Here is a 55,688-nt window from a genome sequence, read left to right on the forward strand (position 1 = left end):
CCTTCTCGGCGAGCTCCGGGTTCTCGGAGAGGAAGCCGTAGCCCGGGTAGATGGCATCCGCTCCGCACTCGCGAGCGACGCGGATGATCTCGTCGACGTCGAGGTAGGCGCGCACCGGGTGGCCCCGCTCGCCGATCTGGTAGGCCTCGTCGGCCTTCAACCGGTGCAGGGAGGCGCGATCTTCGTACGGGTAGACCGCGACGGTGCGGGCTCCGACCTCGTATGCCGCACGGAAGGCGCGAATCGCGATCTCCCCGCGATTAGCGACCAGGATTTTCGAGAACATGCGCACCTCACGTCAAGCTGGCGGAGCTGAATGTGCTCACAGCCTAGGGGAAGGTAACGTGGACTCTCGTGCACGTACTCTCCGTCAGCTCTCTCAAAGGCGGGGTCGGCAAGACGACCGTGACACTCGGGCTGGCTTCCGCAGCCTTCGCACGTGGCGTTCGCACTCTCGTCGTCGACCTCGACCCCCAGTCCGATGTGTCGACCGGGATGGACATCCAGGTCGCCGGTCGGCTCAACATCGCCGATGTCCTGGCCAACCCGAAAGAGAAGGTCGTCCGACAGGCGATCACCTCCAGCGGGTGGGCGAAGGTGCATCCCGGCACGATCGATGTGCTCATCGGCAGCCCCTCGGCCATCAACTTCGACGGCCCGCACCCGAGCGTGCGCGACGTCTGGAAGCTCGAAGAGGCCCTGGCGACCATCGAGGCCGACTACGACCTCGTGCTGATCGACTGCGCCCCCTCGCTCAACGCCCTCACGCGCACCGCGTGGGCCGCGAGCGACCGCGTCGTCGTCGTCACCGAGCCCGGCCTGTTCTCGGTCGCCGCCGCCGACCGCGCCCTCCGCGCGATCGAAGAGATCCGCCGCGGTCTGTCGCCGCGCCTGCAGCCGCTCGGCGTCGTGGTCAACCGTGTGCGCCCCCAGTCGATCGAGCACCAGTTCCGCATCAAAGAGCTGCGCGACATGTTCGGCCCGCTCGTGCTCAACCCGCAGCTGCCCGAGCGCACCTCGCTCCAGCAGGCGCAGGGCGCGGCCAAGCCGCTGCACGTCTGGCCCGGCGACTCCGCGCAAGAGCTCGCGGCCGACTTCGACGCCCTTCTCGACCGGATCGTGCGCACCGGCCGCATTCCCGTCGAGTCCGAGGCCTCCCAGGCTTGACCCGGTCCCCTCAGACGCCGCCCCGCTGCCGCGCAGCCGGGCGGCGTCTGTCGTTCCCCTTCTCACGCGCGTGAGGGGTCGCCTTCTGTCGCCCAGGACGCCCGCAGGCGACACGAAGTGACCCCTCACGCGAAAGCAGAAGAATCCCGGATGCCGTAGCATCCGGGATTCGAAAGAAGAAGGCGACTCAGGCGGTGCGGGCGGCGCGGCGCGCGGCGAGCTCGTCGACAGCGTCGGGCGTGGCGCTCTCGAAATCGACCAGGGTCGATTCGACCTCGCGGAGGACCTTGCCCACGGCGATGCCGAAGACCCCTTGGCCGCGGCTGACGAGGTCGATGACCTCGTCGTTCGAGGTGCACAGGTAGACCGAGGCGCCGTCGCTCATGAGCGTGGTACCCGCGAGATCGCGGATGCCCGCAGCGCGGAGCTGATCGACGGCCGTGCGGATCTGCTGCAGAGAGATGCCGGTGTCGAGCAGGCGCTTCACGAGCTTGAGCACGAGGATGTCGCGGAAGCCGTAGAGACGCTGCGAACCCGAGCCGCTCGCGCCGCGCACCGTCGGAACGACGAGCTCGGTGCGGGCCCAGTAGTCGAGCTGGCGGTACGTGATCCCGGCGGCGCGGGCGGCGACCGCTCCGCGGTAACCGATGTCGTCATCCATCTCGGGCAGACCGTCGGTGAAGAGGAGGTCGGCGGCGAACCGAGGTTCACCGAGTGCGTCGCCAGCGTTCATGCTCGCGTCCCTCCTCATCGGTTCGTTTCCTCCACGCTAGATCAGCGGAGGTCCCCCGGCAATGACATCCGCTCCGAGGGCCGCGGCGTGTCGCGATCAGGTCAGGATTCGCTCGAGCGCGTCGCGCACGAACATCGCGCGCACCTCGTCGAGGCGGGCCGCGAGCTCGGGGGCGAGCTCGCTCGCGCGCGCCCGGGAGGGGGCGTCGGGACGACGCAACAGCGCCGACAGGGCCGACTCCACCAGCGAGACCTCTCGTTCCGCGCTCTGGCGCAGGGACCGGATGTGCCGGGGCTCGATACCGTGCCGGTCGAGGGCGACCAGGGCCCGCAGCAGCGTGACGGTCTGCTCGGAATAGGTGTCGGCGGCGGCGATCACGCCCGTGCTCACCGCGTCGTTCAGCAGCTGCGGGCGGGCACCCGCTGCGGTCAGGAGTTCTTCGCGCCGGTAGCGGCGCGGCGCGCTCGTCATCGACGGGATCGAGGTCGGCGGCGCCGGGTTGCGGCCCGCGTCGAGGTCGGCGAGGTAGTCGCGGATGACGACGAGCGGCAGGTAGTGGTCGCGTTGCAGCGTCAGCGCGAGACGCAGGCGCTCCAGATCGGCCGGCGAGAACTTCCGGTAGCCCGACTCGGTACGCGTCGGAGACACGATCCCCTGCACCTCGAGGAACCGGAGCTTGCTCGAGGTGAGCGCCGGGAAGTCGGGGGTCAGGCGCGCGAGCACCTGCCCGATGCTGAGCAGCCCCGCAGCCGTCTGTCGACTACGGGAGGGGGCTGCCGCCATCAGTGCTCTGCCGCGGGCAGGTCGACCGGCGAACCGAAGAAGTTCAAGCGGAACTTGCCGATGCGCACCTCGGCGCCGTTGACCAGGGCGGAGCGGTCGACCCGTTCGCCGTTGACGTAGCTGCCGTTGAGCGAGCGCTGGTCGACGATCTCGAACGCGCTGCCCGATCGCAGGATCTCGGCGTGGCGGCGCGAGACGGTGACGTCGTCGAAGAAGAGGTCGGCCTCGGGGTGGCGGCCGACGGTCGTCACGTCGGTGTCGAGGAGGTAGCGAGCGCCCGTGGTCGGACCCGAGCGCACGATCAGCAGAGCTGCTCCCGAGGGCAACGCCTCGATGGCCTCGAGCTCGGCCTCGGTGAGGTCGGCACCGAAGGGCACGAACGACAGGTCGGCGTCGTGGGTCTGGGTCGTGTCGTGCGAACCACCGGCTGCGGCGGCGTCGGCCGCGCGCCGGATATCGTCTCGCTCGAATCGGCGGGTCTCGTCCACGGCTTCTCCTTCATATTCACCATAACCGATCGGTCGCCGCTGATCGGGTCGACCGACTTCGAGCGGGCCATGGTGATGCGTGATGTGTCTGTATCCGTCGAGACCGGGCACCGCGACATGGGGGATGCGGAGACGGTCGACGAGACACTCGAACCTATCGACCCGAGCACGCCCCTGTCGAGTCCGCTTCACCTCTCGGTCCGCGAGGTGCGCTTTTCGCGCTGTGCACGCTCCCAGACCGGTCGCCCCTGCTCTCGTTAGGGTCGGAAGGTGACTTCCTCCGAGACGCGCCGCCGTCGCACCCTCCCCGCCGTCCTGGCCGCGGGCCTTCTGGCCGCCGCCGCACTGCTCGTCCCGGCCCTGCCGGCCGCCGCTCACGACGAACTCGTCTCGACCGACCCCGCCGCCGACGCGATGCTCGACGCCCTCCCCCCGCAGCTCACGCTGACCTACAGCGCCGACATCCTCACCGACGCCGGGGCGAGCGTCATCGAGGTCACCGACTCCACGGGAGCGTCTCTCACGGAGGGCGCCCCGACCGTCTCGGGCACCGAAGTGACGCAGGCGCTGGCGGGTTCGGCATCCGGAACCGTCTTGGTGAGATGGCGCGTCGTGTCGAGCGACGGTCACCCCATCGACGGGGAATTCGCCTTCTCGGTACCCGCGGCCGCCGCGACTCCCACCGCGACCGCCACCCCCACGGCGTCGGCGAGCCCCGCCGCCGTCGAGAGCGCGACACCCTCGACGGCGACCGAGGTCACGGCCGTGCCGACGGAGAACGCCTCGGAGGCGTCTCCCCTGCCTTGGATCCTCCTCGCGGTCGCCCTCGTCATCGTGGCCGGGGTGCTGGTGTATGTTTTCGCCTCCCGCGCGGGGCGGAAGACCGCCGGTGGCGGCACCTCCGGGCGATAGGCTGGAACCATGCCTCATTACGATCTGGTCATTCTTGGTGCGGGTCCCGGCGGGTACGTCGCCGCCGTCCGCGGCGCACAGCTCGGACTGTCGGTCGCGATCATCGAAGAGAAGTACTGGGGCGGTGTCTGCCTCAACGTGGGCTGCATCCCCTCCAAGGCCCTCCTGCGCAACGCCGACCTCGCGCACACGTTCCACGCGAAGGCCGACCTGTTCGGCATCTCGGGGGAGGTCACCTTCGACTTCGGCAAGGCGTTCGACCGCTCGCGCAGCGTCGCCGCCGGCCATGTCAAGGGCATCCACTACCTGATGAAGAAGAACAAGGTCACCGAGTACGAGGGTCGCGGCTCCTTCGCCGACGACCACACGATCGATGTGACCAAGACCGACGGCTCGAAGGAGCAGGTCACCTTCGACAACGTCATCATCGCTACGGGCTCGACCGTGCGCCTGCTCCCGGGCGTCACCCTGAGCGAGAACGTCGTCACCTACGAGGAGCAGATCCTCACCCGCGAGCTCCCCGAGTCGATCGTCATCGTCGGCGCCGGCGCCATCGGCATGGAGTTCGCCTACGTCATGACGAACTACGGCGTGAAGGTCACGATCATCGAGTTCCTCGACCGTGCGCTGCCGAACGAAGACGCCGAGGTCTCGAAAGAGATCCAGAAGCAGTACAAGGGCTACGGCGTCGACATCCTCACCTCGACCAAGGTCGACACCGTCACCGACCACGGCGACAAGGTCACCGTCGCGTACACCGCGAAGGACGGCTCGACGGGCTCGATCGACGCCGACCGCGTGCTCATGTCGATCGGCTTCGCCCCCAAGGTCGACGGCTTCGGTCTCGAGAACACCGGCGTGAAGCTCACCGAGCGCGGCGCGATCGACATCGACGACCACATGCGCACGAACGTGCCGCACATCTACGCGATCGGCGACGTCACCGCCAAGCTGCAGCTGGCCCACGTGGCCGAGGCGCAGGGCGTCGTGGCCGCCGAGACCATCGGCAAGGCCGAGACGCAGACCCTGGGCGACTACCGCAACATGCCCCGCGCGACCTTCTGCAACCCGCAGGTCGCCTCGTTCGGCCTCACCGAGCAGCAGGCGCGCGACGCCGGTCACGACATCAAGGTCGCGAAGTTCCCCTTCTCGGCCAACGGCAAGGCGAACGGCCTCGGCGAGCCCGTCGGCTTCGTCAAGCTCGTCGCCGACGCCGAGACGCTCGAGCTCATCGGCGGCCACCTCATCGGCCCCGACGTGTCGGAGCTGCTGCCCGAGCTGACCCTCGCGCAGAAGTGGGACCTCACCGCCCTCGAGGCGGCTCGCAACGTGCACACCCACCCGACGCTGTCGGAGGGTCTGCAGGAGGCGTTCCACGGCCTGACGGGACACATGATCAACCTCTGATCGCCCTGCGCACGAAGGCCCGCCCGGTTCGTCCGGGCGGGCCTTCGTCGTTCGGCGGCGTCGCGCCGACCCGCGGGGTCGCGCCCGCGGCGGGTCCCCCTTCGCGAAACGGCACCTCGCTGATGTGTCGGCGTCAGGGTGCAGCCGTTCTGTCAGCGAGATGCCGTCTCGGCGTCAGGAGAGACAGCGCGCGCCTCGACACCGCCCGAGTGCGGGCTCAGTGGCCGAGGGCGCGGGCGAGCTTGGAACCGGATGCCGCGGGGCGGCCCCCCGCAGCGGACACCGCCGCGTCGACCGCCGCGAAGAACGCCGCGCGACCCTCGTCATCGGTGGGCGCGGCGGGGCCGAGCTCGACCTCCCACTCGCGCCACGCGGATTCCACGCCGCGACGCTCGTCGCGCGCGCGGACGCGGTCGTCGACGAACTCGGCGACCTCGTTCCCGTCCGCGTCGAGCAGGGCGTACGCCGTGCGGTTGTTTCGCACCCGTGCGAGCGGGGTGAACGGGGGCGCGGCGACCGAGGACACGGCATCCTGGATCTCCTCCGGCACGACCGGGTCGGCGTCGGGATCGACGTCGGCCTCGAGCGGCCACTGCGTCTCGGTGCGACCCGCGCCCTCGACCGGGCCCTTCACGTGCCAGCCCGCGTCGGGACCGCCGGTCCGACGCCGCACCGCGATGCCCGCGCGTGCGAGGTCGGCTCCGGCGGTGTCGAGGTAACGGGCGTCGAGGTCGCGCGGCTCGGGGGCGCCGACCCGCGTCACGCCGGGCAGAGCCGACCAGTCGGGAAGGGGCGTGTCATCGTCGACGTCGTACTTCGACTCGACCTCGACGTTCGACGACCCGTCGGGGGCTGCGCTCAATCGTCGCGTCCGTCGGCGTCGGGGTTGATGTCTTCGGTCTCTTCGGAGAAGACGAAGACGGCCTGCGTGGGGCCGTCGGACTCGCCCGTGTTCTCGAGCCCGCCGTCGCGACGGTAGACCAGCTGGCCCTCGCTGTAGGGCATGATCAGGGTGTCGTCGGTCTCGTTCTCGAGGGGGAGCACCTGCCCGTCGAGCGGGCCTCCGGTCAGTCGTGCAATAGCCATGTCGTCAGCGTAGACCGCTTCACCGACACCGCCCGGCACCTTGACAGCCCTCCCCTACAATCGCTGGGTGACCTCGACCGACCTGCCCGGTGAACGCCCCTTCGTGCTGCTCGCCACGCGCGCCGAGGACCGCCCCGCCGACGAGGAGTACGCCCTCTTCCTGCGCTTCACGGGCCTGCCGCCCGAGCGCCTGCGGCGCGTGCGGCTCGAACGCGACCCGATGCCGGCGTTCGATCTCGACGAGGTGTCGGGCATCATGGTCGGCGGCAGTCCCTTCAACGCCTCCGACCCGATCGAACGCAAGTCCGCCGTCCAGCAACGCGTCGAGGCCGAGATGGCGGCCCTCGTCGAGGAGGTCGTGGCACGAGACCACCCCTTCCTCGGGGCCTGCTACGGGGTCGGAACCCTGGGGACGCATCTCGGGGCGCCCATCGATGGGACCTTCGCCGAACCGATCAGCGTGGTCGACGTTTCGCTGACCCCCGCCGGGCGTACCGATCCGCTCGCGGAGGGAATGCCCGAGACCTTCCCTGCTTTCGTCGGCCACAAAGAGGCGATCAGCGCCCTCCCGCCCGCCGCGACCCTGCTCGCGTCGTCCCCGACCTGCCCCGTGCAGATGTTCCGGGTCGGCGAGAATGTCTACGCGACCCAGTTCCATCCCGAACTCGATCTCGACGGCATCGTCACGCGCATCCACGCCTACGCCCCGTACGGCTACTTCGCGGCGGACGAGCTCGATCTCACGCTGGCCGCCGTTCGGCGCGCCGCCGTCACGGCTCCCTCGCGGATGCTGCGGACCTTCGTCGAGCGCTACGCCCGCTGACCGACAGGGCGCGGGACGCGTCCGGCCCGCCGGGACCACGCCCACGAACGCCAGGTCGGCAGCGGTTCCGCGCGCGGCGACGCCTCAGGAACGACCGCGCGCGGCGACCCGGACGACCGCGACGGGAGCGGTGACCGCGGGGTGCGCGAGCTGCAGGTAGGGCTCCAGCCCCAGATCGACCAGGTGCACCCGGCCAGCCAGTTCCGGGCCCCGACCGCGAACGAGGCCCGCCTTGAGCGCGCCGAACGTCACCGTGACGTCGGCCGCGAGCACAGCGGCATCCGCGGTCCCGTCGTCGGGGTCGAGACCGCTCGGCACATCGACGGCCACGATCGACGGTCGCCGGTCGAGACCGCGGATGCACTCGACCAGGGCACGCGCTCCGCCGCGCAGGCGTCGATCGGCGAGGCGCCCGATGCCCAGGATGCCGTCGAGCACCAGCGCGTAATCAGCCATGTCGCCGCACGCCTCCGACGCCGACCGCACGCGTGCTCCCGCGGTCACGGCGGCATCGAGCGCGGCCCGGTGCACGCGATCGCGCACGAGCACGATGTCGACGCGGTCGGCGACCGCGCAGAGCTCGGCCGCGGCGTACAGGGCGTCTCCCCCGTTGTCGCCCGCGCCGGCGAGCACCAGGACGGGCCCGGGCCGTGTCGTGAGCAGCTGGGCGACGACCTCGGCGAGGGCCGCCGCGGCCCACCGCATGAGCGGCCGCCCCTCGGCCAGCAGCGGCTTCTCCGCCGCACGCACAGCGTCGGCGCTGTAGGCGGGGACGCGCTCCCCCGCGACGACGCCGTTCGCGGGCTCACTCATTGCCGGACCCCGCACGCACCTCGGCGCGGTCTTCGCGACCGGCCGCGGCGGGATCGGTCCCGGCGAGCGTTTCGCGCTCCTTCGCCTCGGCCGCCCGTGCGGCCTCGAGCTCGCCCGTGGCGGCGCGCACCGCCTTCTCGGCGCGACGGACGCGGAACTGGATCATCGTCGACGCGCCGTACTTGGCCCGGACGCGGTCGTGATCCTCCTCGGTGGCGACCGTGATCCACGCACCCGCGATGAGGATGACCTGGCTCGACAGGTTCAGCCAGAGCAGCAGGGCGATGAGCGAGGCGAACGTCGTCAGCAGCGGGTTATTGCCCGCCCCGCCGACGAACAGCCCCGACAGCTGCTGCAGGACGACGAGCCCCACACCGCCGAGCAGCGCCCCGCGCAGCAGCGTGCGGCGGCGCGTCTTGAGGCCCGAGAGCGCCGCGAAGGCGACGGCGACCGCGGCGGTGTCGAGCACCAGGACGATCACCGTCGAGAGCAGCCACGTCACCACCGCGGTGATCCAGGAGTCGGCGGAGATGCCGAGCAGTCCGCGGACGAACGTCAGACCGGCCGTGGCCAGGAAGGTCACGATCGCCGCGCCGACGAGGGCGACGCCGATGCCGATGGCGACGGCGAGGTTGCGCACGATGACGAGGATCGGGAGCGTGTCGTCGGTGGCGATGCCGGCGATCTGCCGAAGGGCCGAGCGCAGCGACCCGATCGCGCCGATGGCCGCGCCGAGCAGACCCAGGGTTCCGATGACCCCCGCGACGGTGAACTCGGTCGGAGCCTCGATCTTGCTGACATCGAGCAACTTGTCCGGCCCCACGAGGCCGGGCACGACGTTGTTGACCGATCGCTCGAGAGCCGAGAGGGCCTCGGGGTTTCCCGACAACCAGATCGCGGCCGCCGAGAACCCGATGAGCACCGCGGCGAAGAGGCTGAAGAGGGTGCGGTACGTGACGCTGTCGGCGAGCATGGGGCCACGCGCGCCCGAGTAGACGAGGAAGGCGCGCACGAGACGGAGCCGCAGCGCCCACGCCGTGACACGCCGGATGAGGTCAGCCATGGCGCCAGGCTATCGGCGCACCCTTGGGCGTCATGCGGGCTTGACCACCGGGGCCGAGCGCGACAGGTCAGCCCGACGGCATCCCCTCCCCCGGTCCGCCGAGCAGCCGCACCCACGCGCCCGCCAGCAGCCACGGTCCGTACGCGATCTCCGCGCGCCGATCCCCCGCGAGCAGGACGCCGGCCGCGGCGACCCCGCCGAGCAGAAGAGCGAGAAGCAGGCCGGATGCCACGGCCTCGGGCCCGTACCACCCGAGCGGCGCTCCGACGAGGGCGGCGAGTTTGACGTCTCCCCCACCGAACGCCCCCGGCCGGGCGCGGTGCAGCACGAGGGCGACGGCGAACGCCGCGGCCGCACCCCCGCCGACGCCGACAGCCCGCGCCGGGTCGCCGGTACGCACGGCTTCGGCCCCCAGCAGAGCGGTCACCACCAGCAGCGACGGGAGCACCACGGCATCCGGCAATCGGTGCGTGCGCACGTCGATCACGGCGAGCGCGACGCCGGCCACGGCGAACACCCCGGCGGCGAGCGCGAGCAGCACCGGCACGACTCAGGCGTCGAGGACGAACAGATCGACCCGCACGACCGACCCCGGGTCGATGGACTCGGCGTCGCGCACCGCGCGCTTGAGGGGCAGCACGTAGACGCCCCCGGCCTGCGGGAAGATCGAGGTGCGGAAGGTGGTGCCGCCGATGGTCGCGTCGACCCGCACCCCGCCGAAACCGCGGCGGTAGGTCTGCGTCTCGCGGATCTCCCCGCTCAGCTCGGGCGGCAGGGCGACGAAGTACCAGTCGCTGTCGCTGCGCGCCTCCCAGCGGAAGACGTCTCCCTCGAACCGCACTCTCATCGCCGCTCCCCTCCCTCTCGCGAGGTGGTCACGTTACCGTGCGGCGGCTGCCCGCGACGGGGGTTATCCCCTGGGGAGGAGCCTCGAGCCCTCCCGGCCGCCCGCGGGCACCGACCGCCCGACGGCCCGCCCGACGACGACATCCGCTGCGACGGCGATCACCGCCGCGCATACGTACACGACGAGGTCGCGCGCGTCGAACCCCGTCCCGAACACGAGCGCGAGGGGCCGGAACCTCTCCGCGAGCTCGAGGGGGATCCCCGTCGCCTGGAACAGCTCGACGGCCACGCTCCACCCTCCGGCGATGAGCCCGACAGCCCACGGCTGAAGGCGCGGGACCAGCACGACGACCCCGGCGTACACCGCGACGGTGTAGAGCGCGTCCCCGGCGATGTCGGTCGCAACGCTCGAGGGCAGCACGAGATGGACCACGAGCCCGGCAGCGACGACGGCGACCAGCGCGAGGAGGGCGATCACGCGGCGTCGAGTGGGCGGCATCCCGCCATCGTCACACGTTCTCGCGCGATCCGGGAGCCTGCTCAGCGGATCAGCCCCGCCGCGCGCGCGGGATCGGCGTAGGCGCGGGCGAGGGAATCCACCGTGTCGTGGGCGTTCAGTCCGCTCGGATTGGGCAGGACCCAGGTCGGCACGCCCGCGATCTGCTCGTCCTGCCGCCCCGCGGTCGCACGCGGGCGTTGGAAGCCCTGGCGGTAGGCGGTGAGGCCGACGATAGCGACGGCCCGGGGCCGCCACCCGGCGACCCGATCGACGAGGGCCTGGGCGCCCTCCCGGAGCTCCTCGCGCGACAGCTCGTCGGCCCGCGCCGTCGCCCGCGCGACGAGGTTCGACACCCCCACCCCGGCATCGAAGATCAGGCGGCGGTCCTCCTCACCGAGCGGCTCCGAGTAGGCGGGAAGGCGCGGAAGGATCCCCGCCTTCACCAGCGCCGGCCAGAACCGGTTGCCGGGTCGCGCGAACGGGGTGCCGGTGGCCGCGGTCCACAGACCCGGGTTGATGCCGACGAACAGCAGACGGACGCCCGGCTCCACGAGGTCGGGGCGCGTGGCATCCCGGTACGACTCCAGCTCGGCACGCGTATATCCCATGAGACCACTATGACCACTACCCGATACGCCCGGCCCCGCTCTGCCAGGATCGGAGGAATGGATGCCGTTCCCGCCCTGACCGAGGTCCCTCCCGCACAGTTCGTCATCGTCGGCGACAACGTGCGCCTGGCCACCTACTCATGGGGCGACGTCGAGGCCGACCCCGTCCTGTGCGTGCACGGCTTCGGGTCGAGCACGCGCGACAACTGGGTGAACACCGGCTGGGTCCGCGATCTGCTGCGGGCCGGCTACCGCGTGATCGCCGTCGACCAGCGCGGTCACGGGGCCAGCGAGAAGCCGCACGATGCCGCGTCGTACACGATGCCCACGCTCGTGGCCGACCTGGTCGCCGTGCTCGACACGTACCTGCTCGACCAGGTGCGCTACCTCGGATACTCCCTCGGCGGGCGGGTGGGCTGGCAGCTCGCCGTCGACGCCCCCGAACATGTCGAGCGCGCGGTGCTCGGCGGCATCCCGGACGGTCGTCCTCTCGCCCGGTTGCGGGTCGACCAGGCTCGCGCCTTCCTCGATCACGGAGAACCGGTTCAGGATGCCACGACCCAGCGCTACGTCTCGCTCGCCGAGCGCGTGCCCGGGAACGATCTGCGGGCCCTGGTCGCGATCGCCGAGGGGATGCGGCTGGGTGAGACCGACCCCGACCCCGCGTCGCCCCCGCAGCAGCCCGTGCTCATCGCCACGGGGACCGACGACCCCATCCACGACCAGTCGCGGCACCTCGCGGGGCTCCTCCCCCGCGGGGAGTTCGCCGACATCCCCGGTCGGCACCACGTGAACGCCCCCGGCGCGCGGGCGTTCCGCGAGGCGGGCATGGAGTTCCTGGGTCGCTGACGAGGTATCCGCGCCCGGGCGGCCGGCGTCAGCCGCAGTCGTACACCGTCGTGGGGGCGGAGCTGTCGGTCGCGCAGTGCTGCGTCACCCACGTGCGGATCTGGCTCGAGGCGGTCGTCGTCGCCGCGGCGGCCATCGACGTGCCCCCGCCGCGCTGGTCGCCGCCGATGACGTAGCGGACCTCGCCCGCGTCGACCATCGCGGTGAACGCCTCGAGGGTCGGCACCTTGTCGGTGCCGTTGAAGCCGCCGATCGGAAGGAACGATCCGCCGCCCGAGGCGATGATCAGCTGCGCCGCCGACTGCGCCCCGAAGGTGGCGGCGAGGTAGGTCGACCCCGTGCTGCGGGCCTGCAGCCACGAGACGAGGGCGCTGGAGTCCCCTCCGCCTCCGGGGCCGCCGAACCCACCGAAACCCGTCGGGCCTCCCCCCGTCTCGCCGCGGGTACGGCCGGAGGGCGAGCCGCCGGACGCCTGTCCGAAGCCCGGCGCCGCGCCCCCACCCGGGGCCGCGCCGAGTCCCTGGCTGCCGCGCCCGCCGCTCGGCATCCCCCCGCCGAGATCTCCACCGCCGGAGCCGCGCCCGCCGAAGCCGCCCCCGAATCCCGAGGTCGCGTTCGACCCCCCGGCCACAGGGTTGGTCGAGCTGGGGTGCGCCACCGTGACCGCCGACCAGACGGCCGGGGTCAACAGCAGCCCGACCATCAAGGCGACGGTCGCGACCGGCCGCCCGCGGTGCCGGGTCGACAGCAGCGCGATGGCGAGCACGGCGACGACGGCCTGGGCGATCGAGACCGGGATGCTGTATCCCCCGGTCGCGAGGCCGATGCCGAGGGCCGTCGCCCCCGCGACCGCGACGATCGAGATCTGCGGCCACACCCTGCCCGCCCGGTGCGCCACGGCGAGCGCCGCCCCGACCACGAGAGCGAGCGGGATGGCGAGCGCCGCCGTGTAGAACTGGTGCATCCCGGCGACGGCCGAGAACATCGCCGCGAAGGTCGCGAGCCAGACGGTGAGCAGCACCGTGAGCGGGCGCGAGAAGCGCAGCACCCACAGGACGACGAGCCCGACGATCGCCGCGGGGATGAGCCAGGCGATCTGACCCGCGAGCTGCGCGTTGAACAGGCGCAGGATTCCGGGTTCTCCCGAGAAGGGCGGAGTGAACGACTCGTACGCCCCGCTGTCGGCCGTCGCCGCGAACCGGCCGAGGCCGTTGTAGCCGAACACCATCTCCCACGGGTTGTTCGACAACGTGCTGCCGATGTAGGGCCGGCTGTCGGCGGGGATGAGCGAGACGATCGCCACCCACCACAGGGATGCCGCGAGGCTCACCGCCCCGGCGAGCGCGAGGTGCCCGATGCGCCGCGCCCAGGACTGCCGCGTGAACAGGTAGGCGGCGGCGAGCGCAGGCCACACCGCCCAGGCCTCGAGTTCGTAGAACTGGAACGACAGACCGATGAAGGCTCCCGCCGCCACGAGCCAGCCCAGGCTGCCCGCCTGGACGGCACGGACCGCAGCCCAGGCGGTGAACGAGAGCCCGAGGACGAAGAACGTCTCGGGTTGGTTCGAGCGGGCGACGGCGACGAGGATCGGGGTGACGGCGACCACGGCTCCCGCGATCAGCCCCGCCCGCTCCCCCGCCACCCGCCGAGCGGCGACGGCGGTGATGAGGGCTGCGGCGACCGCCGCGAGGGCGTTCGGCAGGATCACCGCCCAGGTGGAGTAGCCGAACGCCTTCACGAACAGCGCGGGGATCCAGAACGACCCCGGGATCTTGTCGAGCGTGACCGTCCCGGCGGGGTCGACCGCTCCGAAGAAGAAGTTGGACCACGAGCGACTCATCGACAGTGCGATCGAGGCGTAGTACTCGCTGGGTGCCCCCGCCCACACCTGCCAACCGGTGAGCACGAGCGCGACGAGCCCGATGGCGATCAGGCCGACGGTCCATCCGCGCGGTCGGCGGAGGTCTCCGGCCAGCGAGAAGCGCGAGGCGGGAACGGGAGTGGAAGCAACGGTCACCGGCGAATAGTAGGCAGCGCTGCCCTCACCGCAGCCCTGTGCAGGCTATGCGCGAGCGATGGATGGCGAGGGCGGTCGCCGGAGAGGATGGACTCAGGATGCCGAGAGGGTCAGCTTCGGGTTCGACGGCGCCCGCGTGGCCACCGCCTGCAGGCCCACCCGCACGGTCTGCCCGGGAGCGAGGGATGCCGCCCACTCGATGCCCGTGCACGTCACGCGTGCCGAGGCGACGGAGCAGCGCATGCCCCACGCGTTCGACACCGCGGTGGTGCCGGGCGCATCGAACGACACCGACCAGGTCTTCACCGGCCCGGTCTTCACCGGCCCGGTGGCCGTGACCGTGAGTTCGGCGACCCAACCCTCGCCCCAGGTGCTCTGCGGAACCCACGTCGCGGTGATGCCGGGGGCCGCGGTGGCGCCCGGGGTGGGAGTGGGCGACGGGCTGGTCGTCGGCTGGGGGGTCGTCGTGGGCTTCGGCGTCGCCGTCGGGGTCGTCGTCGGCTGGGGGGTCGTCGTCGGCTTCGGCGTGGCCGTCGCCGTGGGTTTCGGCGTCGCGGTCGCCGTGGGCTTGGGCGTCGCCGTCGCGGTCGGTGTCGGTGTCGGCGCGGCGCCGGGGGTGAGGATCGGCGCGAGAGCCGCGAGCTTCTCCTTCTGCGGGGTTCGCCAGTCATCGGCCACGAGCCCGCCGGTGTCGCCGCTGTTGGGGTTGAACGACCAGTACGCGAAGCTGATCTTCGTCTTGCCGAGGTAGTCCACGAGAGCGCCGAGCCAGGCTCGATCGCTGGCCGTCTCGAGCTTCGTGCCGAATTCGCCGAGGAGCACGGGGGCGATGTTCTGGCGCACCAGATATCCCCAGTTGGCATCCCACACCGCTTCGAGATTGGCGGGATAGCCGGATGCCGAGAACCAGGGCTGCGCGTAGACGCTCGCCGGGTAGTCGTGCGGCGAGTAGACCACGCGGTTCTTCACCGCGAGGGTGACCGGTGCCGCGCCGGCGTCCTTGAGGCCGCCGCCCCACCACGTGCTCGAGCCGTCGTTCTGCCGCTCCACGCCCTCGACGATGACGAGGAGGTTCGGGTTGACCGCGAGGACGGCGTTTCCGGCGCGCGTGGCCGCGGCCCGCCAGTCACGTGCGGGGTCGCCGCAGTTCCAGCAGGCCGAGCCGTGCGGCTCGTTGTGGAGGTCGACGCCGATGACGGCGGACTCGTTCTTGTAGCGCGCGGCGAGCATCTTCCAGTCGTCGATCCACCGCTGCTCGCTGTACTGCGCGGTGTACCAGAGCTCGCTCTGCGCCGCGGAGTCGGGGCGGTGGCGATCGAGGATCACCGAGAGCCCGTGCGCCTTCGCCCGCGCGATGACGGTGTCCATCAGCCGCAGGGGCGTGAGCGAGACCAGCCCCGGGTTGACGGAGGAGTTGATCGAGTTCGACGCCGTCGCCGCGAGGCACTCGTTCGAGAACGGCAGGCGGATCGTGTTGAACCCCATCCCGGCGATGGCGGCGAGGCCGTCGTCGAGCGGGATCGACCACAGCCCGTGCGGCGTGCAGTTCGAGGTCTCCATCCCGAACCACGCCGCGGCCTTGATGGTGAACGGCGCGCCGGATGCCGTCACGATCGTCGACCCGCTCGTGGAGAGCCAGCCGGGAAGCGACGAAGCGGCAGATGCCGCGGGCGAGGCGATCGCGCCCGCGGCGACCAGGGTGGCACCCGCGATGAGGGCCGCGGCGCGGCTCAACGCACGACGCGTGGACGACAGTTTCTTGCGCAATGCGGACATCGGGCACCCCCGCGGTCATCGTACGCGGTAGGTGCCCATCGCATCCACAGCGATGACATAGACGGTTGATACCCGCTCCCGTTCCCCGCGGGACATCCTGTGCGTCGTGACCTCTCCCGCCCCTCTCGCGCGCTGGTGGCGCGAACCCTGGTGGGCACGGATCTCGCTGACGATCATCGTCGCCGGCTTCGTCGTGCTCACCTGCTGGAACCTCGCGCGCGGAGGTGACTTCTCGTTCTACGAGGCCTCGGCCCGGTCGATGTCGCAGTCGTGGCACGCCCTGTTCTTCGGAGCCTTCGATCCGGATGCCACGGTCACCCTCGACAAGCTCAGCGGCTTCGCCGTCCCGCAGGCGCTGAGCATCCGTCTTTTCGGCATGTCGATCTCGGCCATCGCCCTGCCGCAGGTGATCGAGGGCGTCGTGGCCGTCGTCGCGTGCGCGGTGCTGGCGCTGCGCTGGGGCGGGCGCGGCGCGGGCCTGCTCGCCGCCGGCGCCGCCGCCTCGACGCCGATCTTCGTCTCGATGTTCGCCCACCCGATGGAGGACGGACTGCTCACGATGGCGCTCGCGGTGGCGCTCGTCTGGTGGCAGCGCGCGATCCTGACCTCGGCGCGGTGGCCGCTGGTGCTGTGCGCGGTGTTCATCGGCGTGGGCTTCCAGGCGAAGATGATGGCCGCGTGGTTCCTCCTCCCCGCGCTCATCGCCGGCACGCTCGCCGCGACCCGCGGGTGGCGCCGAGGCCTCGTGCGCGCCGGAGCGGTCACGGCCGCCGCCGTCGCGGCATCCGTGGCCTGGATCACCGTCGTCGCGCTCGTCCCCGCCGATGCACGCCCCTACGTCGACGGCTCGACCAACGACAGCATCTTCGCGATGGTCTTCGGGTACAACGGCCTCGACCGGTTCGTCCCGGGTGCGGTCCCGGGCTCGGTGGGCGCGTCGAGTTCCACCGGAGGGCTCGGTGCGACCCTCGCCGCCGTGAGCCACGCGCTCTTGACACCCGCCCCCTCGAGCTCGGGCGGGTCTCCGACGCTCACGAAGCTGCTGGAACTGCCGCTGGTCACCCAGATCGGCTGGCTCTACCCGGCGGCCCTCGCCGGTATCGTGCTCGGCCTCTGGCGGTATTTCCCCCGGCGCGGGTCCGAACGGGCGCCGTCGACCTCGGCCCGCTTCCCCCTCGTCGTCGTCGCCGCCGTGTGGTTCGCCACCGCGGCGACGGTGCTCACCTTCACCCACGTCCCGCACACGGCCTATGTCGCGGCCCTGGGCGTTCCGATGGTCCTGCTCGTCGTCGTCGCGTGGGTCGAGGGCATGCGGCTGTTGCGGTCACGGCGTCGACGTGATCGGCTCGTCCTGCCGGCCGTCGTCGGGGTGCAGGCCGTGTGGTGGGGCGTGCTCATCGGCGAGGCGCGCCTGCCCGCCGTTCTGCTCGTCCCCGCCATCGTGGTCGGCGCGATCAGCCTGGCGCTCGGCATAGCCGTCGCTCTCCCGGAGCCCGGCTCGCTCCCCCGTCTGCGTCGAGTCGCCCCCGCCGCCCTCGCGGTCGCGCTGCTCTGCCTGCCCGTCGCGACGAGCCTCCAGGTGCTCGACGACGCGCGGGACGGGAGCGGGGGCGACGCTTACGTCGGCGTCACCGCGCGGGGTGGCCACCCCGACGAGACGTTCACCGTGTCGACGCCCTCCGTGTGGGGCGGGATTCCGCAGATGAGTCCCGCGGTCACCCAGATCGTCGACGCGGCCCGTCAACACGGCGGCGGCGCGGACGGCTCTCCGCTCTTCGTCACCGACTCGTGGGCGTTGTCGTCGCAGGTCATCGACGCCACCGGCGCGAGCGTGCTCACCGACGGCGGTTACAGCGGGCACGTGCCCGTCTTCACGACCGACGACCTCGAGCAGATGGTCCGCAGCGGCCACGCGCGGCTCTTCGTCGTGGCATCCGGAGCACCCGAAGGCGACCCCGTGCGCCGCGTCGCCACGGGACCCGGATGCCACGAGGTCGGGGAGTGGGATTTCAGCCAAGCGAAAGAGGGCGGCGATGTCAGCAAAGTGTCCGGCGCCACCCTCTACCAGTGCACGGGTGCGTGACCGACCGCTAGGGACCCGCGACCGTGACCGAGTCGGCCGTGACGATGGCCCCGGAGGGCATCTGCGCCGACCCGGAGACGCTCACGGTGTAGGTGTGGCCGGGAACGACGTCGATGAACTCGGCCGAGGAGCGCAGGAGCGACACGACCACCGGGTACGCGCGCCCCGTCGTCGTGTCGGTGACCGTGACGGAGAACGAGGTGAACGTGCCGATGTCGTTCGTCGTCCACGAGATCCCGATGCCCCCGTCCGTGGGAGCCGCGGTGACCGAGGAGATCTTCGGGACACCGGGGATGGCGGCGACGAGGTTCGGGGTGTTCGCGGGAACCTTCGTCAGGTGGCCTTCTGCGGCGGGGGTGTCGAGGAACTGCCAGACGTCGGACGGTGCCCACGAGGGATGCTCCTGCAGCAGACGTGCCGCGAGGCCCGCGACGAACGGGCTGCTGAGTGACGTTCCGCTCTCCTGCCCCGAGCCGCCGCCCTTCGCGGTGGATGTGACGGTGCCCCCGGGAGCGAAGATCGCCACGCACGGTCCGTAGTTGCTGTCGTAGCGGTACTCGTTGGTGGGATCGTACGAGCCCACGTCGATGACCTTGGCCGCGCGGGCCGGCGATATGGTACACGCGTCCTTCGGGTCATTTCCCGCCGCGACAGTCACGACGAACCCCTTGTCCACGAGCGCGTTCGCGGCGTTGTCCAGGTCCGGCCACTCGGACGTGCCGAGGCTCAGATTGACGACGGCCTGCCGACCGACGAAGTTGTCGGAGATCCAGCCCAGGGCCGCGACGACGCTCCACCCGTCTCCCGGGCCCGAGCAGGGAAACACACGAACCGGAATGATGCGGGCCTGCTTGGCGACGCCGTAGGTCGCGCTGGCGGCGACGCCCGCCACCATCGTGCCGTGCCCGTTGCAGTCGTCCGTCGACCCGCCGTCGCTGGTCATGTTCCTGCCCGCCGCGGCATCGACGCGGCCGCCGAAGTCGGGGTGCGCGGCCCAGACCCCCGTGTCGACGATGAAGATGGTGGTGCCCGCCCCCGTCGAGTCGTACAGGTAGTGCCCATCCTGAACGGCGGCGGTGTTGTCCCCGGCGTCCAGGCCCCACGATCCGACAGGCGACTGGTCGAAGGCGGGGCGGACGACGGGGTTGGGCGTGACGCTCGCCTCGGGGATGACCGCGCGCACGGCGCCAGCCTGGGCCCGTGGGACGGCGGCGTAGAAGACGTCGCCGATCGACACCCTTCCGGCGGTGGTGACGCCCGGCACGGCGAGCAGCCGCTCCCGCTGAGCGAGGGGGACGGAGACGATGTCGTACGACAGCTTGATCTGCTGCCGCTCCTCAGCCGTGGCCGAGGCGGGGATGTCGAAGCCGTCGTACAACGCGTCCGACGCGTGGGAGAGTTCCGGCGCGCGGGTCGGTCCGGCGACGGCGACGGCGGAGGTCTGATCCGGAGCACTCGAGACGACGATGCCGGTCACGACGGTCGCGGCGAGCAGCCCTCCCGTCAGCGCGAGGATGACCCACCGCGCGGGTCCGGTCAGGCGAAGGCGATGCGACATGGTCGCCCCTTTCGAAGGGAGGGGAGAAGAAGAAGAAGGCGCGTCATCACGGGCCCGTCGCGGTCAGCGGGTCGGTGGCGACGACCGTGCCCGACGGCATCCGCGCGCTTCCCGTGATGCTCACGGTGTAGCTGTGCCCCGCCAGGACGTCCGTGAAGACGGTCGACGAACGCGTCGCCGAGACGACGACCGGGTACGACCGACCGTCTGTGGTGTCGGTGACCGTGATCGAAAAGGTGAGGAAGGTGCCGATGTCGTTCGTCGACCACGACAGGGCCATTCCCGCCGCGTCGGCCGTCGCGGTCAGCGACTTCATGCGCGGGACGCCCGGAACCGCCGCCACCAGGTCGACCGTGCCCGAGGGGACCCCGGAGATGCGGCCTCGGGCGGCCGCCGTGGCGAGGTAGCTCTTGACGTCGCCGGTCTTCCACGTCGGATGCTCCTGCAGCAGCCGGGCGGTGAGGCCCGCGACGTGGGGGCTCGCCATCGACGTCCCGCTGTCGATCGCCGCCTGGGAGTTGATCCACGTCGAGACGATTCCGCTGCCGGGTGCCAGAACACTCACGCACGGACCGATGTTGCTGTAATCGGCGAGCTTGTTCGAGCTGTCGTATGCGCCGGTCGTGATGGCGTCGGACGCGCTCGCGGGCGAGTAGTCGCAGGCGTCCTTCGTATCGTTTCCCGCGGCGACCGCGCTCACGAAGCCCTCGTCGCTCAACGCGTTCACCGCGTTGTCGACCGGGTCCCACTTCGGCATCCCGACACTCATGTTGATCACGGATCGGGTACCCGCGAAGGTGTCGGAGATCCACGCGAGGGCGCGGTAGACGTCGTAGCCCGACCCCTGGCCCGTGCAGCCCAGGACACGGACGGGAATGATCCGCACGTCTTTGGCGACGCCGAAGGTGGTGCTCCCGACCGTTCCTGCCACGTGCGTCCCGTGACCGTTGCAATCGTCGGTGCCCCGGCCGTCACCGACGAAGTCCTTACCCGCGGCCGCGTCCACCCGCCCACCGAAATCCGGGTGCGACGCCTGCACCCCGGTGTCGATGACGAACGCCGTGACCCCCGCGCCGGTCGAGTCGTACAGGTAATGGTCGTCTTGAGCGGAGGCGGTGTTGTCGACGACATCGAGCCCCCAGGACGGCACGGGGGTCTCGTCGGCACTCGCCGTGACGAGAGGGTTGTCCTCGACCGTGGCGTCGGGCACGACAGTTCGCACGAGGTCCGCGGCCCCGCCCGGAACGGCGAAGAAAAGGGTGTCGCCGAGCGTGACCGGCGCGGCGGCAGACAACCCGGGAACGGAGAGCACCTCGTCGCGCCGGTCGACCGGCACCGAGACGATGTCGTACGACAGCTTGATGCGGAGCCGCTCCTCGTCGGTGGCGCCGGGCGGAATGTGGAACTGCTCGTCCTCGGAGGCGGGCACCGCGGGCTCGCCGGACAGCACGGCGCCGGCGCCGGCGGAAGGAGCCGCCGCGCGGGAAGCGTCCGCGGCAGGACGCGCGGGGATCGGCGACGACGAGACCGCCGCGGTGGTCCCGACGACGAGGAGGAGGACGCCGCCCACGCCGAGGGACCACCACCGACGTGCGGAAGCGGGACGAGGACCTTTCGACAAGCCGTTCTCCTCGATCGGTCAGGGCCCCGCGGCGGTCGCGGGGTCGGTCGTCACCACGGCGCCCGAGGGCATCGTCGCCGTACCCGCGACGCGGACGGTGTAGGTGTGGCCGGGGATCACATCGGTGAAGACGGTCGACGACCGGGAGGCCCCGACCGTGACGGGATAGGCACGGCCCGTCGTGGAATCGGTCACGGTGACGGCGAACGACGTGAAGGTGCCGACGCCGTTCGTCGTCCACGCGAGGGAGATGCCCGACGACACCGCGCTCGTCGTGAGCGAGGTGATCTTCGGCACGGACGCGGCGACGGGGATCGCAGCCACGAGATTCACCGTGTTCGCCGGGACGCCGGAGATGCGACCCGTCGCCGCGGACGTCTGGAAGTAACTCATGACGTCGGCACTCGTCCACGAGGGATGAGCCTCGAGCAGACGGGCGGCGAGTCCCGCGACGTGGGGTGCGGCCATGGACGTGCCGCTCTCCATCCTCGCGCCGCCCTGATACCAGAGGGAGCGGATGTCCTGACCCGGAGCGAGGATGTCGACGCACGAGCCGTAGTTGCTGAACTGGCTGCTCCACTGCAGGCGGTTGTCGTACGAGGCGACGGTGATCGTCCGGGCAGCGGATGCCGGCGTCGTATTGCAGGCGTCTTGCTTCTCGTTGCCGGCGGCTCCCACGACGACGAACCCGCGGCTGTTGGCGAAGCTGATCATGCTGTTGACGTTGTTCGCCTTGGCGCTGCCGATACTCATGTTGATGACCATGCGGTCGGCCCACTTGTAGTTATCGGTGATCCAGTTCAGCGCGTACCAGATATCGGTCGTCGTGCCGTTTCCGTCGCAATCCTCGACGCGCACCGGGATGAGCTTCGTCTGCTTGGCGACCCCGTACGTCGTGCTGCCGACGGTGCCGGCGACGTGCGTGCCGTGTCCGCTGCAGTCCTCGGTGCCGTTCCCGTCGTTGATGAAGGTCTTGCCCGCCGCCGCGTCGACGCGCCCACCGAAGTCCGAGAGAGAGGAGGTGATCCCCGTGTCCATGACGAACACCGTCGTACCCGCGCCGGTGGTGTCGTAGAGGTAGTGGTCATCCTGTGCGGACGCGGAGTTGTCGATGACGTCCAGCCCCCACGACGGAACGGGCGTCTGGTCTCCCTGGGTCGTGGTGGCCTCGGTCGTGGCGACCTGGTTCGCCTCGATCGTGGCATCCGGGATTCTCGCTCTCACGAGGTCGGACTGCGAGCGCAGCACCGCGCCCGTGACGCTGTCGTCACGGGTGATGGGAGCGACCACGCTCACCCCGGGCACCGAGAGGAATTCGTCGCGGTCGGCGAGCGGGACGGTGACCAGGTCGTAGGCCAGCTTGGCCTGCAGCCGCTGATCGTCGGTGGCGTCGGCGGGGATGTCGAGCCCGTTCACCCATTCGTCCACCGACGCGAGGTTCGCCGCCGTCTGCGGATCGTCCGTCGCGCCGGCTTCGGCCGCGACGTCGAGCACGTCCGGGTCGGAGGCGACCGGGGCGGACACACCGGAGGGCCACACGGCCAGGGCCACGCCGCCAGCCACCAGCAGTGCCCCGATCGAACCGAGCGCCGCCCACCGGAGAGCGCGACCGCGGGACCGCGGCGATGCGGAGGGCCCGGTCAGCATGAGGCCGAGACGGTCAGGGGGACGACGACCTTATTCGACCCGTACGACGCGGGGCCGGCGATCCCGTTCGCCGCGACGGACGAGGCGACGACGCCCACGGCGTCTTGGTAGATCGCCCCGCTCGAGAGGAAGAGATCCGCACCGATCGGGGTGCTGCCGGACGGGACCTGGGTCGTGTCGCGCAGGGCGTTGCCCGAGACCATGAACAGGGCGTTCTGTCCGCTGCCGCTGCGGGCCACGGGCAGGAGGCGCTCGCCCGAGTAGTACGGGTTGGGCGTCAGCGCGCCGAAGGTCGAGACCCCGGATGCCACGGCGCCGGTGCCGTAGGCGGAGGTTCCGTCCCAACTGACCCGGTAGATGTCGTCGTGCCACAGGAAAAGGTCGTCGGCGATCGGCGTCGCCCCCGAACCGGGGCCGCCCGCCGCACCGTACTCGGAGGCGGTGCGCACGTCGTTCTGCGGGACGCGCAGGATCCGCGCCGAGCCCGCCGTGGACAGGTAGGGCAGGTAGAAGATCCCGGAGGAGCCGTTGCCGCCGTCGTGTTCGATCAGCTGACCGGCCCGATCGACGTCGGCGGTGAGGGCGGACCCGCCGCGGTAGATCGTGTTGCCCGACAGGAACAGGTCCGCTGCGAGGGGCGTCGCGCCGGACGGAGTCCCCGTCGCGGCGGTGACCGTTCCCGAACTCGTGTCGTACACCGCGGCGCTGCCGTCGGAGCGCCGGACCGGCAGAAGGAAGGAGCCGTTCTTGCTCGGCGCCTCGACGAGCCGGCCCACGGCGTCGATGCCCGTCGCCACGGAGCCCGTCCCCGAGAGGTAGAGCGTTCCCCCGGAAAGGAAGTAGCCCTGCGCGATCGGAGTCGCCCCGGCCGGGATGCCGCTGGCGTCGGCGAGGCCGCTCGGCGAGGTGAGGATCTGCGAGTCGTACGCGGACAGGGACGCGGACGCTCCGGTGGCCCCGGAGGCCGTCGCCGACAGCGTTCCCGTCGCGGTGCCCGCGGGGACGTGGATCGTCCCGCAGGACACCGAACCGTCAGAGCCGGTGACCACGGTCGCGGTCGACCCGCCTCCATCGAACGTCCAGCCGCTCGACATCTGGAGCACCACGCTCACCCCCGCCGCGGCGGTCGACCCGTCGGCGGCGCGGACGACGGCGTCGGTGATCCTCCCGCACGATGTGCCGGCGTACGCGGACGCCGAGAACGACAGGGTCGTCCCCGACGCGGCGAACGCGGGGGTCGCGGCGACGAGGGCCACCGCGGGCACGGCCCACGCAGCCCCGTGGAGGATGACGCGCCGCGTGGGGTGCGCAGGAGTATGGGCGCCGGAGTGTCGCACGGGGGTCCTTCCTGGACGGGCCGGGAGATCCCTTCGGGCGGCCCACGAATCGCGCTGACTATTCCGTATGCGTGAACCATGCGGGGGCCCAGGGCTCGCGACCGAGAGCGGGTGAGAGCGGCGGGTCGTGGCATCCGGAGTCTGATCTGAGGCGATGTGGCCGCTCCAGGGCGTCCGCCGGCGCGCGCGGGTGAAGACGGCGGTCTCACCCGGCAGCTCACCCGAGAGGACGCCGCCATGGCGCCCGCGGCTGCCCCGGTAGACTTCAGCCAGTGAGCAGCACCCGGACCGAAGCCGCATACCTGCGCTCGGTGACGGCCTTCAAGAACCCCACTCTCGATCTGCTGCACGGGCGCTTCGCGCCGTTCGTCGTCGCCGTCCTGTCGATCGTGTTCACGCCCGATCGACCCGCCGTCGCCGTCGCGGACGCGCATGTCGAGGTGGCCGAGGCGATCGAGGAGTTGCGCGCCGCGGGCATCGACTCCGAGGACGATCGCCGGGTCCCCGCGGGTTCCGCGCGCGAGATCTGCCGCGGCTGGGTGCGCGTGGGCTGGCTGGGTCTGCAGATCGAAGACGACGTCGAGGTCTACCGCCTCTCCGCCCACGCCGTCGGCGCCCTCGAGATCGCCGGCCGCGCGGGAGGGGGCCGCGCCCGCGTCTCGCGCTCGCGCGTGCGGACCCTGCTCGACGCCGTCGACCGCCTCGCCCGCGACGCCGAGAGCGACCCGGAGCGACGCCGCGAAGCCCTGCTCGAGGAGCGCGCGGCCTTGGATGCCGAGATCGCCGCACTCGACGAGGGCGTGGTCGAACCGCTCGACGACGACCACCTGCTCGAAGAGGCCGAGAACGTCATCCACCTCGCGCGCGAGCTGCCTGCCGACTTCTCGCGCGTCGCCGAGTCGATCGCCGCGATGCAGCGCGACGTGGTCGCAGAGCTCCGGCGCGACGTGCGGCCGACCGGAGAGGTGCTGCGCGAGTACCTCGAGCGCGGCCGCCAGGTGATGCAGGCCACGCCCGAGGGGCGTGCGTTCCAGGGAGCGCTGCGCCTCATCGGCGACCCCGAGAACATCGACGACCTCACCGACCAGCTGCACGCCGTGCTCACCGAGCCGTTCTCGCGCCTCATGACCCCCGAGCAGCGCGGCGAGCTCGACGCGATCGCGCGCCGCGTCGAGGCCGGCGTGCAGGAGGTGCTGACCGCGCAGCGACGCGCCTCGCACGTCATCACCGCGCAGGTGCGCACGCACGACCCGATCCGCGATCGCCAGGTCGACGACCTGCTGCGCGGGGTCATGGCGGGTTTGCACCGATGGAGCCAGACCCGCTCCCCCGGCCGCGTCGAACCGGTGCGGACGCTCCCGCTCGCCGACATCGGGCATCTGCGCCGCTCGCTCAGCGACGTGCGTCCTCCCGGGGCGCCGGAGCCGTTGGCATCCGGAACCGAAGACGTCGAGTTCGTCGACGCCGACACGCGCGCGTGGGGCGGGCCGCACTACGCCGAGCTCGAGGCCTACGTCGCCACCCTCGGCGAGGGCTTCGACCTCGCGACCGCGTTCGCGGGGGTGGATGCCGACACCCGCCGCCCCGTCGACCTCGTGGGTCTGCTCGAGATCGTCCACCGCGACGGACTCGTCGAGCACGACGACGTCTCGATCGTCGAGGCCGTGCGCCCCGACGGCACGACCCGACGCTTCGCTTTCGGGGCGGTCACCGCCTCCCGCACGACAGAAACGGATGCCGATGACTGACATCGACCCGTCCGCCCCCGACACGGACGCCCCCGCCTTCATCGCCCCCGTCGCGATGGAGAACGACCCCGACGCGCTGTTCGCCGGGGACCGCGGCACGCTGGACGCTGACGTGCGGCGCGTGCTCGTGCGCATCCTGCAGCGGCGGTTCCTGGTCGCCGAGAGCTCGCCCGCTGAGTGGAAGCTGCTGCTCGAGCACCAGCAGATGATCGAGTCGCGCCTGAACGACCTGTTCGTGCGACTCGTCGTCGACCACGCGCGCGGCGTCGCCTACAAGGAGCAGGTGCGCAGCGACGAGCTCGACGTGCCGATCCTGCTGAAGGACGAAGCGTACTCGCGCGCCGAGACGCTCGTGCTGGTGTACCTGCGCACGGTGTTCCAGCGCGAGACGACCGCGGGCACCGCATCGGCGCGCGTCGACGTCGAAGAGGTCGAGCAGACCGTGCTCACCTACTTCAGCGAGACCGACGGCACGCGCGCGAGCCAGCAGCGGGCGGTGCGCACCGCGATCGCGCGCCTCGACCGCGAGGGCATCATCGAGGAGGAGTCCGAGGGTCGCTACCGCATCGGGCCGCTCATCGAGATCGTGCTCAGCGCCGAGGTGCTGCGCGAGCTGCAGCGGTGGTTGGACGAGCAGACACGGGATGCCGGCACCCCGGCGCCCCTGATCAATGACGCCGACGCCGAGGCCGTGGCATCCGGAATTCTCGAGGAGGAGCGCGCATGACGATGCTCGAGACACTGTTCGGGCTGATCCCCGCTGCCTCGCGCGGGCAGCAGTGGGTCGCCGAAGACCTGCAGCTGATCAACTGGGGCGGATACGACGGCACCCACCGCGTGCGCTTCGCGCCGACCGCGACGCTGCTGTGCGGGGGGTCGGGCTCGGGCAAATCCACCCTCATGGACGCGTACGTCGCGCTGATGATGCCGCACACGACCCCCTTCAACGGCGCCTCGAACGGCGCGGTCGTCGGGCGTCCGCGCGGACAGGAGCAGCGCAACATCCTCTCCTACGGCCGCGGCAAGCTCGACGAATCGCGCACCGACGAGGGCACCAAGGTGCGGGTGCTGCGCGGCGACGGCGTCGACACGTGGACCGCGATCGGCATGACCTGGGCCGACCACGACGGCGCCCGCTTCACGGCCGTGCGGGCCTGGTACTTCCCCGCGGCAGCCCGCACGCTCGACGACGCCGTGAAGATGCGCGCGACCGTGCACGGGGCGTTCGACCTGCGCCAGCTCGAGCGGGCGGCGCAGAGCCACCTCTCCGACTCGGCGGTGCGGGCGACGGGCCTCGACACCCTCGCGACCGACCGCGAGTTCTCGGCACGCCTGCACGCGGTGCTCGGTATCGGGGCGGCGGGCGCGGGGGCGAAGGCGATGAGCCTGCTCGCGCGCATCCAGGCCGGGCAGCAGATCACCACCGTCGACGACCTGTACAAGCGCATGGTGCTCGAAGAGCCCGAGACCCTCGCCGTCGCCGACGCGGTCGTCACGCACTTCGACGGGCTCGAGTCGACGCGCACGCGCATGCTCGAGGCCCGCCAGCAGGTGCGGGCCCTGCAGCCGATCCGCGGCATGAAGACGCGCATCGACGACGCCGCCGAGCGGCTGCGCCTGATCGACGCGCTCGGGCGCTTCGGCGACCCCGAGTCGCGCGCGTCGCTCTGGCGCGCGCAGCGCCGGGTCGACCTGCTCGAAGCGGTCGAGGCCGAGCTGCGCGATCGCACGCACGCGACCGACGCGCTCGTGCGCGAACGCCAGGCCCTCGCCGACGCGGCGGAGGCGGAGCGAGAAGGCCTCGGCGACGTGCTGCGCGCCGCCGGCGGCGACCGGCTCGACGCGGCCCAGCGGGAGCTGCGCACCCTCGAGCGACGCCTGGCCGGCATGCAGCGCGACCGCGAACGGTTCGAGGCGGCACTCGCCGTGCTCTCGGCCGAGGTCGCCACCGAGAAGCAGTTCGCCGCGCTCGTCGCCGAGGCGCGTCGCACCCTCGCCGACACGGATGCCAAGAGCGCGGTGCGCGACGCCTTCGTCGCCGCCAGCAGCCGGCACACCGACCTGCGCCAGCAGCTCGCCGCCCTCGAGGCCGAGCACCGGCGCACGCAGACCCGCGACGACAACATCCCCCCGCGTCTGCACGAGGCGCGCGAGGCGCTGGCCGAGGCCGCGGGGCTCACCGCAGCCGAGCTGCCCTTCGTCGCCGAGCTCGTCGACGTGCGCACCGAGTTCGAGCCGTGGCGCGGGGCCTTCACCCTCGCCCTCGGTGGATTCGCGACGACGCTGCTGGTCGACGCCGCGCACCTTCCGGCGTTCCGGTCCGCCATCGACGGCGTGCGTCTCGGGGAGCGGCTGCGGTTCGAGGGCGTGCCGACCGACCTGCCCGAGCGCGGGGCGCTGGATCCGGCGACCTTGCCCGGGCGCCTGGAGTTCCGCTCCTCCCCCTTCACCGGCTGGCTCCAGGACCGCCTCGAGCAGCAGTTCGCGTTCGTGTGCGTGGATGCCGCATCCGAGCTGTCGCAGCACCGCATGGCCCTCACCATCTCGGGCCAGACCAGCCAGGGCGCCCGCGGCGCGCACGGCGGGTCGGCGCGGCAGAGCATCCTCGGGTTCTCCTCGCGCGTGCGGCTCACCGAGCTCGGCGAGCAGATCGTGACCGCGCGACGCGAGTTCACCGCCGCCAAGGCCGCGGTCGACGAAGCCGCCGCCGCCCTCGACGCCTTCGACGACCGGCGCGGCGCCTACGAGAAGATCGCGGATCTGTCGTGGGACCAGGTCGACGTGGCATCCGTTCAGCGCGAACTCGACCGCTGGAACGAGACCGTCGTCGAGATCACCGCGGGCAATCCCCGCATCGCGGAGCTGCAGGATCAGATCTCGGGCGCGAAGGCGCGCGTGGCGCGACTGCGTGAGGAGATCGGCGGGGCGAAGACCGAGCAGCAGACGCTCGCCGCGCGCTGGGCCGAGATCACCGACGACGTGGATGCCGCGCAGATCCTGCTCGAGCGGGCCGAGGACCACGAGATGGCGCTCACCCCCGACGAGGTCGACTACCTCGACGGGTTGTTCGTGGCGCCCTCCGGCGACGACGTCTCGCCCTCGCAGCGACTCGCACGCTTCGACGCGGCCCTCGAATCGGCGTCGAAGCGCCTGCTCGAGGAGCAGCGCGCGGCCCAGGAGACCTGGAGCGACCAGCGCGAGAGCCTGCGCCGCACCATGACCGCGTTCACCGACCGGTGGCCGAGCCCCAACCTGCTCGCCGACCCCGACGAGGCGCTCGGCGACTTCGAGCGGATCCTCGTCGAGCTCGAGGCCAGCGGCCTGCACGAACTCGAAGCGGAATGGCGCGACTCTCTGCTGCGCCTGTCGGGCAACGACCTCACGAGCCTCGACTCCGCGCTCACCCGGGCGCTGCGCGAGATCCGCGAGCGCATCGCCCCGATCAACGACATCATGCAGGACCTGCCGTTCTACGACGATGAGCACCGGCTGCAGATCGTGCCGCGCGAGAGCCAGTCCGAGGTGCGCAAGCGCTTCCGCCGCGAGCTGCGCGACGTGCGCGCGGCGATCGACGCGGCCGCATCCGACGAGGAGCGCGAGGCCGTGTACGGGCGCATGGCCCGGCTCATCGGTCGGATCCGTCCCACCGCCCCCGACTTCGCCGACCTCATCGACGTGCGCAATCACGTGCGGGTCAGCGCCGAGCGCTTCCGCGCCGACACCGGCGAGCACGTCGCGCTGTACGACCACATCGGCGAGAAGTCGGGCGGCGAGTCGCAGGAGCTCATCGCCTTCATCGTCGGCGCCGCCTTGCGGTATCAGCTGGGGGATGCCGGATCGGAGCGGCCGCGGTACGCGCCCGTCTTCCTCGACGAGGCGCTCATCAAGGCCGACGCGCACTTCACCAAGCGCGCGATCGGAGCCTGGCGCGGGCTCGGCTTCCAGCTCGTCATCGGGGCGCCGAACGACAAGTACAGCGCGATCGAGCCGCACGTCGACGTCGAGTACGACATCCTCAAGGACACCCGCGGGCGCTCGTGGGCCAAGGCGAAGGTCGGGGTTCCGGCCGGGGCGTAGGGGGTGTGCCCGGCGGGGGCGGGGCTGCGCGGCCGGGGCGGGGCTGGGGCGCGGGGTAACCTCAGCGATTCGCGTGACCTCAGTCGGGATCGGCGCGTCGGGGCTGAGATTGTGCGAATCACTGACTCTGTGAGGCCACGCAGGTGCCGCGCGGGGCGCGGGGAATTCCGCTGCACTGCCGGGGCGCGGGACTGGGGCGCGGGCGTAACCTCAGCGATTCGCGCAACCTCAGTCCGAACCGGCGCGTCGGGGCTGAGATTGTGCGAATCGCCGAGCTTGCGGGCGCGGTCAGCCCTCGCGGGCCCGCAGAGCGTCGTCGACTCCGCGCAGGGCGACGGAGCCGGGGCCATCGAGAGCCGCGCGCGCCGATGGAACATGGCGGAAGTACTGCACCACAGTGGCCACTTGATTGGGGTCGGACCCGAGCGCGAGCATCGGCGCTTCGACACGCGGACCGGCATCGTCGGCGATGAGGGTGAGTTTGGCGACGGGGCCGGTGCCCACCCCCACCTCCGCAAGCTCGTCCCAACTCCAGTCGACACGACCGCGACCACGGATGCCGGCGAGGCCCCCGGACGTCAGGTGCAGGCCGGCCGGTTCGCGCAGACGCACGGCGTTCACGACGATCACGCCGAGGCCGAGTACTCCGAGAGCGTATGGCGCGCGCGTGAGCAGGAATGACGGCATGGTGTCCAGATCCGCGACGTCGACCACGATCTGCGCGACAGCGGGGAGCAGCAGCAGGCCGCCGAGCACGAAGGGCACAGCGGTCGCAGCCGGGGCGGGGCGGAACCAAATCCCGGATGCCGACTCATCGATGCGCACGAGACGTTCCTGGATCGTGCCGAAGAGCGCGTGCAGGCAGGCCGCGGCTCCGAGGATGGTGAGGGTCAGCGCCCCCATCACCAGGCGCAGTCCGAGCCTGTCGTCGGCGACAGCCATGAGGACGGGAAGCACGGCGAACACGACGACGACGGCGACGAGCCACGAAGGCCGGCGGCCGTTCGGGAAGACGGGAACGCGGGGGGCGGTGGACGGGAGTCTCGGTGACGTCCTGCTGATGGCCACGGTCAGTCTGCTCCTTGGTACGGCTGCGATCGGGGGGACGGCGGGACATACCCTTCGAGCCGCGGTGGCCGTCCGGTGAAGAAATCGTCGATGGTTTCACGGGAATCGAGGGGGACGGCGGCTTCCCACAGCCACCTGGCCCCCGCACCGATTGCTAGGCCACCGACGACTGTTCCGCCGATCACCCATCCGACCGGGTTGCTTCCGAGCGCTGCTGCCGCAGCCCCGCCCGCGGCCGCACCCCCGGCCCCGCCTGCCATTCCGCCCGCGATCTCGGCGACACCGGAGCTGAGCGAACCCCCGTCTGCGACATCAGCGGCGAGGGAGACGACATCGATCACGTTGCCGGCGATCGGGAGCACGCGGGTCACGCGCGACACGCGGCCGATCTGCTCCGCCAATTCCTCCACCCCCGCACGCATCCCGTGCGGGTCAGCCGCCTCAGCCGCCGCCCGCAACGCCGGGTTGCCGGACCGGAGCTGATCGCGGAAGGTCTCCGCCGCGGACTGGAGGGAGTCGTGGTCTTTGCGCCAGGTGCTGAGCGTCTGGTCGTAAAAGCTCTCGTACCCGTCGAGCACGGATGTCGCGAGGGATTCGTTGCCTTTGGCCGCGATGGCCGACACCGTGCCGGCAAGCTTCTGCAGGCCCTCGACACGAGCAATGAGCGGGGCCATGTGCTCTCCGACCCACGCGTCGAGCTCGCCGATCATCGTCCCGATCTGCGCGCCGAGATCGTTGTAGCTCGCAATCCGCGAGACGTATTCGTCATACGCCTCGAGATCAGCGGCGGGCGCGCCCGGACCCGGGCAGTACGCGAGAGACGTCGTCGGTGGAAGCACCGTCGTGCCGATGACCTCGAGGCCCACCGCCGCAGCTTGGGATCGGAGCGTACCGGCGTCTTCCTGCGCGCGTTCGAGTCGGCCGGCGTACGCGCGGAACACCTCAACCGCGTCGCTCGTGTAGCTGCCCACTTCTCCCGCCCGGTCGCGGACGTCGCCGACCGCAGACCGCCAGGCGGTGCCGGCTTCGCCCGTCCAGTAGTTGTTCGAGTCGCCCCACAAGTAGGTGAGTTCAAGATCAGCGCCCGTGAAGGCGTTCTTCACGCGATCGAGCCAGTCCGCGACGGCGCGCACGCTCGCCGGGTCACCGGGGATTCTCGCGTCGATCGGCATCAGTCCTCGAGCCCCTCTTCGAGGTGCGAAATTTCGCTCAGCACCTGCTCCTCGGTCGCCTGCACGTCGTCGAGGACACTGTCCGTCACCGCGCCCACGAGGCGAACGGCTCCGGAGTATTCATTCGCCGCCTCAGCTGCGGCGCCCGCGATGAAGCCGATCAGGGCGGATGCCGCTCCGCCGTCGGCCGCGGCGGGCACGGAGGCGAGTGCCTCGTCGATTCCGTCGAGCTCGTCGACGATGAGGCCCATTCGCCGCGTCATGTTGTCGCGGTCGACGTAGATAGGGTCGCTCACCCGAGTCGCCCGTCTCGTCGCGCATGCGGTGGCACGTCGAGGTCGAAGGCCACGACGTCGAACGGTTGCGCCTGGCGGACCCGGTCGAGCTCCGAAGTCATCAACAGCATCCACGGCTGCTCGCGCCCGCAGGCGTCGGCGAGCCTGTCGAGAGCCGTATACGCGAGCAAACCGCGGCGGCCGTCGACGAGCGTCTGCACGACAGCCTGCTGGCCGCGCCCATCGGGATCGCCCACCAGGGGCAGATAGAGGGCGGGCGGCACGATGACCTCTCGCCGCATCGTGTCTCCCCTGCTTCCGCCGAGCGCCATCGTAGATCCCCCGTCTCCGAACCGTCCCGACAGCCTAATGCGGTCGGCGACGTTCCCCCCACGAGCGCTCGGGAATGTCCGAGCCTGTCTCTACGCTGTGTCCAGGGGCACGGCGAAGGGCGGCAGGCATGCAAGGACTCGAAATCACGGTTCTGCTGGGATTGGCGATGCTGGTGGGCACCGTTCTGGCTCCCCGACTGCGCGTCGCGACGCCGCTCGTCCTGCTCGTCATCGGCCTCGCGCTCGGCTTCATCCCCGAGCTGCGTCAGATCGAGCTTCCGCCCGAGACGGTGCTGCTGCTGTTCCTGCCCGTCATGCTGTTCCGCGAGGCGTGGACCACGTCGCTGCGGTCGGTGCGGCGCTCGCTGCGCTACATCATCCCGATGAGCACGCTGCTCGTCGTGGCATCCGCCTTCGCCGTCGCCGGGGTCGCGACCTGGATGGGCGTGCCCTGGGAGGCCGCCCTCGTCCTCGGCGCCGCGGTCGCCCCGCCCGATGCCACCGCGGTCGCTGCGCTCGGCCGGCTGCTGCCCGCCAAGACCTTCATGAAGCTGAAGGCCGAGAGCCTGACGAACGACGGCACCGCCCTGGTCCTCTACGCGATCGCCGTGGCCCTGCTGCTCGGTGACCAGATCACGCCGCTGCAGATCACCGGGATGGTGCTGCTGTCGTACCTCGGTGGTGCGGCGGCCGGCATCGCGGTCGCGGCCGCAGCGTTCTTCGCCCTGCGCCGCATGCAGTCGACGCTGACCATCAACCTCACGATGGTGCTCGTGCCGTTCGTGTCTTTCCTCATCGCCGAGCTGGTCGAGGCGTCGGGCGTACTCGCCGTCGTGTTCGCCGGCCTGATCATGGCGTGGGTATCGCCGCGCATCACCACGGCGATGTCGCGGAGGGCGGCGGATGCCACGTGGCCCTTCGGGGTCTACCTGCTCAACGGCGCGCTGTTCGTGCTGATCGGGCTCGAGGTGCAGCTCGTGCTGCACGAGATCTCCGGGTCGGAGATCGGCCTGCTGCTGCTGGTCACGGTCGCCGCCTGGATCGCGCTCTTCGTCGTGCGCTACCTGTTCCAGTGGCTGTTCTCGCCGTTCTCACGTCCCCCGAGCGGGTCGTCGAGGTCGCTGCGTCACCGCTCGCGGGTCGTCAGCACGGTGGCCGGTTTCCGCGGGGCGGTGTCTCTCGCGATCGCGCTGTCGGTGCCGGTCACCACGGCCGAGGGTGGGCCCGTCGCGGGGCGGGACGCCATCGTGTTCGTCACGGCGGGCGTGATCGTGCTGACCCTGCTCGTGCAGGGACCGCTGCTACCCGCGGTGATCCGGTGGGCGAAACTCCCCAACGACGATGCCGCGATCGAAGAGTACGAACTCGCCGAGCGCGCGATCTCGGGTGCCGCCCTTGCCGCCCTGGACGACCTGGCAACCGAGCACGGCATCAGCGACCGCGTGCGCGATCGCGCACGGCGCGAGGGCTACGAGCGGCTCGAGCTCGCCAACGCCCGCGCCGTCGCGCGACAGCGCGCGATCGAGGAACGCGATCTGGCCGAACTCGACGCCTCGCTCGGTGAGGACCCGTCATCGACGGGGCCGGTGCCGCCCGATGGCTCGGACGAGCGGCGCCGCACGGGCGCCGACGGTACGTCGGAGAACACCGACGAGGGTGCCGCCTTCACCGGCCCCCTGCAGATGATCGCCGTCAGCGACGACATCGACGTCACCCAGCGCTCTCCCCTGCTGCGCCACAAAGAGGCGCAGCGACTGCGGCTGGCGGTTCTCGACCGCAAACGCGAGGTGCTGCTGCGCCTACGCCGCGAGGGAACCATCGACGACCTCGTGGCGCGGAAGATCCTCGCGGGTCTCGACCTCGAGGAGATCCGCACGCGAGGTCTCGAGAAAGCGAGCGACTGAGACACGTCTCCGATCCGAAACGATCGCTCCGCCCGCGGATCGTCCGCCGTAGCGTGGGGGGATGAACAGGGGTGCTGCCGTCGGTCTCGCCGCGATCACGGCACTTTTTCTCTCCTCCTGCTCCGCCTTCGGGTCGGTGTGCCCCGCCATCGGGTATTCGTCCACGCTCACCATCGAAACCGCACTGCCCTCGCACGACCTCCTCCTGTCGCTTTGCGCCGGGGCCGACTGCATCCCCGAAGAAGGTGCCGAGGGTCCGTTCCTCTCGGGCGACGCGGAGGCCGGCTGGACCGCCTCCTTCTTCTCCGGCGACACCCAGGTGATCGGCTACCGACTCACGGATGCCACCGGCACCGTCCTCGCGCAGGGCCACGTCGAGCCCGAATGGGTCCGTGTCGACGGGACGGCGGAGTGCGGGGGCAACACGCGAGCCGCCCTCACCATCTGAAGACCTCGAGCCGTCACATGATCGACTCGGCCAGAGCCTCCTCCACCCGCTGAAGCGCTGCCGTCCCGCCGTCCATCAGAACCGAGCGGTGGTGCCGTTCGTCGTGGTCGGACTCCTCGTGGCATTCACCCTCGGCCGTCCCCTCAACGCGCTCGCGCTGGGCGACGATCTGGCCCGGGCCCAGGGCACGCGCGTCGGGGCCGTGCGGGTGGCATCCATCGCCGCCGTCACTGTGCTCGCGGGCGCCGCGACCGCTCTCGTCGGTCCCCTCTCGTTCGTCGGGCTCATGGTGCCGCACGTCGTGCGCTGGATCGTCGGACCCGACCAGCGCCTCATCCTTCCCCTCAGCGCCCTCGCCGCGCCGATCCTCGTCCTGCTGGCCGACGTGCTCGGCCGCGTGATCATCGCCCCGGCCGAGGTGCCGGCGGGGATCGTGACCGCTTTCGTCGGCGCTCCCGTCCTCATCGCGCTCGCGCGCCGACGCAGGGCCCGCGCCCTGTGACCGTCGTCCTGAGCCCGCAGCGTCTGGCGGGTATCCGTGTGCGTCCACGAAGCGTCGTGGTGGGCGCCGCCACCGTCGCCGCGATCCTGACCCTCGCGGTGCTCTCGCTCGGGTGGGGCACCTACTTCGTGGCCCCGGATGCCGTGATCCGCGCGCTCCTCGGAAGCGGAACGCCCCTCGACACCACCGTCGTCGTCGGGTGGCGGCTGCCCCGCGTGCTCGCCGCCGTGACACTGGGGGCGCTCCTGGCGATCGCGGGGGCGCTGTTCCAGACGGTCACCCGCAATCCGCTCGCGAGCCCCGACATCCTGGGGCTGTCGAACGGCGCCTTCATAGGCATGCTGGTCACGCTCGTGCTCGTGTCGTCGTCGTGGCAGGCGCGGGCGGCGGGGGCGCTGGTGGGGTGTCTCGCGGCGTCCCTCGTCATCTGGCTGCTCGCGTACCGTGGGGGTCTCCAGGGCTTCCGGCTCATCGTGGTCGGCATCGGCGTCTCGGCCATGCTCGCCTCTTTCAACACCTGGATGCTGCTGCAGGTCGAGCTCGAGACCGCCATGTTCGCTTCGGCCTGGGGGCATGGTTCGCTCAACGGCGTCACCGGCGACGCGCTCGGCGGGGTGCTGCTGTGCGCGGCGCCGGTCGCGCTCGCGGCGTTCGCGCTCGTCCCCTCGCTGCGTCAGCTCGAACTCGGCGATGACCTCGCGACCGCCACCGGGGTGCGTCCGCATCTCGTGCGCAGCGTCGCGTTGCTGATCGGGGTGGTGCTCGTCGCCGCGGCCACCGCGATCGCAGGCCCCATCGCCTTCGTGGCCCTGGCGGCTCCGCAGATGGCGCGGCGCCTCGCGCGCTCGCCATCGCTGTCGCTCACGCTCTCGGGATGGTCGGGGCGCTGGTGCTGTTGGCATCCGACGCCGTCGCGCAGCACGTGCTGCCGGTCACCCTTCCCGTCGGCGTCGTCACCGTCTCGGTGGGCGGCGCGTACCTCGTCGTCCTGATCGTCTCGGACATCCGCCGCCGTGCCTGACCCCACTCACCGCCTCACCCGTCCCTGGGAGTACAGCGCCTTCCCCGTCGAGGTCAGCGCGCGCGAGATGCTGTCGCCGAACGTCTTGCGCCTCACCTTCGCGGGCGACGCGCTGCGCCACTTCGCCCCGTGGGGCGTGGACCAGCGCATCAAGCTCGTGCTCCCGCTGCCGGGCGGAGGCCTCGCCGACGTCGGCCTGCTGGACGAACCGACACCGCACCCGTCCGAGTGGTACATGCGCTGGAAGGCGATGCCGGTCGACGAGCGCAGCGTCCTGCGCACCTACACCCCCGCCGCGATCCGCCCCGACGCCGGTGAGGTCGACGTCGACTTCTACCTCCACTCCCCCGACGGCCCCGCCTCGCGGTGGCGCGCGCCGCGCGCGTCGGCGAGTCGGTCGTGCTCGCCGGGCCCGACGTGCGCAACGGGTGGACGGGATACGGCATCCACTGGCAGCCGCCCGCCCTCGGCACCTTCCTGCTCGTGGCCGACGAGACCGCGATCCCCGCGGTCCGCAACATCACGGCCGCCCTCCCCGCCCGGGCCCGCGGGGTCGCGATCATCGAGATCGGCGACACCGGAGGCGACGTCACCGTGGCCCGACTCGGTGACGCCATCGACGTGCGGGTGGTCGCCCGCGACGAGACCGAGGCGGCCGTCCGCGCCTGGGGCTCCGCCGACGCCGAGTACGCCTGGCTCGCCGGGGAGTCGGGCGTCGTGGCAGCCTCGCGCCGCGTGCTCGTTCGAGAGCTCGGGATGCCGAGAGAGCGCGTGTCGTTCCTGGGGTACTGGCGCGCGGGCGGAGCGCTCGTCCACTGATCCGGCCCCTGCACAGAGATGAGACGATTCTCATCCTGTTCAGCCCCTTCCCGACTTACCCTCGTCTGTGGATAGGTGACGATTGCCGCGCGCCGTGGAGGAACGTGCAGCGCGCGGCCTGGGTGGGGGCACGGCGTGTACGGATCACCGGAAGAGACACTCGCGCGGATCGAAGAAGACACGCGTCGCGCGCAGGAACGTGGCGAGAAACTGCCGGTTCTGCAAGCCGCGATCGGCGAGGTTCGAGCGAAGGCTGTGGCCCGTACCCGCGACATCTCCGTCGAGGTAGACGCGGCGGGAGTCATCCGCGACCTCGACATCGCCGACGCCGCCCTCGACCGCGGAGGCCGCCGCGTCAGCGCCGAGGTGATGGACCTGATCGCGAAGGCGACGAAAGACGCCCGCGTGCGCACCCTCGAAGTGACCACCGAGATCATGGGCGAATCGGACCCCATCGTCGGCGTCGTCGCCGCGGAGCTCATTCCCGAACCGGAAGACGATGGAGTGACGCGCAGAGGAGGCCTGCGATGACCCAGCAGATCCGGATGGATGCCGACGTCATGCTGCAGCATGCCTCGCGTGTGCAGCAGCTCGCCTCGGACGCCGCCGAAGCGGCATCCGCCCTGAAGAGCGTGAATCTGGGCGGCGGGGCGTTCGGGGTTCTCTGTGCCTGGATCGTTCCCCCTGTCGGAATCGTGTCAGGAGCCGTCTCGCAGCACATCAGCGGCGCGGAAGGCGTGCTTGAGCGTACGGGGCAGGAGTTGCGCGGAGTCGTCGCCGACTTCGACACGTTCGAAGAGACCGTCATTCAGGTGACGAAGCACCTCGAGGGAGGCCTTGGATGAGCAACTCGCTCGTGGCGGCCCCCGTGGACACGACCTCCGCGTTCTCGGGCGCGTTTCTCGTCACCGACGGGCAGGCTCTGGCCGACGCCATCCAGAGTGGCAATTGGGTCGAAGGCGGTATCGCCGGCTTCTCGGCCGCGATGGACACGGTCGCCGCCGTGATCGACCCCATCGGCACGCTGATCGCCAACGGTCTCGGCTGGCTGCTCGACCACATCGAGCCGCTCAAAGGCTGGCTGAACGACCTCACGGGCAACGCGGCCGAAGTGCAGGCGTTCGCCGCCACGTGGAGCAACGTCGGCGCGCGTATGAACGAACTGGGCGTCACCGCCCAGAACCGCCTCGCCGACCTCGACGGACTGTCGGGAGAGACCATCACCGCGTACACCGCGCACGTGCAGGGGCTGTCGCAGCACCTGACGACGTCGGGCCAGTGGGCGGGGGCGATCTCGACGGGGTTGTCGATGGCGTCGTCGCTGGTGCAGATGACCCACGATCTGGTGCGAGACGCGATCAGTCAGATCGTCGGCATGGCGATCTCGGCCGCCATCACCGCGGTCGCGACGGTCGGCCTCGCGACACCCGTGATCGCGGCGCAGGTCGGTTCGCGGGTCTCTGCGCTCGTGCCGCGCATCAGCAAGACCATCACCACCGTCGTGAACGCCTTCACCAAGTTGCGCGGGCTCGTCGAGGAGCTCAGCAGCATGGCGGGCAAGGCGCTGCAGTTCTTGACGAGGTGGGTCGGCGGCGGCAAGGGCCCCAGCGCGGTGCACGCTGCGGAAACCGCGGCCGAAAGCCTGGTGCGTCATCCAACTCAGTTGGACGTCGACTTCACGTACAACCCGAAGCACAGTCGGCCGGAGTGGGATCGGCAGATCTCCAACGCGCAGGACGTCTTAGACAACACGACATTCGAGACGTGGCTGCAGCGCAGGGAAGAGTTCACGGGGGATCGTTCGAGCGCGGTGAAGGCCGAACAGGCCGCGGTCCGACAAGCCGCGCTGATTGACAAAATCGACGAGCTTCAGGATCAAGGTCGAACAGCCGCGCAGGCGAGGCAAGAAGCGGCCGAATGGCTGGAAACGCAGCACGCAATCCACCGCCTCGACACGGTCGCCGGAGGGGACCCGCTCGATTTCGACGGGGTGGGGGACGCCGCAGTCAACTCCTCCGTGGGGTCGCAGTGGCGAACGCGCGTGCCCGTCCTAGAATCGGAGATCCGCGAACTGGCGAACGGGATGTCCCGCGAGCAACTGCGCAGCACGCTACTCAACGTGAGAATCAGAGGATAAAAAGATATGACTGCGTCCCTTTTTGAAGGATTCAAGCATTTCTCCGCAATGCCCGTTAGTTCTCTCGAGAATTTCTCACCGCTCGTCGAGCCCGCCGTCCTAGAACTTTGGCATGCGCACGGCATCGGTTGCACCGCTGATGGCTTCCTGAAATTGATCGACCCCGCCTACTACCTGACCATGATCGGAGAATACCTCCCGCGGCCCGACATGATCCCTGTTCTTGCAACGGGGATGGGGGACGTTGTCGTCGCCTACTCAGGTAAATACCGCGTCCTTGAATTCCGGTACGCCAGAGCAACCGGCGGAGTCGGATCAAGTCTCGCTCGTATCGGACGCCGAGCAGCGGATCGCGAATACCTCGAAGAGTTCCTCGATGCGAAGCCCTACTTTGAAGCGGTGAACACGTACGGTCCACTCAATTCCCCCGATGACATCGATTACATCTTTGGGTACGAACTCCCCCTCCCCGCCGGCGGACCGGAGGGCGTCGAGAACCTCACACGCTCTCGAATCTTCGAACACATCGCACTGACAGTTCAGCTGTCCGGCCCGATTCCTTTTGCAGGCTGACGGAATTTAGCGCCGTTTGTAGCGATTTTCCAACATGGCGCACAAAGCGTCTCCACCGCCTTGCCGAGACACTTCTTTCCGCGGTGCCGTTATCACACGAATGGAGAAATATGTCAGCGAACGTTCCTGAGTTCGTCCGCGAGTCCGGAGCGTCCATAGCGTCCCGGCGGGTCCTCGACGGCAGCGCGCCCCTCAAGTGGGCCGTTCGCGAGGCACCGTCGAACCCGTCCGACAACGGGTGGCGGTTCTTCTCCGAGATCGACGACGAGTCATATCTCGATGACCCGTCGAATCTCGAGGTGGCGTCCTTCAACACGATCGCGGCTATCGAGCCGGCCGTGATCCCGTTGCTCGACATGCCGGTGGGAACAGATCTGGCCATCATCCGAGACCGAGGGGCGATCCGCTTCTTCGACAACGAGACAGGACGCGAAGTACCTGCGTCCAACCTCGGCTGACAGCGAGAGCATCATGCGCGCGCACGAACGAGCCGAGGACGATATCTGACGTGCCCATCGAGCTCTTCCGCGATTTCGTCCGCGTCGCCGCCGCTCCATCCGCCACCGTCGCTTGATACCGCAACCTGGTTGAGCCTGCTCTCGTCGAGCTCTGAGAGGCTCACGGATTTGGACTCGCGGCCAACGGCTTCCTGCCCGCGCGACCGGTGGCGTCGGATCGAGCCTGGACATGATCGGACTGTTCGCGGCTCAGAAAAGCTGGCTCAACAGATTCATGGGCTACGCCCCGTACGCCGAAGCCGATGAGAGGTATGGCGCCCTGGACTCCCCCGCTGACATCGACGAGATCTACGCCCCACCGCTGCCCCTCCCGGCGGGAGGCCCCGAGGGAGTCGAGCACCTGACACGGGTCCGCATCTTCGAGCACATCGCGCTCACCGCACAGCTTGCCGGCCCGATTCCGTTCGCGGGATAGCTTTTCCGGGCGGGCACCGACGCCGAAACGGTGTGCGGAGACCTTCTAGATAGTCACAGGGATGGATGATCATGGCATTCCGGCCATTCGGAGATTTCATACCGGTCGCCCCGACCTCGGCAGCGACGATGCAGAAGTACTCGGGAATGCTCGAAGAAGCCGTGTTCGAAATGTGGCAGATCCACGGATTCGGATCAGCGGCCAACGGATTCCTGAAGGTCATCGACCCCGACTACTACCGGGAGATGATCGGAGAGTATCTGCCTCACCGGGACATGGCTCCCCTCTTCGCAACCGGCCTCGGGGACATCGTGGTCGCCTCGGGAGGCGGATACCGGGTACTGCAGTACCGGTACTCCCGCATCTCGGGAATGAGCTCGAGCATCCGTCATCTCGGACTCAAGATCACCAGTGCCGAGTGGCGCGAAGAGATCTACGCCTCCGCTCCCTACGACGAGGCGGCTGCGGCGTACGGACCGCTGACGGCGCCCGCAGACTTCGACGACATCTACGCGAGCCCTCTTCCCTTTCCCGCGGGCGGCTCGGAAAGCGTCGAGTTCCTCACACGCTCTCGGATCTTTGAGCACATTGCGCTCACGACTCAGCTCGCCGGCCCGATCCCCTTCACCGGCTGAACCGCAACGAAGACTGCCTGCCGAGGCACACGCGAGATGATGACCACATGCCCCTTGACGCGTCTTCCATCCGCGTGAAAGCCATGCTCGTCGTGCCCCACCCCGAACGACCGGCACACCTCATGAGCACCCACGGCCCGACCCGTGAGAACCCGCGGGGCTTTCACCGCCTGATCGGCGGCAGCGTCGAGTTCGGCGAAACGCATCGCGAAGCGATCGTCCGTGAGGTGGAGGAAGAGCTCGGCGCGCGCATCACAGACCTGACCTACCTCGACACGATCGAGAGCCTCTTCCGATACAACGGCGAGGCGGGCCATGAGATCATCGCGCTCTACTCCGGCGGACTCGACCCCCTGCCCCCGGAGCACGGCGGCACCCTCACCGAGTCCGACGGTTCCGTCGTGCCCGTCGTGTGGCGACCGCTCGATGCTGGGAAAGAGTTCGCTCCCCTCTACCCCGTGGCGGCGGAGCCGTGGGTTCGATCCGTCGTCACCCGGGCGACGGCGCGGTAACGGGGAGCACGGTCTCGCTCTCCGTCAGTCGAGCACCAGCTCGATGTTCGGGTGATCCCGGAACACCCTCACCACGAGCTCGAAGTACGTCTCGCCCACCCCCGACTCGAGCGCATCGAGGGCGCGCTGAGCGGCGGCCGCGGAGTACACCTGCGGCCGGGCGAGCTTCGCGCGGTAGTACTCGCGCGCCGCGTCGATCCCCAGCGCTTCCCGCGCGATGTCGGTCCGTTTCCACACCACGCGCACCGGCTCTGCTCCGTCGAGGACGCCGAAGCCGCCGTACAGCAGGTCGTCGAGTGCGTCGAGGCTCTCGCCCAGCGTCCACTCCTCGGAGGGCATGAACACGCGGTTCAGTTCCGCATAGAGCGACGGGATGCCGTGGACCGTCGTCCCGTCGATCTCGATGGTGCGCGGGGTCATGGCATCCCTCGCCCGGAACCGGCGAAGACGGCCGGCGTGACTCCGAGCACGCGTCGGAAGTGACGTGTCAGGTGCGCCTGATCGTGGAAGCCGACGCGAGCGGCGACGTCCGCGGGCCGCCCGCCGTCGACGAGCATGCGGCGCGCGGCGTCGACCCGACGCGTCACGAGGTAGCGGTGCGGAGCGATGCCGTACGTCTGCGAGAACACGCGCACGAGGTGACTGGGGTGGGCGTGCAGTTCGAGTGCCACCTCGGCCAGGGTGAACGATTGCGTCCACCGGTCGTCGAGCAGAGAACGCAGGCGCCGCGCCAACGGGACGTCGGCGAGAACTGCCGTGTCCGACCCTGCGTGCGAGAGCACGGCCTCGCGAACCGCGAGCAACCACTGCTCGGCGGCAAGCTCGTCTCCGGGGTGCCGCAGAGCCGCATGGATCCGTTGCGTCGCCGCTACGGTCGCGGCGTGCGCGAGGGTCGGCCGTCGCGCGATACGCGCAGCCGTGGCCTCGGACAACCAGTCGCCCGAGAGGTACAGCACGCGCTTTCGATACCCCTCGCCCGCGCGCGCGGAACGACCGTCGTGCGGGATCCCGGGAGGCAGGAGCGTGACCGCCGCGGGCACCGCCTGATGCGCTGCGCCGTCGAGACCGTACGACACGGCTCCGCGGTCTACCAGCATGACGGCCCAGTCGTCGTGGGTGTGGACGGGGTACGCGTGATCGAGATCGGCGTAATAAGTCTCGCGGAGGAACGGCACCTCAGGATGCCAAGCCCGCACGCGATCGACCATGCAAGAAACGTACAAGACGGCCCCGACACCGCGGGCCGAGGCTGGATCCATGACCGATGCAACCGACGCCGCCCGCTCCGACCCACCCCGTTTCGACACCAAGGTGGTGGTGGTGCTCGCCGGCGACCTCGCCGCCTGGCAGGAGCTGAACGTGACGGCCTTTCTGATGTCGGGGATCGCCACCAGCGAAGACGACCTCGTCGGCGAGCCCTACCGCGACGCCGACGGCACCACCTATCTGCCGATGCTCCGCCAGCCGGTCATCGTGCTCACCGCAGATGCCGAGACGCTCGCCCGCGCCCGAGCCAAAGCCGCCGCGCGCGAGGACGTCTCCGTCGCGATCTACACCCGCGAGCTGTTCGACACCTCGCACGACGCGGCCAACCGTGCCGCTGTCGCCGCCGTGGCGGCCTCCGAGCTCGACCTCGTCGGGATCGCCGTGCGCGGCCCGCGCAATGTGATCGACCGGGTGGTGAAGGGCGCGACGTTCCACGGGTGAGGAAACGACGAGAGGGCCGGACGCCTGTCGGCATCCGGCCCTCGCGTGCGAACCTCGCTCGGAGGTTCTGGACGACTAGTTGCCTCCGTTGATCACCGACAGGTACGAACCGAAGGGGCGCGCGGTGTCGAGATCGGCGAAGTCGTCGGCAAGGCCCTCGTGAGGCGTGTTCTCGTTCTTCATGACCCCAGTGTCGGCGAGCGGCCCTCGCGGGGAAGGGCGCTTGACAATCGGCCGATATCTCGCCTAGCTAATTACTCTCCGGGCTAACGAAGTCGCGGAATCACGCGTCCGGTGCCTCATTCGTCCCGGCCAGCACCGGAGCGAGCATGATGATCGCCGCGCCCCCGAGGGCGACGGCCGAGCCGACGAAGTCCCACATCGTCGGCCGGAACCCGTCGACCACGATCCCCCACGCCAGCGAACCCGCGATGAACACCCCGCCGTAGGCCGCGAGCACGCGCCCGAAGTGCGCTTCGGGCTGCAGCGCTGCGATGAACCCGTAGGCGCCGAGCGCCAGGATGCCCAGAAGGGCGACCCACCAGCCGCGGTTCTCGCGAACCGCCTGCCAGACGAGCCACGCCCCGCCGATCTCGGCGACCGCGGCCACGGCGAACAGGATCACGATGCGCGCGGTGGTCATCCCGCCATTATCGACCGCGCCACCCACGCGGCCGCCACCGTGACCGATCGGGTTACGCCGGAAAACCGGTAGATGACGGGTGCGAAACATTTGGGATGAGTGCGCTGTGCGGCCGATACGGTTCCCTCAGGAGGTACCCATGACTCGACCCCGCACGGTGACCCACACGTACACGCTGGCGGGTGGCTGGCAGAAGACGCACCTCGGACCTCTCACGGCGGAACTCGCGGAAACCCTGCGGCGCCAGGGCGTGACGATGGTCCGTGCCCGCCGTGGCCTGCTCGACAGCCGCGAGATCTCGCTCCGCGATTACCCGCCCAAGCGGGCCAAGACGTCCGCACTGCCCGGCTGACACCCGGCGCGAGGAAGACTCGGCGTAGCGTGGACCCACCACTCGACGCCGAGGGAGAACATGGACGCCGACGTCATCATCATCGGGGCGGGCCTCGCGGGCCTCGTCGCCAGCAATGAACTGGTGCGCGCGGGCAAGCGCGTAATCGTCGTCGAGCAGGAGAACGCTGCGAACCTTGGCGGGCAGGCGTTCTGGTCGTTCGGGGGGATCTTCCTCGTCGACTCCCCCATGCAGCGCCGCCTCGGGGTGAAGGACTCCCTCGATCTCGCCTGGCAGGACTGGCAGGGCTCCGCCGGATGGGACCGTCTCGACGGCGACCACCCCGAGGACGAGTGGGCGCAGAAGTGGGGCCGGGCGTACGTCGAGTTCGCTGCCGGAGAGAAACGCTCGTGGCTGCAGCAGCAGGGCGTGAAATTCACCCCCGTGGTCGGGTGGGCGGAGCGCGGGTCGCTCACCGCCGGCGGCCACGGCAACTCCGTCCCCCGCTTCCACGTGCCGTGGGGAACGGGCACCGGCATCTCGGAACCCTTCGCCGACAGGGCGAGAGCAGCGGATGCCGTCGACCTGCGGTTCCGCCACCGCGTCGACGGTCTGGTGTTCACCGACGGCGCCGTCACCGGCGTGCGCGGCACCGTCCTCGCCCCCGACGACTCACCGCGCGGGGTGTCGTCGTCGCGCGAGGCGGTCGGCGAGTTCGAGCTGTCGGCACAGGCCGTGGTCATCGCCTCGGGCGGCATCGGCGGCGATCACGACCGCGTGCGCCGGTGGTGGCCGGAGCGGCTCGGCACGCCCCCGCGCACGATGGTCACCGGCGTCCCCGCCCACGTCGACGGACGCATGCTCGACATCGCCGCGGACCAGGGCGTGCGCCTGGTGAACCGGGATCGCATGTGGCACTACACCGAGGGGCTCCAGAACTGGAACCCCGTGTGGCCGGGTCATGGCATCCGGATCCTTCCCGGTCCTTCCTCGATGTGGCTCGATGCGCGAGGCCGTCGCCTGCCCGCGCCCGGACTGCCCGGGTACGACACCCTCGGCACGCTGAAGCTGCTACGCACGACCAGCGATCTCGTCGACTACGACTACTCGTGGTTCGTGCTCGATCAGACGATCATCAAGAAGGAGTTCGCGCTCTCGGGTTCGGAGCAGAACCCCGACATCACGAACCGCGACCTGGCTCTGCTGCTACGCACACGTCTCGGACGCGCCGCTCCCGGCCCGGTCGAGGACTTCAAGCGCGAGGGAGCCGACTTCGTCGTGGCCGACACCCTGGGTGAGCTCGTCCGCGGCATGAACGCCCTGACCGGAGACGAGCTGCTCGACGAGGACGCCATCCGCCGTCAGATCGAGGCGCGCGACCGCGAGGTCGTGAACCCGTACTCGAAAGACGCGCAGACCATCGGCATCCAGAACAGCCGACGCTTCCGCGGAGACCGCCTGTTCCGCACGGTCCCCGCCCACGCGATCCTCGATCCCCGCCACGGCCCGCTCATCGCCGTGCGACTCTGGATCGTCACGCGCAAGACCCTCGGGGGAATCCAGACCGACCTCGACGGCCGCGCCCTGGACGAATCCGGGATGCCGATCCCCGGCCTCTACGCCGCGGGCGAGGCCGCGGGCTTCGGCGGTGGCGGGGCCCACGGGTACAACGCCCTCGAGGGGACCTTCCTCGGCGGGTGCCTGTTCACCGGGCGGACGGTGGGGAGGGCGCTGGCGGGGGCGGTGTGAGGCGCCGCTCCGATGCGGGGCCCTCTGTGGCGGACGGTCGTGCGGGCGTCAGGCGCGCGCGGCCGCCGAGGTCATGGGGCACTCGGACGGGTCGCGGGCGGCGAGTCCGACCCGGTTCAGGTAGCGGATCACGATGCCGTACGACTCGAACAGCGTCGTCTCGACGTAGGGGACGTTGAGCGTCTGGCTGTGCTCCTTGACGATCGCACGGGCCTTGCTGAGGTGCGGGCGCGGCATGCTCGGGAATAGGTGGTGCTCCATCTGGTAGCTGGGGCCGCCCATGAGCCACGTGGCCCACCAGCCGCCGGTGCAGGAAGACGAACACCGGAGCGACGAAGACCGCGAAGCGCAGGGCGATGATCGACAGCTCGGTCCAGCGGCCCTTGACGGGCTCGCGCGAAAGCAGGTGCCGCAGTCCGATGACGTGCAGGTTCGCACCTTCGAGGGTCAGCAGGGGGAAGAACGCCCAGCCCTGGCGCTGGGTGATCCAGCGCTGGATGCCGCGGGCCTTGGCCGCGTTCACGCTGAGGAACGAGATCGTGTCGATCTCGATGTCGGGGTCCTCGAGGAGCGTATGCGCCCGCACGCATACGCTGCGCCCGGATCGGCGGACAGACGCGTGGCGCCGGCCAAGGGCCCGCATTCTGCTCAGGCGAGTGCCAGCCTGAGCGCTCCGCCGTTCTCACACGCGCGCAGACAGCACAACCCTGTGGGCGTTTTCGCCGTCGCGGCCGTACACCGGTCGGTATGGCACGGCAGAAGACCACGCGCACCACTGCTCACCCGGAAGCGCAGCAGAAACCGGACTCCCCCACGGATCTCGAGAAACGATCCTGGGGGTACGTCCTGAAGAAGACCCTGCGGGAGTTCCTCGCCGACCAGTGCCTCGACGCCGCCGCGGGTCTCGTCTACTACTCGGTGCTCGCGCTCTTCCCCGCCCTGCTCGCGATCTTCTCGGTCCTCGGCGTCATCGGTCAGGGCGACGCCGCCGCGGCCGCGATCGTCGACATCGTGCGCCAGGTGGCTCCGGATGCCGCCGATTCCCTGAGCGGACCGCTCGAGGAGATCGCCTCGTCGCCGGGCGCGGGTTTCGCGCTCGTCTCGGGCATCGTGCTGGCCCTGTGGTCGGCCTCGGGATACGTCGGAGCGTTCAGTCGTGCGATGAACCGCATCTACGAGATCGAAGAGGGCCGGCCCTTCTGGAAGCTGCGCCCCATGCAGCTCCTCGTCACCGTGATCGCCGTAGTGTCCCTGGCCCTCGTCGCCCTCGGCCTCGTCATCTCGGGCGATGTCACCTCGGCCATCGGCAACGCCCTGCGTCTCGGCGAGGGCGTGCAGATCGCGTGGGACATCGCCAAATGGCCCGTGATGCTGTTCGTCATCGTGTTCCTGGTCGCGGTGCTCTACTACGCCACCCCGAACGCGAAGCAGCCGAAGTTCCGCTGGATCAGCCTCGGCGCGGTCGTCGCGATCGTGATCCTCGCACTGGCGACGGCGGGCTTCGCCTTCTACATCGTCAACTTCTCGAACTACGACCGCACCTACGGTTCGCTCGCGGGCGTGATCATCTTCCTGCTGTGGCTGTGGATCGCTAATCTCGCGCTGCTCTTCGGCGCGGAGTTCGACGCCGAGCTCGAGCGGGGCCGGCAGCTGCAGGGCGGGATCGCCGCCGAACGCGATCTGCAACTGCCCGCGCGCGACACGCGTAAGAGCGACAAGCAACACGCGAAGGAGCGCGAGGACATCGCGGAGGGCCGCCGCATCCGTCTGGACGCGCCCGAGACCTCGAACGCCCCGCAGCCGACGAAGCGGCGGCGCGGACTGTTCGGGAGACGGAAGTGACGCACGCGGAGGTGACACAGTGACGGTGAACAGACTCTGGCTCGTCCGCCACGGCGAGAGCGAGGGAAACGTCGCCGCGTCGAAGGCCGAGCGCGAGGGGGCTGCGGTCATCACGCTCGACGTCCGCGACGCAGACGTTCCCCTCTCCCCCGTCGGCGAAAAGCAGGCCCGAGCCCTTCGCACCTGGATGGAGACGAACGGCTCGTCCGTCGAGGAATGTTGGGTCTCGCCATACCATCGCGCGCGTCAGACCCTCGCTCTGGCTCTGGGCGGTGCCGCCGACGCCTCCCGGCCGCGGGTGGACGAGCGATTGCGCGACCGGGAACTCGGCATCCTGGATCTGCTGACGACCCGCGGAGTGCACGAGCTGCACCCCGACGAGGCCGCGCGGCGTCGCCATCTCGGCAAGTTCTTCCACCGCCCGCCCGGTGGAGAGTCGTGGGCCGACGTCGCACTGCGGCTGCGGTCGTTCCTCGCGGAGCACCTCGAGCGGCCGGCCGACACCGCGCTGATCGTCGCCCACGATGCCGTCATCATGCTCGTGCTGTACATCCTGCTGCCGATGGACGAGGCCGAGCTGCTCGCCTTCACCGCCGCGCACACGGTCCGCAACGCGTCGGTCACCGAGCTCGTCCGCACCGACGAGGGCTGGAAGCTCGTGACCTTCTCCGACGTCACCCACCTGAAAAGCGAAGGCGCCGATGTCACCGTCCACTCCGGAGAGACCGATGCCCCCCACCGTTGAGAAGGTCACCAGCGCGCTGCTGCGGGAGTGGGGACTACCGGATCCCGGGTCGAAGAAAGCCCGCGGGCAGGTCGTCGTGGTCGGCGGCTCACCCCGGTCGCCCGGCGCTGTCCTGCTGTCGGCCGAGGCGGCGCTCCGCGTCGGCGCGGAGCGAGTGGGCCTGGCCGTTCCGCCCGACATCGCGGTGGGCCTCGGCACTGCCATGCCGGAGGCCGGGGTGTACGCCTGGGGAGGGGATGCCGACTCCCTCGACGACGGCCTGCATTCGGCGCTCGAGTCCGCAGACGCGGTGCTGTTCGGTCCGGGCTTCGACGACCCCGACGTCACGCGCACGGCCCTCCTCGCGATCGCGCGGGCCGACGTGGCGCGGCTCGTGCTGGATGCGTTCGCCCTCGGCATCCTGTCGGATATCGATCGTTCCCTCCTGCCCGATGACCTGCTCATCAACGCGAACGAGGAAGAAGCCGCGCTGCTGCTCGAGCGCGACCTCGGCGAGGACCGCGCCGCGGACACCGCGGAGATCGCCGCCCTCTACCGCGCGGTGGTGCACTGCTTCGGCACTGTCGCCACCCCCGACGGGCGGGTGTGGCAGGCCGAGCCCGGCAGCGGAGGACTCGGCACGGCCGGCAGCGGCGACGTGCTGTCGGGCTGCATCGCCGGGTTCGCCTCGCGCGGGCTCGAGCCGGAACGCGCGGCGGTATGGGGCGGGTGGGCGCACGCCCGCTCGGGCGATCGGCTCACCGAGCGGGCCGGCGTGGGTTTTCTGGCGCGGGATCTGCTGGGAGAGGTGACGGCGGTGGTGCGGGATGCGGTGGGGTGAGGGGGCTTTCCGTTTCCGAAGCCCCAGATGCTCGCACCGGTGTTGACGTTCGACTTCTCGCGACCGGGCGGCTTGGGCCTGCTGGACTCAGAGCTGGTCCGAATGCCCCTCGATCTGTTCCCGGCGGTACTTGCGCAGCGCGGAGAGAACCGCTCCACGAATGACGAGCCACGACACCAGAGCCGAGATCCCCCCGATGATCACAGTGGATGGGAGGGCGATCATGAATTCGTCGAAATCGAACATGGGGCTCACCCTATGGGCGACGCGGTGACGAACTCTCGGACACCGCCGAGAAATGACGAAGGGCCGGACACTCTTTCGAGTTCCGACCCATTCTGTGGGCTGTTGGCAGAACTATTCCTGGTGTTCTAGGTGACCGCATGTGGTCAGGAGTTTTCCTATGGCGGTCGCTCGGTTTTCCTGTGAGCGCTCCGCCTCGGCAACGCGACGGGCGTAAGGGGGAGAGGCGCCGCGCCCGGCCCCGACTGTTGCGACTAGCTTCTGTACATGGCTCTGACCCTCGCTCCCCTGCTCCGTGACGCTGGCATCGACCTGGGCGACGCCATTGTTATCCGGCACGCGTACGTGCCGCTGCATGAGGACACCGGGAGCAGGGGCCTCAACCCGAACTCCACCGGTGCCGAGATCCTCTCTTACACCCGCAACCAGGGCGTCTCCGGGTTCCCGGCGGTACCGCCGAGGCTCTGGGTGGTGTTCGTCAAGGAGGGCGGCGGGGAGGCACGCCTCTGGTCCGTACTGGAAAACCGTGGTGAGGTGAGCAACGACGGCGTCCGCCGCGAGTTCGACCTGGTCGAAACGAACGTGATGGCCGACCTTCACGGCCGTCTCGTCATCCAGTGGTCTGCTCCGCGGAGGTGGTGGATGAATGCCGGCCCCGCGAGCGGCAACGCTGTGACGGGTATTGCGGACGCTGAACCGGTCCCCTTTCCGGGCTTCGATGAGCTGATCCTCAGCCACGCGGACCTGCAGGCGGTGATGCGAGAGCCCCGGTACGCGAGCTGGCGGACGGCACTGGGTGCGGTGAAGGGCGTTTACCTCATCACCGACACGGCAGACGGCCGACAGTACGTCGGCAAGGCCGACGGTGCAGACACGCTCCGCGGGAGGTGGTCGGCGTACGCCGCGAACGGTCACGGCAGCAACCGTGACCTGCGGGGCCTGGACGCCAGCTCGTTCCGGTTCTCCGTGCTACGGGTGTTCGACCCGGCGACACCGGAGGGCGTCATCAACGACGCGGAGGGCCACTACAAGCGGGCGCTGGACACCCGCACGCACGGCCTGAATGCCAACTAGTGCCGAGGTCGTCAGCCCGGGTACCGGGATTACCGTCCGACTAGCCACGATTGATCGCGCACTCACCGAACACGTCGCGCACCTCGGTACGGACGACGTGCACATGTGTTTCTGAACCAAGCTCGTGACTGTACCTCCGGGCTTCGCCTTTAATTTCACTACTCAGCGATCAGTGAGCGAGAGTTCTCTCACGAATGCAAGATGCACCTGCAGCACGGCGGAGGCATTCGACCGCAGGAAACGATCTTGATAGCGGTACCTCGTTCCGGATCCCCCCGACGACCCGCCAGCTTGCAAGACTCCGACCGTGGAAGACTCGAACAACTGGTCGAGCGCCTCAGATGCCTCTTTCGGGGTCATTCCGGATTCAGAAGCAGCGGCGTTCCATTCCGAGACCGTGAACGTTCGTCGTCCAAGTCGCTGAAGAGTTTCCATGACCTGAGGGAAGGACGAGACGTGGGCCGCGATCTCATCGCGCAGCTCATCGAGGGCATGCTTGCTATATCGCCGCTCGGCCGCATAGATGTCAGCCTTCTCGATAACCGAGTGCCCGTTCTGTACAGCAACCTCGCGCGCAAATACTGAGAACGCAACTATGTCGCGCGGCCTGCCGAGAGTTCTCTTCAGAATATATGTCTGAGTTCCAGCCCGCTGCCTCATCTCCTCGGAGGTGAAAATCGTGCCCCACCCCTCGCTCTCAGACTCGGTGCTCCTACGTATACGCCTTTCAATGATTTCCACGAGCTCTTCGTCGCGCCAGTCAAGATAAATCGTCACCTGACCGGTCTTGTTCTTATCGTTGAAGTCCAGTCGCTCCCATAGATCCGAGCGAAGAAAGATGATGACCGGCGCGGTCCCCTGTTGCCCGAAGCGCCGAGCGAAGTGTCTCGAAGCTCGAACCGCGCCGATGATGAGCCGAAGCGAGTCTTCAGAACCGTCCCACGCGTCGTCCAGCCGGTCGACGAGCACTGTAACAGGGCTCTTCAGGACGACCTTCGCGAGCAAGCCCTCGAGTTCGTCCAGCAGTTGAATAGTGCGCACATCAATCAGGCTGGGCTGGCTGTCTCCGAGCTCGATGCCACCGAGGGTGGCGATGCCTTCCACCCCGGGCAAATCTAGACGCCGGACGCGTTGAAGCCATTCAGCCATCGCACCAAACGCTCCGCGGTTCGAGCCCAATCCGATCTCGCGGAGCAACTTCTTGCCGCGTCGCCGATGCCAGAAGCTCATCGACTTCCGAAGCTTGGCAAACATCGCCGCGGCGATGATGAGACGCCAGGAGGTGGCATATGCAAACGCCGCCGGTATACCGTCCTCCCTCAATTTGTCGTGAGCTTGGAATACGTACTCCGAGAGATCCAGCTCGACCACAGCATGATCGAGCGTGGCGGCTAGGTGCTGAAACAGCGCGGTCTTTCCAGATCCCTTTCGTCCGATGACCAGTTGCGTTCCGGCCGCCGCGCGTCGGGTTGCACCAGTCTCCAGGAAGTATTCGAGAAGTCTCGAGTCGCCGTCTGCCTCGTATCTCCCAAAGTCAACTGATCGAAGCACCTGGTCCCGGGTCTCTGCTCGCATACTCCGTTCATATCGGAGTCTCGGCGGTACTCTGCAACGGCACGCCCAGCGGCGGCGGACGCCGCACCACCACACGCCCTCGTCACGTTGATTCGTCACATATCTCCCCGTCGCCTCTCTGCCCCGCCACGGTATGAGATGCGAGTCGGCGCAGTATCCGTCAACCGCGGTTGTCACGTCGAGGGCGGGATCTGATGGCCTTATCGAGCCTTCGCCGTCGTCCAAGTCACCGGCGACATGTCAAGCGTTTCGACGGACATCGAGCTCACACACGAGTCGCCGGCACAGAAGCCGGCCCGGGGCGCCCACGGCGACTGCGGGCCAGCGGAGTAGTGCGGCCTCAATCTCAAGAAAGTCGACGTGCTCTAATTCACCCAGGTCAACGCATCAACGATGCCTCGCGCGACGGCGAGCTCTGCGAGATCCCCGATCAACCCTCGGTCCGCGTGCGTCCGCACGCTCATCAGCAATTCCTCCAACTCGTGTCGCACGTGCCAGTCAGGCTGGGGAGTGAGCCCCAATCGTTGAATAGCGATACCGACCAAGAGGTCGGCGAGCGATTGCGCGTGTGCGGGCTCGAGGTGATGGAACCGTGTGTGCTCCCTCATCGCGCCGGGAGCCTCCGCGGTGAGGGATAGAGCCTCAGCGGTCCCCAACTCGAGGGCGAGATCTCCCCATGCCATTTGTTCTTCTGGAGTCTGAACACCGGGCGCGGACGACTGACGCTTTGAGATGGCCTCGGCGAGCCAGGACAACCAGAGATCCTCTCGACCGGCCTCATCGAGCTCGTCTACGACTGTGCCGAGCCCGCGGATGAATGCTGACAGGTGTTCGGCCCGATCCGGCTGGGCGAGGACGTCTAGGAGCGCTGGGCGGTCAACCGCCCTGGCGGTGGAGAAGACTGCGATGGAGGCAAGTGTTCTCCAGTATCGGTACGCCATGGCGTCGCCGCCGGCGGTTGCGGCGTCCGACGAGCGGAGGAGCAGGGGCCAGAATCCGGCGTCCAGAAGGTCCGGTGGTGTCCTCGGCTCATGGAGAAAGCTGAACCACGCGTCGGGCGCGAGATCGCATGATTCCGGGTCGAACAGTGGAAACAGGTGAGCGACACTGAAGTCCGCGTCTGCAGCGAACAAGAAGTGCAGCTTCCCACTCAGAATGCTGGCGGCGGTGCTACGCGCTGGCCCCGGGGCGCTCAGCATCGTCTCCATGGCGGTTATCTCGGGCCCGACAAGCCCTTCCCACTGATCTGGTGCTGATCGCCACCGCGTCGATATCCGATTCAGCCAGTACTGAGCCAGGATGCCGGGCCAGGTATTCAGGCCTCGCATGAGCGAATCGCTCCATCCCCCAGGGTCGAACACCGCGACATTTCTCATCCACACTCCGGTGGCGATGGAGTCCAGTCGTTCGAGCAAGGAGGGAGCGAGGGGCTCTGGGGTCAGCCTCGGTAGCGTCCTGAGCACCTCGCTAACGGCTCGAGCAAGCTCGGGTCGAACGCTGAGCCGCTCGAGCGCTGACACGGTGTCTCCAAGAGACTCGGGTGGAAGGGAGCTTCGGCTCCACCCGTGGAGGACGGCGGCGATGAGTTCATGGTGGCGGGCGATGGGAGCCGAGTCCAGCTCGGGAAGAAGGTCGTGGCCGACCACGGGATGCGCCGTCACCACTTCCCTGAGGAGCCGGCATGTGTCGTCCCACGTGGGGTCCTCGAAGTTCCGTTCCGAATAGTCAAGCGTCAAAAGCCCCTGCACCGTTGCGTGCGCTCCGGCTTCTCTGACGTTACCGATGAACTCGTCGACGGTTAGAGGCATCCTGCCTCCCCACGTGCCTGACGTCATGTAGTGGTCGAGGTCAGGATGCGGCCGGATTCCCATCTCGGGCTCTGTTGCGGCAATTTCCGAGGTTGCGAGGGCTAGCTCTGGCCAGGTCGCCGCGTATCTGCCGAGCCACTCGAGCCGGTCGAAGATGGCTCGGCGTCGCAGCGGGTCTGCCCCCTCAACCGGGTCCACTCGTGACGGACCGGCGAGAACAGCCTCGAGCATGCGCCGTCGAAGCGCAGCGTCAAGGTCGGGCGCGACAACAGCGAGAAGGCGAAACGCTTCATGTTTCGTGTCGGGATCGTAGAGGAGACCGCCCAACACCGGGGCGCACCTCTCGGCGGTGTCGAGGGTCTCGGACTCGATGACGAGGTGGAGTCCGAGCCTCCGAAAGAGAGCATGTGGGCTCGCCATCCATCTATCGGAGAGCGCGCGGATGTCGGTGGACGCGAGCGCCGCACTATCGCGGAGCATGTCGATGACGGTGCCCTCTTCATCGCCAAATCGGTCTTGTTCGTGAGGTTCGATAGCGGAGCGGCGGAAGGACCACCGGTCGAATCCTCTGTCCGGGTCAAATGCTCTCAGCAGTTCGTATGCGTCCGTCAAAGCCTGCTCTGCGATCTGAAGCACACGGTCGGCGGTCTCCAACGCGTCCTCAGAAATTTGCTCCCAGAGCTTCTTCAAGACGTTCGGAGAAACCGCCCACTCAATCTCGGCGGAGACCCCGTGGGGGCGGTTCTCGTCTTCGTCAGTGGGAAACCAAGGACGGTCTTCCGTCAGGACGAGGCGCGGGACCAGGGCGCGTCGCAACAGCGGAAGCGCGTCGCCTCCCCTGACGGGATTTCCGTAGCCAAGGAACCAAGCCAGTCCGGA

57 protein-coding genes and 2 pseudogenes (2 of these 59 running past the window's edge) are annotated in these 55,688 nt (G+C 69.7%); 30 read left to right on the plus strand and 29 right to left on the minus strand.

Annotated features, from left to right (window positions below; genetic code table 11):
* Nucleotides 1-286, minus strand: the start of a protein-coding gene (locus F9B98_RS00560; RefSeq protein WP_150951506.1) for a pyruvate carboxylase. It extends 3,122 nt beyond the left edge of the window; the window shows 286 of its 3,408 coding nt (coding positions 1-286); the start codon lies at nt 284-286; its stop codon lies beyond the left edge, outside the window.
* 68 nt (nt 287-354) lie between these two features.
* Here F9B98_RS00560 and F9B98_RS00565 point away from each other — a divergent pair, with 68 nt between their 5' ends.
* Nucleotides 355-1,167 (plus strand): ParA family protein, encoded by an 813-nt coding sequence (locus F9B98_RS00565; RefSeq protein WP_150951508.1) that lies wholly within the window; start codon nt 355-357, stop codon nt 1,165-1,167.
* A gap of 187 nt (nt 1,168-1,354) precedes the next feature.
* Here F9B98_RS00565 and F9B98_RS00570 read toward each other — a convergent pair whose 3' ends face one another.
* From F9B98_RS00570 to F9B98_RS00580, 3 genes are all read right to left on the minus strand, one after another.
* A complete protein-coding gene (locus tag F9B98_RS00570; protein ID WP_150951509.1) occupies nt 1,355-1,900 on the minus strand; it encodes a MerR family transcriptional regulator in 546 nt (181 codons plus the stop codon).
* Nucleotides 1,901-1,996: 96 nt separating this feature from the next.
* Complete coding sequence (locus tag F9B98_RS00575) at nt 1,997-2,683, minus strand: MerR family transcriptional regulator (protein ID WP_150951511.1); 687 nt, start codon at nt 2,681-2,683, stop codon at nt 1,997-1,999.
* Complete coding sequence (locus F9B98_RS00580) at nt 2,683-3,171, minus strand: FHA domain-containing protein (protein ID WP_150951513.1); 489 nt, start codon at nt 3,169-3,171, stop codon at nt 2,683-2,685. The genes F9B98_RS00575 and F9B98_RS00580 overlap by 1 nt, the downstream gene beginning before the upstream one ends.
* A 270-nt stretch (nt 3,172-3,441) precedes the next feature.
* Here F9B98_RS00580 and F9B98_RS00585 point away from each other — a divergent pair, with 270 nt between their 5' ends.
* Both F9B98_RS00585 and lpdA read left to right on the plus strand, forming a co-directional pair.
* The gene (locus F9B98_RS00585) at nt 3,442-4,083 is read left to right on the plus strand and encodes a copper resistance protein CopC (RefSeq protein WP_225310169.1); all 642 of its coding nucleotides are present in this window, start codon (nt 3,442-3,444) and stop codon (nt 4,081-4,083) included.
* 9 nt (nt 4,084-4,092) lie between these two features.
* Nucleotides 4,093-5,490, plus strand: coding sequence for a dihydrolipoyl dehydrogenase (lpdA, locus tag F9B98_RS00590; protein WP_150951515.1), 1,398 nt, complete (start codon nt 4,093-4,095; stop codon nt 5,488-5,490).
* Between the two features lie 217 nt (nt 5,491-5,707).
* Here lpdA and F9B98_RS00595 read toward each other — a convergent pair whose 3' ends face one another.
* Complete coding sequence (locus F9B98_RS00595) at nt 5,708-6,352, minus strand: CYTH domain-containing protein (protein ID WP_150951517.1); 645 nt, start codon at nt 6,350-6,352, stop codon at nt 5,708-5,710.
* On the minus strand, nt 6,349-6,576 hold the full coding sequence (locus F9B98_RS00600) for a response regulator (protein WP_150951519.1): 228 nt from the start codon (nt 6,574-6,576) through the stop codon (nt 6,349-6,351). The genes F9B98_RS00595 and F9B98_RS00600 overlap by 4 nt, the downstream gene beginning before the upstream one ends.
* Before the next feature lie 67 nt (nt 6,577-6,643).
* Between F9B98_RS00600 and F9B98_RS00605 the strand changes: the two genes are divergently transcribed.
* The gene (locus F9B98_RS00605; protein WP_150951521.1) at nt 6,644-7,399 is read left to right on the plus strand and encodes a glutamine amidotransferase; all 756 of its coding nucleotides are present in this window, start codon (nt 6,644-6,646) and stop codon (nt 7,397-7,399) included.
* A gap of 84 nt (nt 7,400-7,483) precedes the next feature.
* Here the strand turns inward: F9B98_RS00605 and F9B98_RS00610 are convergent, their stop codons facing one another.
* The 6 genes from F9B98_RS00610 to F9B98_RS00635 form a co-directional block, all read right to left on the minus strand.
* Entirely contained in the window at nt 7,484-8,212 is a 729-nt protein-coding gene (locus tag F9B98_RS00610; RefSeq protein ID WP_150951523.1) for an NAD(P)H-hydrate epimerase, read from the minus strand.
* On the minus strand, nt 8,205-9,275 hold the full coding sequence (locus tag F9B98_RS00615) for a YihY/virulence factor BrkB family protein (protein ID WP_150951525.1): 1,071 nt from the start codon (nt 9,273-9,275) through the stop codon (nt 8,205-8,207). The genes F9B98_RS00610 and F9B98_RS00615 overlap by 8 nt, the downstream gene beginning before the upstream one ends.
* A gap of 67 nt (nt 9,276-9,342) precedes the next feature.
* Complete coding sequence (locus F9B98_RS00620; protein ID WP_150951527.1) at nt 9,343-9,822, minus strand: prepilin peptidase; 480 nt, start codon at nt 9,820-9,822, stop codon at nt 9,343-9,345.
* A gap of 3 nt (nt 9,823-9,825) precedes the next feature.
* Nucleotides 9,826-10,122, minus strand: a complete 297-nt coding sequence (locus F9B98_RS00625; protein WP_150951528.1) for a DUF1905 domain-containing protein — start codon at nt 10,120-10,122, stop codon at nt 9,826-9,828.
* A 63-nt stretch (nt 10,123-10,185) separates the two neighbouring features.
* Nucleotides 10,186-10,620 carry a DUF2809 domain-containing protein gene (locus F9B98_RS00630; RefSeq protein WP_150951531.1) on the minus strand — a complete coding sequence of 145 codons (435 nt, stop codon included), beginning with the start codon at nt 10,618-10,620 and terminating at the stop codon, nt 10,186-10,188.
* A gap of 41 nt (nt 10,621-10,661) precedes the next feature.
* Nucleotides 10,662-11,228: a mismatch-specific DNA-glycosylase gene (locus tag F9B98_RS00635; protein WP_150951533.1), complete on the minus strand. Its 567-nt coding sequence runs from the start codon at nt 11,226-11,228 to the stop codon at nt 10,662-10,664.
* A 57-nt stretch (nt 11,229-11,285) separates the two neighbouring features.
* Here F9B98_RS00635 and F9B98_RS00640 point away from each other — a divergent pair, with 57 nt between their 5' ends.
* Nucleotides 11,286-12,077, plus strand: coding sequence for an alpha/beta fold hydrolase (locus F9B98_RS00640; RefSeq protein WP_150951535.1), 792 nt, complete (start codon nt 11,286-11,288; stop codon nt 12,075-12,077).
* Between the two features lie 28 nt (nt 12,078-12,105).
* On the opposite strand, the gene F9B98_RS00645 is transcribed toward F9B98_RS00640, so the two are convergent.
* Nucleotides 12,106-14,094, minus strand: coding sequence for an ArnT family glycosyltransferase (locus F9B98_RS00645; protein WP_191966599.1), 1,989 nt, complete (start codon nt 14,092-14,094; stop codon nt 12,106-12,108).
* 93 nt (nt 14,095-14,187) lie between these two features.
* A complete protein-coding gene (locus tag F9B98_RS00650) occupies nt 14,188-15,870 on the minus strand; it encodes a cellulase family glycosylhydrolase (protein ID WP_150951537.1) in 1,683 nt (560 codons plus the stop codon).
* Nucleotides 15,871-15,976: 106 nt separating this feature from the next.
* Here F9B98_RS00650 and F9B98_RS00655 point away from each other — a divergent pair, with 106 nt between their 5' ends.
* Nucleotides 15,977-17,953, plus strand: a complete 1,977-nt coding sequence (locus F9B98_RS00655; RefSeq protein WP_150951539.1) for a glycosyltransferase family 39 protein — start codon at nt 15,977-15,979, stop codon at nt 17,951-17,953.
* A 7-nt stretch (nt 17,954-17,960) separates the two neighbouring features.
* On the opposite strand, the gene F9B98_RS00660 is transcribed toward F9B98_RS00655, so the two are convergent.
* The 4 genes from F9B98_RS00660 to F9B98_RS00675 form a co-directional block, all read right to left on the minus strand.
* Nucleotides 17,961-19,511, minus strand: coding sequence for a S8 family peptidase (locus F9B98_RS00660; RefSeq protein ID WP_150951541.1), 1,551 nt, complete (start codon nt 19,509-19,511; stop codon nt 17,961-17,963).
* Nucleotides 19,512-19,557: 46 nt separating this feature from the next.
* Nucleotides 19,558-21,132 (minus strand): S8 family peptidase, encoded by a 1,575-nt coding sequence (locus F9B98_RS00665; protein WP_191966600.1) that lies wholly within the window; start codon nt 21,130-21,132, stop codon nt 19,558-19,560.
* An 18-nt stretch (nt 21,133-21,150) separates the two neighbouring features.
* Nucleotides 21,151-22,683 carry a S8 family serine peptidase gene (locus F9B98_RS00670; RefSeq protein WP_150951545.1) on the minus strand — a complete coding sequence of 511 codons (1,533 nt, stop codon included), beginning with the start codon at nt 22,681-22,683 and terminating at the stop codon, nt 21,151-21,153.
* 89 nt (nt 22,684-22,772) lie between these two features.
* Nucleotides 22,773-24,116: a hypothetical protein gene (locus F9B98_RS00675; RefSeq protein WP_150951547.1), complete on the minus strand. Its 1,344-nt coding sequence runs from the start codon at nt 24,114-24,116 to the stop codon at nt 22,773-22,775.
* A 272-nt stretch (nt 24,117-24,388) separates the two neighbouring features.
* Between F9B98_RS00675 and F9B98_RS00680 the strand changes: the two genes are divergently transcribed.
* Genes F9B98_RS00680 through F9B98_RS00690 form a run of 3 tightly spaced genes read left to right on the plus strand, consistent with a single transcriptional unit; the run spans nt 24,389 to nt 29,941 of the window.
* Nucleotides 24,389-25,864 carry a DUF3375 domain-containing protein gene (locus F9B98_RS00680; protein ID WP_150951549.1) on the plus strand — a complete coding sequence of 492 codons (1,476 nt, stop codon included), beginning with the start codon at nt 24,389-24,391 and terminating at the stop codon, nt 25,862-25,864.
* Nucleotides 25,851-26,591, plus strand: coding sequence for a DUF4194 domain-containing protein (locus F9B98_RS00685; protein ID WP_412177020.1), 741 nt, complete (start codon nt 25,851-25,853; stop codon nt 26,589-26,591). The genes F9B98_RS00680 and F9B98_RS00685 overlap by 14 nt, the downstream gene beginning before the upstream one ends.
* Nucleotides 26,588-29,941: an ATP-binding protein gene (locus F9B98_RS00690; protein ID WP_150951552.1), complete on the plus strand. Its 3,354-nt coding sequence runs from the start codon at nt 26,588-26,590 to the stop codon at nt 29,939-29,941. Before F9B98_RS00685 ends, F9B98_RS00690 begins: the two co-directional genes overlap by 4 nt.
* A 288-nt stretch (nt 29,942-30,229) precedes the next feature.
* Here the strand turns inward: F9B98_RS00690 and F9B98_RS00695 are convergent, their stop codons facing one another.
* The 4 genes from F9B98_RS00695 to F9B98_RS00710 are packed head-to-tail and all read right to left on the minus strand — an operon-like array spanning nt 30,230 to nt 32,788.
* Nucleotides 30,230-31,009: a hypothetical protein gene (locus tag F9B98_RS00695; protein ID WP_150951554.1), complete on the minus strand. Its 780-nt coding sequence runs from the start codon at nt 31,007-31,009 to the stop codon at nt 30,230-30,232.
* Nucleotides 31,010-31,011: 2 nt separating this feature from the next.
* On the minus strand, nt 31,012-32,181 hold the full coding sequence (locus F9B98_RS00700) for a hypothetical protein (RefSeq protein ID WP_191966601.1): 1,170 nt from the start codon (nt 32,179-32,181) through the stop codon (nt 31,012-31,014).
* On the minus strand, nt 32,181-32,477 hold the full coding sequence (locus F9B98_RS00705) for a hypothetical protein (protein WP_150951558.1): 297 nt from the start codon (nt 32,475-32,477) through the stop codon (nt 32,181-32,183). Before F9B98_RS00705 ends, F9B98_RS00700 begins: the two co-directional genes overlap by 1 nt.
* Nucleotides 32,474-32,788, minus strand: a complete 315-nt coding sequence (locus tag F9B98_RS00710) for an SAV_915 family protein (protein ID WP_225310171.1) — start codon at nt 32,786-32,788, stop codon at nt 32,474-32,476. Before F9B98_RS00710 ends, F9B98_RS00705 begins: the two co-directional genes overlap by 4 nt.
* Before the next feature lie 128 nt (nt 32,789-32,916).
* Between F9B98_RS00710 and F9B98_RS00715 the strand changes: the two genes are divergently transcribed.
* The 14 genes and pseudogenes from F9B98_RS00715 to F9B98_RS00775 all read left to right on the plus strand — a co-directional run bounded on the left by F9B98_RS00715 (nt 32,917) and on the right by F9B98_RS00775 (nt 42,272).
* Nucleotides 32,917-34,692 (plus strand): Na+/H+ antiporter, encoded by a 1,776-nt coding sequence (locus F9B98_RS00715; RefSeq protein ID WP_150951560.1) that lies wholly within the window; start codon nt 32,917-32,919, stop codon nt 34,690-34,692.
* A 61-nt stretch (nt 34,693-34,753) separates the two neighbouring features.
* Nucleotides 34,754-35,140: a hypothetical protein gene (locus F9B98_RS00720; RefSeq protein WP_150951562.1), complete on the plus strand. Its 387-nt coding sequence runs from the start codon at nt 34,754-34,756 to the stop codon at nt 35,138-35,140.
* Nucleotides 35,141-35,228: 88 nt separating this feature from the next.
* Entirely contained in the window at nt 35,229-35,642 is a 414-nt protein-coding gene (locus F9B98_RS00725; protein WP_263641775.1) for a FecCD family ABC transporter permease, read from the plus strand.
* On the plus strand, nt 35,639-36,634 hold the full coding sequence (locus tag F9B98_RS00730) for a FecCD family ABC transporter permease (RefSeq protein ID WP_225310173.1): 996 nt from the start codon (nt 35,639-35,641) through the stop codon (nt 36,632-36,634). Before F9B98_RS00725 ends, F9B98_RS00730 begins: the two co-directional genes overlap by 4 nt.
* Before the next feature lie 96 nt (nt 36,635-36,730).
* A pseudogene (locus F9B98_RS16050) lies at nt 36,731-36,976 on the plus strand (siderophore-interacting protein); the annotation flags it as partial.
* A 53-nt stretch (nt 36,977-37,029) separates the two neighbouring features.
* Nucleotides 37,030-37,482, plus strand: a complete 453-nt coding sequence (locus F9B98_RS16055) for a siderophore-interacting protein (RefSeq protein ID WP_225310174.1) — start codon at nt 37,030-37,032, stop codon at nt 37,480-37,482.
* Nucleotides 37,483-37,617: 135 nt separating this feature from the next.
* Nucleotides 37,618-38,013: a YbaB/EbfC family nucleoid-associated protein gene (locus tag F9B98_RS00740; protein WP_191966602.1), complete on the plus strand. Its 396-nt coding sequence runs from the start codon at nt 37,618-37,620 to the stop codon at nt 38,011-38,013.
* Nucleotides 38,010-38,327, plus strand: a complete 318-nt coding sequence (locus tag F9B98_RS00745; RefSeq protein WP_150951566.1) for a hypothetical protein — start codon at nt 38,010-38,012, stop codon at nt 38,325-38,327. The genes F9B98_RS00740 and F9B98_RS00745 overlap by 4 nt, the downstream gene beginning before the upstream one ends.
* Complete coding sequence (locus F9B98_RS00750) at nt 38,324-39,619, plus strand: polymorphic toxin type 15 domain-containing protein (protein ID WP_150951568.1); 1,296 nt, start codon at nt 38,324-38,326, stop codon at nt 39,617-39,619. The genes F9B98_RS00745 and F9B98_RS00750 overlap by 4 nt, the downstream gene beginning before the upstream one ends.
* Before the next feature lie 6 nt (nt 39,620-39,625).
* Nucleotides 39,626-40,192, plus strand: coding sequence for a T6SS immunity protein Tdi1 domain-containing protein (locus F9B98_RS00755; RefSeq protein ID WP_150951570.1), 567 nt, complete (start codon nt 39,626-39,628; stop codon nt 40,190-40,192).
* A gap of 110 nt (nt 40,193-40,302) precedes the next feature.
* Nucleotides 40,303-40,650 (plus strand): DUF2185 domain-containing protein, encoded by a 348-nt coding sequence (locus F9B98_RS00760; RefSeq protein WP_150951573.1) that lies wholly within the window; start codon nt 40,303-40,305, stop codon nt 40,648-40,650.
* Nucleotides 40,651-40,879: 229 nt separating this feature from the next.
* On the plus strand, nt 40,880-41,125 hold the full coding sequence (locus F9B98_RS00765) for a DUF1851 domain-containing protein (RefSeq protein ID WP_150951575.1): 246 nt from the start codon (nt 40,880-40,882) through the stop codon (nt 41,123-41,125).
* 71 nt (nt 41,126-41,196) lie between these two features.
* Nucleotides 41,197-41,760 (plus strand): GAD-like domain-containing protein, encoded by a 564-nt coding sequence (locus tag F9B98_RS00770; protein WP_191966603.1) that lies wholly within the window; start codon nt 41,197-41,199, stop codon nt 41,758-41,760.
* 47 nt (nt 41,761-41,807) lie between these two features.
* Nucleotides 41,808-42,272 (plus strand): NUDIX domain-containing protein, encoded by a 465-nt coding sequence (locus F9B98_RS00775; RefSeq protein WP_191966604.1) that lies wholly within the window; start codon nt 41,808-41,810, stop codon nt 42,270-42,272.
* Nucleotides 42,273-42,296: 24 nt separating this feature from the next.
* Here F9B98_RS00775 and F9B98_RS15775 read toward each other — a convergent pair whose 3' ends face one another.
* Both F9B98_RS15775 and F9B98_RS00785 read right to left on the minus strand, forming a co-directional pair.
* The gene (locus tag F9B98_RS15775; RefSeq protein ID WP_191966605.1) at nt 42,297-42,692 is read right to left on the minus strand and encodes a barstar family protein; all 396 of its coding nucleotides are present in this window, start codon (nt 42,690-42,692) and stop codon (nt 42,297-42,299) included.
* The gene (locus F9B98_RS00785; RefSeq protein ID WP_150951581.1) at nt 42,689-43,480 is read right to left on the minus strand and encodes a helix-turn-helix transcriptional regulator; all 792 of its coding nucleotides are present in this window, start codon (nt 43,478-43,480) and stop codon (nt 42,689-42,691) included. The genes F9B98_RS15775 and F9B98_RS00785 overlap by 4 nt, the downstream gene beginning before the upstream one ends.
* A 49-nt stretch (nt 43,481-43,529) precedes the next feature.
* Here F9B98_RS00785 and F9B98_RS00790 point away from each other — a divergent pair, with 49 nt between their 5' ends.
* On the plus strand, nt 43,530-43,979 hold the full coding sequence (locus F9B98_RS00790; RefSeq protein WP_150951583.1) for a DUF2000 domain-containing protein: 450 nt from the start codon (nt 43,530-43,532) through the stop codon (nt 43,977-43,979).
* Between the two features lie 283 nt (nt 43,980-44,262).
* Here F9B98_RS00790 and F9B98_RS00795 read toward each other — a convergent pair whose 3' ends face one another.
* Complete coding sequence (locus tag F9B98_RS00795) at nt 44,263-44,622, minus strand: YnfA family protein (RefSeq protein ID WP_150951585.1); 360 nt, start codon at nt 44,620-44,622, stop codon at nt 44,263-44,265.
* Nucleotides 44,623-44,761: 139 nt separating this feature from the next.
* Between F9B98_RS00795 and F9B98_RS00800 the strand changes: the two genes are divergently transcribed.
* A complete protein-coding gene (locus F9B98_RS00800; protein ID WP_150951587.1) occupies nt 44,762-44,974 on the plus strand; it encodes an alternative tryptophan synthase beta-subunit in 213 nt (70 codons plus the stop codon).
* Between the two features lie 60 nt (nt 44,975-45,034).
* Entirely contained in the window at nt 45,035-46,702 is a 1,668-nt protein-coding gene (locus tag F9B98_RS00805) for an FAD-binding dehydrogenase (RefSeq protein WP_150951589.1), read from the plus strand.
* A gap of 48 nt (nt 46,703-46,750) precedes the next feature.
* Here the strand turns inward: F9B98_RS00805 and F9B98_RS00810 are convergent.
* Nucleotides 46,751-47,330 (minus strand): annotated as a pseudogene (locus tag F9B98_RS00810) (fatty acid desaturase family protein); the annotation flags it as partial.
* Between the two features lie 119 nt (nt 47,331-47,449).
* Here F9B98_RS00810 and F9B98_RS15780 point away from each other — a divergent pair.
* From F9B98_RS15780 to F9B98_RS00820, 3 genes are read left to right on the plus strand one after another with little or no spacing between them, the layout of a single operon-like run.
* Nucleotides 47,450-48,544, plus strand: a complete 1,095-nt coding sequence (locus F9B98_RS15780) for a YihY/virulence factor BrkB family protein (RefSeq protein WP_225310175.1) — start codon at nt 47,450-47,452, stop codon at nt 48,542-48,544.
* A gap of 25 nt (nt 48,545-48,569) precedes the next feature.
* Nucleotides 48,570-49,289: a histidine phosphatase family protein gene (locus F9B98_RS15785; protein WP_318527673.1), complete on the plus strand. Its 720-nt coding sequence runs from the start codon at nt 48,570-48,572 to the stop codon at nt 49,287-49,289.
* Entirely contained in the window at nt 49,273-50,109 is an 837-nt protein-coding gene (locus F9B98_RS00820) for an NAD(P)H-hydrate dehydratase (protein ID WP_150951591.1), read from the plus strand. The genes F9B98_RS15785 and F9B98_RS00820 overlap by 17 nt, the downstream gene beginning before the upstream one ends.
* 87 nt (nt 50,110-50,196) lie before the next feature.
* Here F9B98_RS00820 and F9B98_RS15790 read toward each other — a convergent pair whose 3' ends face one another.
* Nucleotides 50,197-50,355 (minus strand): hypothetical protein, encoded by a 159-nt coding sequence (locus F9B98_RS15790; protein ID WP_191966607.1) that lies wholly within the window; start codon nt 50,353-50,355, stop codon nt 50,197-50,199.
* A gap of 264 nt (nt 50,356-50,619) precedes the next feature.
* Between F9B98_RS15790 and F9B98_RS00825 the strand changes: the two genes are divergently transcribed.
* Complete coding sequence (locus tag F9B98_RS00825) at nt 50,620-51,426, plus strand: GIY-YIG nuclease family protein (protein ID WP_150951593.1); 807 nt, start codon at nt 50,620-50,622, stop codon at nt 51,424-51,426.
* A gap of 162 nt (nt 51,427-51,588) precedes the next feature.
* On the opposite strand, the gene F9B98_RS00830 is transcribed toward F9B98_RS00825, so the two are convergent.
* Complete coding sequence (locus tag F9B98_RS00830; RefSeq protein ID WP_150951595.1) at nt 51,589-53,226, minus strand: P-loop ATPase, Sll1717 family; 1,638 nt, start codon at nt 53,224-53,226, stop codon at nt 51,589-51,591.
* 140 nt (nt 53,227-53,366) lie between these two features.
* Nucleotides 53,367-55,688 carry the 3' portion of an SIR2 family protein gene (locus F9B98_RS00835; protein WP_225310176.1) on the minus strand. It continues 1,200 nt past the right edge of the window, so 2,322 of the gene's 3,522 nt are visible here — the last part of the coding sequence; its start codon lies off the right edge, out of view; its stop codon occupies nt 53,367-53,369.

The organism is Microbacterium testaceum StLB037, assembly GCF_008763945.1.
Lineage (GTDB): Bacteria > Actinomycetota > Actinomycetes > Actinomycetales > Microbacteriaceae > Microbacterium > Microbacterium testaceum_G.

What these genes read in the sequence shown, in the direction of transcription:
- F9B98_RS00660 (WP_150951541.1), bottom strand. Translation starts at nt 19,511, where the DNA reads ATGTCGCATCGCCTTCGCCTGACCGGACCCGCGCGGTGGGTCATCCTC.
- F9B98_RS00760 (WP_150951573.1), top strand. Translation starts at nt 40,303, where the DNA reads ATGTCAGCGAACGTTCCTGAGTTCGTCCGCGAGTCCGGAGCGTCCATA.
- F9B98_RS00750 (WP_150951568.1), top strand. Translation starts at nt 38,324, where the DNA reads ATGAGCAACTCGCTCGTGGCGGCCCCCGTGGACACGACCTCCGCGTTC.
- F9B98_RS00800 (WP_150951587.1), top strand. Translation starts at nt 44,762, where the DNA reads ATGACTCGACCCCGCACGGTGACCCACACGTACACGCTGGCGGGTGGC.
- F9B98_RS15775 (WP_191966605.1), bottom strand. Translation starts at nt 42,692, where the DNA reads ATGACCCCGCGCACCATCGAGATCGACGGGACGACGGTCCACGGCATC.
- F9B98_RS00820 (WP_150951591.1), top strand. Translation starts at nt 49,273, where the DNA reads ATGCCCCCCACCGTTGAGAAGGTCACCAGCGCGCTGCTGCGGGAGTGG.
- F9B98_RS00755 (WP_150951570.1), top strand. Translation starts at nt 39,626, where the DNA reads ATGACTGCGTCCCTTTTTGAAGGATTCAAGCATTTCTCCGCAATGCCC.
- F9B98_RS00765 (WP_150951575.1), top strand. Translation starts at nt 40,880, where the DNA reads ATGATCGGACTGTTCGCGGCTCAGAAAAGCTGGCTCAACAGATTCATG.
- F9B98_RS00785 (WP_150951581.1), bottom strand. Translation starts at nt 43,480, where the DNA reads ATGGTCGATCGCGTGCGGGCTTGGCATCCTGAGGTGCCGTTCCTCCGC.
- lpdA (WP_150951515.1), top strand. Translation starts at nt 4,093, where the DNA reads ATGCCTCATTACGATCTGGTCATTCTTGGTGCGGGTCCCGGCGGGTAC.
- F9B98_RS00650 (WP_150951537.1), bottom strand. Translation starts at nt 15,870, where the DNA reads ATGTCCGCATTGCGCAAGAAACTGTCGTCCACGCGTCGTGCGTTGAGC.
- F9B98_RS00825 (WP_150951593.1), top strand. Translation starts at nt 50,620, where the DNA reads ATGGCTCTGACCCTCGCTCCCCTGCTCCGTGACGCTGGCATCGACCTG.
- F9B98_RS00715 (WP_150951560.1), top strand. Translation starts at nt 32,917, where the DNA reads ATGCAAGGACTCGAAATCACGGTTCTGCTGGGATTGGCGATGCTGGTG.
- F9B98_RS00795 (WP_150951585.1), bottom strand. Translation starts at nt 44,622, where the DNA reads ATGACCACCGCGCGCATCGTGATCCTGTTCGCCGTGGCCGCGGTCGCC.
- F9B98_RS00775 (WP_191966604.1), top strand. Translation starts at nt 41,808, where the DNA reads ATGCCCCTTGACGCGTCTTCCATCCGCGTGAAAGCCATGCTCGTCGTG.
- F9B98_RS00700 (WP_191966601.1), bottom strand. Translation starts at nt 32,181, where the DNA reads ATGCCGATCGACGCGAGAATCCCCGGTGACCCGGCGAGCGTGCGCGCC.
- F9B98_RS00790 (WP_150951583.1), top strand. Translation starts at nt 43,530, where the DNA reads ATGACCGATGCAACCGACGCCGCCCGCTCCGACCCACCCCGTTTCGAC.
- F9B98_RS00615 (WP_150951525.1), bottom strand. Translation starts at nt 9,275, where the DNA reads ATGGCTGACCTCATCCGGCGTGTCACGGCGTGGGCGCTGCGGCTCCGT.
- F9B98_RS00710 (WP_225310171.1), bottom strand. Translation starts at nt 32,788, where the DNA reads ATGGCGCTCGGCGGAAGCAGGGGAGACACGATGCGGCGAGAGGTCATC.
- F9B98_RS00625 (WP_150951528.1), bottom strand. Translation starts at nt 10,122, where the DNA reads ATGAGAGTGCGGTTCGAGGGAGACGTCTTCCGCTGGGAGGCGCGCAGC.
- F9B98_RS00640 (WP_150951535.1), top strand. Translation starts at nt 11,286, where the DNA reads ATGGATGCCGTTCCCGCCCTGACCGAGGTCCCTCCCGCACAGTTCGTC.
- F9B98_RS00770 (WP_191966603.1), top strand. Translation starts at nt 41,197, where the DNA reads ATGGCATTCCGGCCATTCGGAGATTTCATACCGGTCGCCCCGACCTCG.
- F9B98_RS00685 (WP_412177020.1), top strand. Translation starts at nt 25,851, where the DNA reads ATGCCGATGACTGACATCGACCCGTCCGCCCCCGACACGGACGCCCCC.
- F9B98_RS00600 (WP_150951519.1), bottom strand. Translation starts at nt 6,576, where the DNA reads ATGGCTATTGCACGACTGACCGGAGGCCCGCTCGACGGGCAGGTGCTC.
- F9B98_RS00690 (WP_150951552.1), top strand. Translation starts at nt 26,588, where the DNA reads ATGACGATGCTCGAGACACTGTTCGGGCTGATCCCCGCTGCCTCGCGC.
- F9B98_RS00570 (WP_150951509.1), bottom strand. Translation starts at nt 1,900, where the DNA reads ATGAACGCTGGCGACGCACTCGGTGAACCTCGGTTCGCCGCCGACCTC.
- F9B98_RS00805 (WP_150951589.1), top strand. Translation starts at nt 45,035, where the DNA reads ATGGACGCCGACGTCATCATCATCGGGGCGGGCCTCGCGGGCCTCGTC.
- F9B98_RS00745 (WP_150951566.1), top strand. Translation starts at nt 38,010, where the DNA reads ATGACCCAGCAGATCCGGATGGATGCCGACGTCATGCTGCAGCATGCC.
- F9B98_RS15790 (WP_191966607.1), bottom strand. Translation starts at nt 50,355, where the DNA reads ATGTTCGATTTCGACGAATTCATGATCGCCCTCCCATCCACTGTGATC.
- F9B98_RS15780 (WP_225310175.1), top strand. Translation starts at nt 47,450, where the DNA reads ATGGCACGGCAGAAGACCACGCGCACCACTGCTCACCCGGAAGCGCAG.
- F9B98_RS00575 (WP_150951511.1), bottom strand. Translation starts at nt 2,683, where the DNA reads ATGGCGGCAGCCCCCTCCCGTAGTCGACAGACGGCTGCGGGGCTGCTC.
- F9B98_RS00720 (WP_150951562.1), top strand. Translation starts at nt 34,754, where the DNA reads ATGAACAGGGGTGCTGCCGTCGGTCTCGCCGCGATCACGGCACTTTTT.
- F9B98_RS00630 (WP_150951531.1), bottom strand. Translation starts at nt 10,620, where the DNA reads ATGCCGCCCACTCGACGCCGCGTGATCGCCCTCCTCGCGCTGGTCGCC.
- F9B98_RS00635 (WP_150951533.1), bottom strand. Translation starts at nt 11,228, where the DNA reads ATGGGATATACGCGTGCCGAGCTGGAGTCGTACCGGGATGCCACGCGC.
- F9B98_RS00610 (WP_150951523.1), bottom strand. Translation starts at nt 8,212, where the DNA reads ATGAGTGAGCCCGCGAACGGCGTCGTCGCGGGGGAGCGCGTCCCCGCC.